The organism is Trichococcus ilyis (genome assembly GCF_900109135.1).
Classification (GTDB): Bacteria; Bacillota; Bacilli; order Lactobacillales; family Aerococcaceae; genus Trichococcus; species Trichococcus ilyis.
Map to the genome: position 1 here is coordinate 57,484 of NZ_FNYT01000003.1, position 57,671 is coordinate 115,154.

Here is a 57,671-nt window from a genome sequence, read left to right on the forward strand (position 1 = left end):
CCAGATAAGGATTCATCACAGTGCTCTTCACGTTGCCCAGCACTTTGATGTTCAGCTTTTCATCGGCGGTCGCGCAGTAACTCATGTAGTAGATGAACGAAATGTAATCCACCGTGTGCTTCATCAACGCCAAGTCATCTTCTGTGATTTCGAGCTGGATGCCGTTCTCTTCGTAGAAGCGTTTCATTTAATCCGGATATTCCCCACGCGCTTGGACATCCGCGAAGAAGAGCGTTTCCCGGTCGTGTACCATCGCCTCCCACACATCATCCGGATTCGGGGTCAACGGATAATGCGGGCTGTTCGCTACCATGCATCCGATCTTGAAGTCCGGATTGATTTCGTGGCCGATTTTTGTGGCCAATCCGCTCGCCACGAACTGATGGTGGTTTGCTTGATAAAGGATATTCTTGTCGATTTCATCAGGTTTGCCTTGAATCCCGCCGCCGTTGACTGTACCGAGGACGGCTCATTCGCCCTTATAGGTCTTCGCCATTAGTCTCAATCACCTTTTTATACCAGTGAAAACTATCCTTCTTTATCCTAGTAAAGCTCCCACTCCCATCGTTATCCGTATCTACATAGACGAAACCATATCTTTTGTCCATCTCGCCGGTACTTGCAGAAATCAGATCGATACAACCCCAAGCAGTGTACCCAATAAGATCCACGCCATCCTTAATTGCCTCAGCCATTTGTTCGATATGGGCTTTTAAGTAGTCAATCCGATACTGGTCATGGATTTCCCCGTCATCATCCACTTTATCATAAGCTCCCAATCCATTCTCGACGATCATAATCGGAATGCGGTAGCGCCCATAAATTTCGTTCAGATAATATCTCAGTCCCTCAGGATCGATTTGCCATCCCCAATCGCTGGCACTTAGGTAGGGATTATTGACAGAAGCAAACACATTCCCCCCTGACTTTAAAATATCCGGATCGGCACTCATGCACCCGGACATGTAATAACTGAATGAAAAGTAGTCGACAGTCCCTGTCCTTAAAGTTTCGAAATCCTCATCCTCAACCGAAAGATTGATATCGTTCTCTTCCCAGAAACGTTCAGCAAAAAATGGATACTCTCCTCGTACCAAAACATCCCCACAGTAGTAATTTCGCAATTGAACCATCTTTTGCGCTTCCAGGATATCTTTTGGATTGCATGTCATCGGGTAAATACAACTGCTGGCAAGCATGCACCCGATTTTGTTTTCCGGATCAAGAGAGTGTGCCAAATTGACTGCCTTAGCACTTGCAACAAGCTGATTATGCAAAGCCCGATATCTTTTGCTCAAGGCTTCTTTGGTATCAGGAATAAATAGGTCTAGCGGACCATCCTCTTCAGGAATGAAACCACCACTCAAATATTCTCCGAAGCTATATTGCATACAGTTCATTTCATTGAATGTGATCCAATACTTCACCATTCCTTTAAATTCCGTAAAAATTGTTTCACAAAATTTCAGATAAAACTCTATGCACTTCCGATTGAGCCAACCGCCGTAATTCGCGCTGAGTGCAAAAGGCATTTCATAGTGTGATATGGTGACTAGTGGCTCGATCCCATATTTTTTGCACTCCAGGAAGACCTTTTTATAAAAATCCAACCCCTGCGCATTCGGGACTGATTCATCACCGTTCGGATAAATTCTTGTCCAATTGATGGACATTCTGAATATTTTGAAGCCCATTTCTCCTAACAGTTGGATATCTTCTTTATATCTGCTGTAAAAATCTACAGCCTCGTGACTTGGGTAATGCTCATCGTGGGCGATTTGTTTTGTGAATTTTCTCGGACTGATTGCTGATCCGCCCGTCATATGATCAGCTATGCTTTCTCCTTTTCCTCCTTCATTCCACCCGCCTTCAAATTGATTCGCTGCGGTAGCACCACCCCACAAGAATTTATTGGGGAAAATTCCCTCTTTTTTTATGTTCGATACAGACATTTATAATGCACATCCTATCATCTCAGTATTTTCGATCGAACCTTCTTTGCTGAATTCGGTCGTTTGTAATTCATTGCCATTAGTGACAATCATTATTACTATAGGTGAGTACCCGGCATCCTCAATTTTTCTTTTGTCAAAATACAAAAGTTCTTGACCTTTCCGGACATCTTCATTCACTTGGATTTTCAAATCAAAACCATTCCCCAACATCTCCACAGTGTCGATCCCAACGTGCAACAGAATCTCTGCTCCAGAAATGGTTCTTATCCCGATAGCATGCTTCGTATCGGCAACCATAATAACTGTTCCATCAGCCGGAGAGAAAAGTGTGTTGTCTGTCGGGTTAATCCCAATCCCCTTACCCAAGGCTCCAGATGCGAATACGGGATCCGGGATATCTTCCATTGGGATGATATCGCCACTCACAGGGGCAAAAAGTTGATTCATTGCTTTGTCTGGATAACTATCGCGCTGTTGCCTGGAATCCTGTCGATCTGGTTCACCTACTTCTTGATACAGAATTAATGTCGAAACGAAAGTTACCGCCACACCAATCAAAATGCTAATAATCATGAAAATGATATTCGTCGCTGGCGTCCCTACAAAAGCCGGCAGTCCGAAGATGCCGCTGCTGCCGGAAAAGGCAAAAGCGTAGACATGCATAACGCCAGCAAATCCAGCACCAACAAAACTACCTATCATTGCACCGATCAACGGTTGTTTCAGTTTCATGTTTATTCCAAAAAGTGCGGGTTCTGTTACTCCAGCACCTACCGCAGCAACCGCTGCTGAAATAGCTGTTGATTTTGTCTGTACATTTCTGGATTTTATTGCGACTGCTGCTGCTGCGGCCCCCTGATTAAAATTAGAAATAAACATTGCTGTTGACAGGATAGGTTCATAACCTATTGTTGCGAGTGATTGAACCATATATGGAACAAACGCTGTATGCATACCAGTCATAATAACAAAAGGCAATAGCATTGAAAGAATTGCTATACCAAGGAAACCAGTAGTGCTGTAGATCCACATGATCGCCTCCGCAAAATAAGTTCCTAAAAATGAACCTGCTGGACCGATCAGGCATAGAATGAGCGGTATCATGATTAGGATCGTTAATAGCGGTTGCAACAACGACCGCAGAGCATTGGGAGAATGGTTTGCGATGAATTTTTCAACAGATGACATTATATATACGGACATGATTGTCGGAAAGATAGTATTAGCATAATTAACCGGAGAAATCGGGATTCCCGCAATAGATAACGGGATGCCCTCAGAAACACTGGAAATAAAAACCGGATGCAAAAATACTGCTCCCATCAACATACCCATTCCAATGTTAGCACTGAATTTCCGCGCTGCTGTTGCACCAACAAAAATAGGTAAAAAATAGTAGCCTGAATCTCCGACAAAATTCAAAACAAGATAGCTAGAGGACTGTGGATCGAGTATTCCTGTTATTTGTGTCAACAAAACAAGTACTTTGATCATACCTGCGCCAATTAGTAACGGAATAAGCGGTGTTAGACATCCTGAGATGACATCGACCAAATCAGAGAAGCTCACTTTCAATTTTTGTTTGCTACCTTTGTTGGCGTCATTCTCCATCAGCAAGTCGTTCTTTTTGCATATCAGATCATAGGCATCATTGACTTCTTGGCCTATGATCACTTGAAGTTGATTACCCGACCATTGGCAGCCGACTACTTCATTAAATGTTTCTATCGATTGTGTATTTACCAACTCTCTATCCTTAAGAGTAAAACGTAATCTTGTGACACAATGCGTAAAGAATGCGAGATTATCTGCCCCCCCTATCAAGTGAATTATTTGTTCAGCAAGTGGCTCAAATTTTTCAGATTTATTTGTGTTACTCATTCCTTATCTTCCCTTCCCTGCAAACAATTTAGTATCCATACGTATGTAAACCCATTCTAAACTGTAAACAAACTTTACAGTCAAGCATGTTTTTGCTAATATTTGAGAGAAAAGGGGTGGGATTAATGGATAAAGAGCAAGACAACCTGATCAGCATTAGTGAATTTGCAGAGCTTTCAAGTATTACGAGACCAAATCTTATTTTTTACGACAGAGAGGGTATTCTGAAGCCCGTTGTGAGAAACAGCAACAGATACAGATTGTATGATTATAAGCAATTGGATCAGGCATATGTCATAACCTTCATGCGATCCATGGGTGTATCCATTAAGGAGATCAAAAGCTATTTTCAAAATAGATCTGCAGAATCCGCCTATGAGTTGCTTGGTTCCCATGTCACTTTGATCGAAAAACAAATCTATAATCTGGAAAATCTGAAGCACAGCATGGAAATCTATCTTCACAATATTCAGCAGTTCAAGCATGTCGTTACCCCCAAATTTGAGATTGTTCATAAAGCAAAAGAGCATATTAACCTTAGCCCGGTGATCCTTTCGGAAGAAATTGATACAGTCCTCGATTTTTTAAGGGCCTGTAAAAAAAATGATATAGATTACCATGGCCATACTGGCAGAATCTTCACCAAAAATTCTATGATTCACAAGAAATGGGATAAAGCTGATCGTATTTTCTTCAAATCCTACTCTGGAAAAAATGAAATCAAAAGAGGTACGTATTTGGAATATCTAGATTACACTGACGGTTCAGATATTGGACAGCTTTATCAAAATGTGTACGATTACATTCAAGAGAACCGGCTTGAAATCAGTGGGAATACTTATGAAGATTATCCGATCAGCGGAATTTCAATCCGGAACTCCGGGAATCATTTAATCAGAATATCAGTAGCAATCAAGGAAACAGATTGATTGCATATTCCGCAGACCGTGGCTGCAACCCTTCCGCAAAAATAGAGTTTCCGCACAAATTGAAAGGTGTGCGGAAACTCTATTTTTTATCTCGTCTTTTTTCACTTTTCCGTCAGGAACTATTTTCCTACAAGTATCGCTTAAAGAATCCATCTAATTTTTCACTGGCAGGATCTACGTATTGGGGAATATCGTACAAGTCTACGTGTGTCGCGCCCTCAATTTTGAACAGTTCCTTGTTATCAGATGCCGCCTTAGCGAAGATATCTTCTGAATAACCAATAGTATCGGCCTTGCTGCCGGCAACAATCAAAATTGGTTGCGTTAGGAAGCGCTCTGCAAATTGGAATGTCGAAAATGCCAATAATTTGTCGATAGAAGCCATAGATACTTTATTTTCTGAATTCGGGTGTTGCGCTCTCGCTGTTCTGTAGTAGTTATTTGCTTCTTTTAATGTTACAGGCATGTCGTCTGTCACTTTCCCTGGAACAAATTCTCCGTAAATTGGATCGGCACCATTTGCTTCCCGGGTCCGTTGATTTGATGCTTCTTCCAACAATTGAATTTGGGCCTCAACCGGAACGCTTCCGTCAATTCCATCACGAATCCATGCTGCTGGATCAGAGATGCTGACACCGGCTGCCGCTTTGATTCGCCGATCCGTCATCGCAGCGTTGAATACATAGCCACCACCCGAACAAATCCCCAATGCGCCGACTCGGTCAACATCAATATATGGAAGTGTCGTTAAGTAATCAACGGCACATTTTATATCCTCAACACGATCGGTTGGATTTTCGAGATAACGGGGTTCGCCACCGCTTTCGCCTTGGTGGGAAGTGTCGAAAGCCAGTGCAATCAGGCCTGCTTTCGCGAGTTTTTCTCCGTACACAGACGGAGATTGTTCCTTAACTGCACCTGCTGGTGATGAAATGACGATCGCCGGATGTTTTTCTTCTTTATTCAAATCATTTGGTAAAAATAACAGTCCCGCCATTTGGTGTTGATTGTTTTTAAAAAATACTTTTTCTGCCATGGTTAAATTCCCTCTATCTTCTTAAATTTTTTTGTCGAATGATTTGTCGAATGAATTGTAAGATATCTTTTACATTTTCATCACCTCCTTTAATGCCTTGCTTCTTTTTTTAGTAGGCCTCTTTTGTTAAACGTTCGTTCGTTCATTTTCGATTTTTAAAATTAGGATGCTATCTTTTGATAGCATCCCAACTCATTTCAACAAGTGCGGAAATATTTTCTTCAGTAAATTCAAAATCCCCTCTGAAATATTTCTTTGCTAATTCGGAAATTGGTGTTTCGATGTGGACAAACAGCAGATCCTTATTTACAGTTTTTATGATATTTTCTTCTTGGCCCCTTTTGGCTAACTTATATACAGGCTCAAACAAAATATCTACCTGATTCGCTTCTACTTCTCCCATGTAAGGTGAATTGCCGAACTGCTGCAGAAATAAAAATTCGTCTCTATTTTCCATAATAAAGTTTATATAGTTGCGACTGATTATTTCAAAACCTTTTTTTACATCTATGTCATCCTCAATGCCGGAAAACATCTTATCGCTCATTTTGTTTTTGGTTTCTAAATATAATTTATGCAACATATCATTTTTATTTTCAAAATACACATAGATCGTTGACGCTGAAACGCCTGCGCGTTTGGCAATTTTAGACATTGATGTAGAAGAAAAACCAATTTCGTTCAAAAGTAACATTGTGGCATGATAAATAGCTTCTTTTTTGTTTTCATCTTTATATCTCATGCCCCTTATAATAAACGAGCATTCGTTAATAGTCAACAACAATTTTCATTTGGGATCTTTAGTTTTGCCAGTACATCCTCAGCTTCAGCGAACAGCTCTTCGATGATTTGTTTGGCTGGGCGGATGTTTGTGATCATCCCGGCGATTTCGCCGGCCATGCAGGAGCCCGTTTCGGTATCCCCGTCGTAGACTGCTCGGGCCAATGAACCGACTGTCAGTTTCTCCAACTCTTCATGGGGAGCGTTCGCTGCTTCCAAGGCGGCATATTGCTCCAGCATCGGATTGCGGAGTGAACGCACCGGCTCTTTGGCTTTGCGGCCGGTCACTATCGTAGCCGTGTCGTTTGCGTCAAGCAAAAATTGTTTGTAGCTGTCCGAAATAGGGCATTCTGCCGCGGAAAGGAATAAGGTCCCGGCTTGTATGCCTTGCGCACCCAATGCAAACATCGCGACAACCGAGCGGCCGTCCCCGATTCCGCCTGCTCCCAGAACGGGAATAGTGACAGCATCGACAACCTGGGGCAACAGGGATAATGAGGCGGTCTGGCCGATGTGTCCGCCGGCTTCCTGCCCTTCGGCAATGACTGCATCCGCCCCGGCTTCCTCCATCTTTATGGCATGTTTGACCGAGGCGATGACGGGGATCACCTTGATGCCCGCTGCTTTGAAAAGCGGCATATATCTCTTTGGCGACCCGGCCCCCGTCGTCACAACCGCGACCCCCTCCTCGATGATGACTTGCACAAGCTCATCGCAGTTCGGCATCTGCAGCATCAGATTGACTCCGAACGGTTTGTTTGTGAATGCGCGCGTCAAGCGTATTTCTTCGCGGAGCTGTTCAGCGGACATGCCGCACGAAGCGATGATTCCCAAGCCCCCAGCTTCCGAAACGGGGCCCACAAGTTTATGGGTGGAGATATTTGCCATTGCCCCCTGCAGAATGGGATATTTGATGCCTAATAGTTGCGCCACTGTTGTCATTGTTCATTACTCCTCCGTTGTTTGCATCATTTCCTGATCTATCGCTGCCACTGCAAAGAAAACCGGAAAGTGCTCCCTCCCGGTTCCCATCATTCATCCTTGCTTCAAATAACATATTCGAACCTTTCCGGCCGGTGATAGTTCCAAACCTGCTCGCCATTGATCCCGAACACAGTTCCCGTGGGCGTCTTTGGTGAATCGATCAATTCGATTATCCGCGTCGCAACCTGATCGCTCGAACCGATCCGCCAATAATCAGGGAAAGGTTCCCCTTTCCTGGCGCAATCTTCCTCAACACGCTTGATTGCCGGAATCGTCATGTCGGTCTTCGCGGCCGGTGAAATGGCATTGACTTGGATGTCAAAGCGTTTGACTTCCTCCGCCAAAGCATAGGTGAATCCAATCACAGCAGCTTTGCTGGCGCTGTAGTTCGTTTGCCCGAAGACGCCGAACATGCCAGCGGTCGAAGTCATGGAATAGATATAACTCGGTTCCGGCTGCTTCATCATCTGCTGCACCACTGGCTGGGTAACGTTGAACAAGCTGTTGATATTGGTATCCGTGACTTGGTCCCAATTTTCCTCGCTCATTTTGTAAAATTGCCCGTCAGCGCAAATGCCCGCATTGTTGATCAGAATATCGATCCTGCCGAATTTCTCAACAATGTCCTGGACCAGCTGTCGGCAGTCCTTGCGATCACGGACATCGCAGCGCTTCGCCCAAAGCCGATCTTTGTATTGGAGCAAATCCGCCTCTGCTTGTCCGACACTTTCCATCGTCTTCGAAGTGATGATTACCTGGTCCCCCGCGCTCAGAAAAGCTTTTGCCAAGGCAAAGCCGATCCCTCTCGTCCCGCCTGTTATCAATACGATTCTATTTGCCAACACAAACACCCCTCCCGATGCATTCCTTCTCCCGCCAAACCTCAAATTCGCCATCACGAAGAAATTTCACTCGGGCACGTTCGCCCACAAACAAAGGCTTCAGGAACTTGTACTCATATTTTGTAATGGCTTGATAATCCCAATGGGCTGATAAAATCGCCTCGACTTTGGCCATTATCAAAATGCCGAACACCAAGCCTGTGTCATGGATTGGATTAGCATCCCTTGAAATTGTTTTGTAAGCCTGCAATTCCGCTCGAGAGAAAAGCAAGCTGTTCGCTTCTGATGTCATATGTGATCCTCCACCAGCAAAGTGGTCGCGCATGTCGCAACCACTTCGCTTTCTTCCTTGATGACCAACGTATAGGTCCAACAAGCTTTCCCGGGTTTAAAAGGCGCTTTATCGGTAAGTCCTAACGAAATGGCATACGTCTGATCGAAACCAAGTTCGCGGAAACTGCTGAAGGCTTGCTTCATCAGTATCGGCATTTGATCGGCTAATTCCGGCAAGTCGAATTCCTGCCATAAGGTCGCCAAGTAGCTGAGGCTTATTTTGCTGCCCAAAGCTGGATCGACAAGCTGATTGTACGCGCGGATATCCGCTTCGGAAAATCTAAAAATTTTACTGTTCTCCATCAATAGGGTCTGCCTTTCTGATGAGCATAGCCGCGCCTTGGCCTCCGCCTACGCACATCGTGACGATGCCGAAGCGGTTCTTTTCATTCCTGTCCAATTCGGTCAGCAGCCTTGTGACCAGGATAGCCCCTGTCGCGCCGTACGGATGACCGAACGCAGTCGCACCGCCGGAAGGGTTGATTTTTTCGATCGGAAAGTTACCAAGCTTGATGCAAGCCAAAGCCTGCACCGCGAAAGCTTCGTTCAGCTCAATCACATCGATGTCTTCGAGCGTCAACTTTTGGCGTGCCAAAAGCTTTTCAACCGCTGGAACGGGACCCAACCCAAAGTCGTGGGGATCAACCCCTACCGCAACCGCATCAACCACTTGCGCGATCGGTGTTAAATCATAAAGCCGGCAGGCGCGTTCCGATGCCAGAATCGTAAAGCTTGCCCCATCATTGACAGGACAACAATTCCCGGCCGTTATCGTGCCGTTTGCCTTGAAAACCGGCTTCAAGCGATTCAGGCTTTCCATGCTGCTCCGGCTTCTCGGGCACTCATCCTCACTCAGCAAGAGCTCGTCATTGATCCGAAAAGGTGTGATCTCCGAATCAAAGACGCCAGCCTGTTTGGAGGCTTGATACTTCAGTTGGCTTTGAAGCGCGAATTCATCTTGCTGCTGGCGGGTGATGCCATACTTTTCAGCGAGTTCCTCGGCTGCCACGCCCATATCCGGATCGCCGTATTCGCTGGTGGACAACGGTTGACGCGTCAAGATGCGGGGCGCCTGCATGCCATACAGGGATTTCGGCCGCTCAATCTGCCACGGTGCGCGGCTGCTGCTTTCCACGCCGCCGCAAATCATGACTTCGCCGAAGCCGGACATTATTTTCATGTGTCCGACAGCGATGGCTTCAAGCCCGGATGCGCATTGGCGGTCAACCGTGACTGCCGGCGTCTCCACAGGCAGACCCGCTTGTAAGGCTACTCGTCTTGCGACATTGCCGCCCCCGCCGATCACATTTCCGACAACGACCTCATCGATGTGCCCGTTCAATTCCGGGTGCTTGTCCAGCATCGTTTTCATCAAGTATCCGCCCAGATTTTCCAGATCGACATCGCTGTACATCCCGCCGTACTTTCCGATGGGCAAACGTGCAGCCTCCACAATATATACCTTAGATGACACTTGGCTCGCGCTCCTTTGCTAAATCATGCAGTAATTGTTTCCTTGATATTTTGCCGTTGTTTTGTTTCGGTATTTCTTCGACAGCGAAAAGGTGATCGATTTTTGCGGGCCGGGACATCCGGGATGATAAATAAGCATTGATTTCGGTCAAGCTCATTTCTTGAATTTGATCGGCCCAAACAATGATGGCTCCGATTTTTTCATTGTAATGTGCATCCGGAATGCCAAGGACGACGATTTCGGCGACAGCCGCCAGCTTCAATAGCTGGCGCTCAAATTCCAGCGGATAGAATTTCTCGCCGCCGCGATTGATGCAATCATCTTTTCGGCCAAAGTATTCAAGCGTATCCCCTGCCACTTTGCCCAGATCACCGGTAGAAACGCATGCGACAGTGGCTACGCGATCCTCGCCTTTGCGGTGGTAACCTGCAAAATTCAGGGGGCTGCGGACCTGTATTTCACCAACGCCTTCAGCGTTGGGTTGATCAATGATGATCTCGACCCCAGGGAACAGTTGGCCGACACTATTGTCGGAAGGAATGCCCTGCACGGTTTCCATCGAGATGTAACTGGTTTCCGATGAGCCATAGAATTCATATAGCTGCACATTTGGGCAATAGCGGTACAGCTTCCTGCGGATGTCCACATTCAACTTAGCGCCTGATGAAATGATTGTGTAGTTTTCCGTCAATACCTCATTTTGAGACTCCAGCTTGGAAACGAGCGAGTGGATCATGGTCGGCACAAGGTAACAGGTCAACGACTCCTTTTGCTTGACCAAGGCGATCAGGCGTTTTGTGGAAAAATGCTGGTTCAGGATGAAGGTCTGCCCAAAATAGAGCGTCTGCATCAGCGTGTACAGACTCAACGAATAGTGCATCGAGCCAAAAACCGTGGTGCTTTGCTTGCAGGACTGGCGGATCAATTGGTTGGTCCCCTCAAAACTCTTGACCCAGGATTGATGGGTTCTGCGGTAACCCTTCGGCTGCCCCGTTGTTCCCGAGGTAAAGCCGATAAACGCCAAATCACTCGCTGACGCATATTCATCAGACTCATAAGGTTCTGCAGCTTTTTGGGAAATGGTACGGATATCCGTCAGCACTAACGGAGCCTCGAACTGAGCCAATATGTCCTGCAGCCCCTGATCAGAAAGTACGGCATTCACGGGCACAGCCACTTTGTCCGCCCGGATCAATGCCAGGAAATTAATCAGCTGATCAATGGCATTTGACATCGGTGCAAGGATTACTTTTTGAGGAATCCCTGCCAAAATCTTTGCCCGTTTCTGAACGCGCTGCTCCAATTCCTGGTAGGTCACCGATTCTTCCCCATCACTTATCGCTGTCTGCATAGCATTTTTTGCATGCCAATCATCTATACGCTTCATCGTCGCACCTGCCTAATTCATTTACGCTAATTTTAAGGAAATCAGACTGTAGCGCTTTTTGAGGCGCATGGTGATCCAAGCGGCTAAAATTGCTTTAACCGTATCCAGAGGAACAAAGGCCAGCGTCATCTTCAAACCGTTCAACCACGAGTTGCCCATGTAATACGCCATCGAAAAACTGCCGCAGAAATCAATCAGCAAAGTCCCTCCGACGATAAATATAAGCACGGCTTTAGCAAAAGTAAGGTTTTCCCAATTCTTTTCAAGCAAATAGCCGATCACAAGCGGTGCCAATACGTATCCAACCAAAAACCCGCCGCTTGCGCTGGCGAATATGGCAATACCGCCCCGTCCGCCTGATAAGACCGGTAACCCTACCGCTACCATCAGGAGAAAAACACTTACAGCCAGCGGACCGTATTTCTTGCCAAGCAGTCCGCCCGCGAGCATCATCATCATATTTTGCAGAACGATTGGAACCGGTAGTCCGGGCAGCGGAATCGTCAATACCCCCGACACGATCATCAAAGCCACCATCATTGTTACCCTAGTCAAAACTTTTGTCTTCATCGTTTTTCGGTAAGGAGACTCCCACTTCTGTAAGTGGGGGAGGAATTACTGTTCGCTCGCAGAGCGAAAAATCATCCCCTTACCTATCTCCCTTCTAAATCATATTTTTTCGCTTCTCACTAATAAAGTGATATAATTTTCCTAGTGAGAAGAGGTGAAACTCATTGGTTACTGTTACTGCCAAAATTCAAATCTATATTTCCAAAACGGATGAGGAAAGTCTCCGTATCACCACAAACGCCTATCGAAAATCCTGCAACTGGTTGAGCGAAAGAGTTTTCCAAACAGAGGAACTGAACCAACGCAACTTAAACACTCTCTATTACTCCGAGTTGAGGGACCGATTCGGTCTCAAGAGTCAGATGGCACAGTCTGTCATGAAGACGGTCATCGCCCGGTATAAATCCGCTAGGTCGAACGGACACGAGTGGCGTAAGGTGGTATTCAAGCGTCCCGAATACGACCTTGTTTGGAATCGTGACTACTCCCTCAACCAAAACCTTTTCTCCGTCAACACCTTAGACGGACGCCTCAAATTCAAGTTTGAGAAGAAGGCAATGGAACGCTACTTCGATGGCAGTTGGAAATTAGGCACTGCCAAGCTCGTCCACAAACTCGGCAAATGGTTCTTGCATATCCCAATGACAAAAGAACTGCCCGAATTGGACTTGGCGGGTGTCACTCATGTTGTGGGGGTTGACTTGGGCATCAATTTTCTTGCCACCACCTACGATAGTCAAGGGGAAACCTTCTTCTTCAACGGAAGAACTGTTAAGCATAAGCGGGGTCAATGCAAGGCACTGTGCAAGCAGCTGCAACAGAAGCAGACTTCGTCTTCCCGCAAACGGATAAAAACCACTGGTTCACGAGAAAACCGTTATGTGACTGACATGAATCATCAGATCACGAAGGCACTCGTCGAACGCAATCCTAAAGGGACATGCTTTGTTCTCGAAGACTTGACTGGCGTCCGGAACGCCACCGAAAAAGTCCGGACGAAACAGAAATATATTTCCGTTTCGTGGGCCTTTTACCAGTTTCGTCATATGCTGGAATACAAGGCTAGACTGAACGGACAGACCGTCATTGTGACAGACCCGAAACATACCTCCCAGACGTGTCCAAAATGTGGACATGTTGAGAGGGGAAACCGGAACAAGAAGACGCACACGTTCTGTTGCAAAAATTGCCGGTACACATCGAACGATGACCGTATTGGCGCCATGAACCTCCACCGCAAAGGCATCGAAGCCATCAGCGGTGCCACTCCAGCATGACTTGAGTGGCAAGGGCGAAGTCAACCGCCCTGCGAGCCGTGAGGCTCAGACATGCCCGCACATCAAGGTAGGAGCCCGTCAGGGCGCTCGCACTACTGGTGAGGCATAAGTGTAGACAGTGCCAACGAAGTTGGTGCTGGGGCTTTTCGCCTACACAAGCTCCCACTTCAAACGTGAAGACCCTTAGGGTTAGTTAAGTGGGGGTCGTTGACCACTAAACTCCTCCTGTATCTACCGTTTTTATTGTTACCCTATATTTTATTTTGGTTTACAAACAACATGGTAACCCATTTCTTCTTATTCCGCAACACTCTTTTTAACGACTCCTGCATTAATTGAAAAAAAGCACACAAAGAAAACAGCAGCCTGGTAACCATCGTCGTGGTTTCCAGGCTGCTGTTTTTTGTGCAGAAATGAGGGCTGTTTTGAACAACTTTCCGTTGTTCTTGAGTCCCTATTCAGATATTCATGCATGCAGCAAGTGCTTGCTGTTAGAGGCCAAATCTCTTCTCTGTCGTGCTCAAGAAATTATCCAGTGCTTCCTCGCTGTCGATGCCCATCCGGTCCGCCAACACCATCAACCACCACATGCTCTCGCCGATTTTGTGCTCCAAGCCGGATTCGTTAGACGCCCCAACCGGCCAACGTCCCTGCTGCGCCATGGTTAAGCGCCCGACCAAGCCCGCATCGGTCAAAAACGCCAATGCATCCTCTTCCACGGACCACTCGCTGCCATGGTGCTTCATTTCCAATGCGCGGTAATGTTCCCGGATTTTTTTTGATCTTTCAGCTGCTTGTTTGATTGTTAGTTCGTCCATAATAAATCTCCTTTTTTATAATTCAGGGTGTTATTACAGCTCCGTATACTTCTCTTTATTCCCTCGGCTTTTGTCCACCGGATACTTGATGGTATTCTTTTCCAGCTTCGCCGCGATGATCTCATCGATGTCCAGCTCTAGGTTGCTGGCCAGCATGTGCGAATAGATCAGCACATCGGCGAGTTCCTCCTTGATCCGTTCGATGTTTGTCTCTCTGACTTCCTCGGGCGATTTCCATTGGAAGAGTTCCAGCAGTTCTGCGGCCTCCAACGAAATCGAGATGGCAAGGTCCTTCTCGTTATGGAATTGACGCCAGTCGCGGTCATCGCGGAATTTATTGATTTTGTCCATTGTGTTCATGTGTGTCATCCCTTTCCGTTAGGACTTATTTCCTGATTGAAGTCATTCTACAAGCTATAATAATAGTCTTTAATTTTATCTGCCATTAATTTTCGACGGATTGTCAAAAATTCTTGATAATTACTGACATCCATGTCAAACAATTCAAGCGGAACAGCATTTTCTTTGAAATTTTTGATTACAACATTATCATCCCTAGTTAGTCCAAGTACAGATAGATACTCTTTCGGAGCCTTATCACTAATTTTGATATTAATCTCTTTTTGAACCATTGCGTAGTTTGCTATCTGATTGTATTCCCTCTTGTCGTTTATGCCGTGCTTCCTGAGATAATTTTTTGGAAAAATATGGTGAATATCACCGTGCATATCCAGCATCGATTGAACAGTTGTAGGTTGCGATAAAAAGCCTATGTTCTTATTTTTTATCTGAGTAAATAAGTAAATATAATGAATTGGGCCAATTTGATTTGTTTCTAAACGTTGAAGTAAGGTATGATTCCAAAAAGCATCAGATAGTTGAGCCGCTTCACTATCAGCTAAATGTTTTTTAGGATCCGTCTCATCAAACTTTCTAATATCCAAATCAATTTGAGATTCACTAGAACCTGAAAAACGTTGTGTTAGGAGAGAAAGCATCACAAAACGACGAACAATGTAATCTCTCTCTTGAACGTCAATTTTCTTATCTTTCAGCAACAAATAAAGAGCATACCCAAAGTTCAATGCGTTAATTGATCGTATGTAATTAAAATTATAAATCCCCATCGATTGAAGAATCATCGTATAGTTTTCAAAATTATTCTTATTGCAGAATTCAACTAACCCATCTTCAAATCTTTTAAAAGATTCCTCGGCTATTTCCTCTCGATTTTCTTTGGCATCAAAATCTCTCCCTGACAACAGTTGGACTAATTGGCTAATTTTGCCCCTTTTAAATTTATAAGCGAAAATTACCTTGATCATATCTGCATACTTAGGAATGTATGAATATAGCTTTTGGTTCCCCACCCAACTAATTTTGTCAAAGAGATGGCTGTTTACAAAATCATGATCGTTATTTTTAATATTCAAAAAATCATTTGGACTCGCTAAAGCATGACAGAAATAATCAATAGCCTTACGGATATCTACTCCCTGATAATCAGTGTTAGATGCGATCTTTGACATTACAAAATCAGACTGGGATAGACTAACCCCTTTGGAATTTATCCTTGTAAATATTTCAGTTACTGTTTCAATTTCAAGTTCACTGCTCAATTCAATAACACCGACATGAATATTCTTTATACCAATTAGTTTAGCTAAAACTTTATCAACGTACTCCCCATCTGTATTTTCATTCTTACTAAGATAATCATTGATGAATCGCCACTGATTAAAGGTATCGGCAAATAACACACTAATATCTGGGATCCACTTACTACTTTTATCAAGTGCAGGGGTCCAGACTTCAAAACGTTCTTCAATTGGATTAAAGGAGATTTTGATACGCTTTTTTAGAAACTTCTTGTTCAACACTTCCTGCCCTACCATTGCAGCAGTCAATGCCGTGATTCTTTGTTGACCGTCGATGATAATGCTTTTCCCAGACGAAATGCTCCCATCTTTTAAGCGTGTATCAGAATTTCTCCAAGTAATAATGAACCCTATCGGATAACCGTGATACATCGAGTCCATCAAGTCTCTTACTTTTACAGCATCCCAAACAAATGGTCGTTGAATTTCTGGAATAGCAATATTTCCATCACGGATTGCTGTTAACAGTGAAGAAACAGCCATATTTTTTGTTTCAAATGTACTCATAAGTGAAATAACCTGCCTTTCAATGCGTCGTTATCTTGTGAACAAATGATTAATCATTTCAGCATCACTTATCACGATATTTAGACCACTTGCAGCCTTTCTCTTTCCATATCAACGATTTTTTTGACCATGGATTTTTCAGAAATGTCTTTCGCGGCAGCGGTATGATCGGTAATGTATGAATCCTTTGCATAATCATCAAATACTTGTTGTTTAGTATCTAACATCTCCATCATTCGCTCATCGATGCTGTTTTCGGTCAATAGTCGATAAACAAAGACTTTTTGCGTCTGACCCATCCGGTAAGCTCTTGCAATGGCTTGTGTCTCAAGTGTGGGTTTTATTTGCGGTTCACAAAAAATTACAATACTGGCTGACTGTATATTCAAGCCCACTCCGCCTGCTTGTATTTGCGAAACCAACACATGTTTTTGTTCTGAAGATTTAAAGATGTCTAATATTTCCTGTCTCTGTGCGGAGGACACAGCTCCCGTTATAGGGGTGAGCGTTTTATCGCCCAGTTCCGAACATATTGTATTAATGACACTCTTAAAAAAGCTGAAGACAATGACTTTTTTCCCATTTGCAGCAGCTTCATCGCAAATTTCGATGAGCCGATTCAGTTTGGGGCTTTTCTTTTTTGTTATCCCTTGCCAACCTGCTCGTCGCATCAACATGAATTCTCCGTTTCTGACTGCCTCACGATAAATTTGACCCTCTTCTTGACCAAATGACAGCCATTCTTCAACTTGTGTCAATTCAGGGAGTTCAGTTAATACATCTTCCTTATTTCGGCGCAGATAAACGGGTGCAATTTTTTCCTTGAAAATATTGGAGCCTATATACTGCACACTATTCTCCATTTCCTTCGTAATATCTGGCTGGAGTTTACCAACCAAATTAACCATTTCCGCGAGCCGATTTTCTAAAGGTGTCCCCGTTAAATAAAGTACATTGTCACTTCTTTCAGTCAAACTATAGATAGTCTGTGATCGTTTTGCATCTGGATTTTTCACGTAATGGGCTTCATCTACAACTAATAAGTCTATTGTGTCTAAATTCTCATGTTTCAAACGCTGTATTGTCTCATACGTTGTAATGGCTACGCCTCCTTCAACTTGCCATTGATCAAAAGCCCGTTCTCGACTAGGACCATGAACCAAAAATGGCTTCAATTCGCTATGCTTTTCAATTTCACGCACCCAATTGATTACAATGCTAGCTGGACATATAACTATAAAGGCATTTTGACCTCCATGCGCAAGATGAGCCATAACAGCAATAGCTTCAATCGTTTTCCCAAGCCCCATCTCATCGCCAATAAGGACTTTTTTTTGTACTATTGCGTATTTTGCTCCGAAATCCTGCCACCCGCGCAGCTTCACCTTTAATTTACTTAGCATTAATTCAGTATTTTCTATTTTCTCGATAATTTCTTCAGATAAAGAATAAGCTGGATGATTTTTTTCAAGACCAATACTGAAGTATGGTTCTAGAACCGCATAATAACGTGCTGCATTATTCTTAAAATCATCCCAAATTTCTTCTTCTGAAAAAGATTGAATTTCCGATAGTTTTTTACGTAGCTGCTTCGTTTGTTCCTCGTATTTTTGGTTGAATGATTGGATTAATTCTAAATCAACTGAAAAAACAGCTTTTTTATCTGCAGACTTAAAAAACCATTCAAGCGTCCAACTCCACTTGGGATTGACGACTCGGATTTTATCATCTATATGTCCATTAAAGTACTGCGAAATCACAAAAGCTTCTTCACTTATGCCTTTTTCCTTGTCTATCGGATAAATAGATTGTAACAATTTAGTATGTGATGGATCTTTGCGCTCCACATCAAAGCGAATGGATAAGCTTTTCGCTAGTTCATTTTTATAGTTGCTCAGGGAGTGAAGAATCACAGACTCTGTTCGCTCGCCGATGCCATCGATTCCTCTAGCGGTTGAAATTCGCTTCTGTAATTGACGGACATTTGTTATCCCGTTCCTTTGCAAGGTAGACAATTTAATGCCTGGATACGCATTTGCGAAGTTTTCAATTGTTGTATTTTCGAACGCTTCTCTGATGGTTTCCTCTTTTACGTTTGAAATGCATTTCTTCAAATCATTTTGTTTCCGACTAAAGTGCATTTGCAAATCGTTGGCTTCAGCATAAATTCCTTTCGCTTTAGCAATCGCTCTTGAAACATCAGCCTTTTTGGGTTTAATGAGGGTCATCTATTTTCCTCCTCGGAATAGCTGTTTTAAAGAATTAAAGCCTTCACTAATAACCTATGACATCCTTGCTCACTGCCATGATGACTTCTTGGGGAATGGTTTCGATTTCAAGCGAGTAAACAGTATTCAATCTTGGATTAAAGATACCTAGTTTCTTTAGAGATTGAAATTCATCATGAATCGAGTTTGTTCCCATCAGATAATAAACAAGCAGCTGAAGCGTATGTTGAGGTTTGATATTAGCTTTTAAAACTTTAAAATCCCATAAGGTATCTGCCGTCAGAAAGTCGCCATCTCCTGATGTAATTTTGTCTGAATAACCCCCAAGAAAAGTAAAAGAATCAAGTGTTATTGGTCCGTACTCGTCAAAAAAGTTAAGGCTTCTTGTCACCATTTCTTTGACGTTAAAGAGAGTATCCTCATTTGGAACGAGCATAGTATCCTCTGGGATGAAGCCGCTTCGTAATACCGAGTCATATTTCACGAGATTAATTGCAGCGGTTATTGATTCATCATCCAAGTCATGGATCTGGCCTACTAACGTTTTTGCAATCATTAATTTATTCGCTCTATTTGCACCGATTAAAGAGATGTTAAATGCTTCTTGTGCGCCTTCAGCGGGATTCAGCATAAGTCTAGTCAAGTAATCTACGGTTATTCCGATTAGATTTGGCGGAATATTTTCTGAAGGTTTAAGTTCATTTGATGATGTCAATTCCTTTGACGAAAATGATTTGATTGGTATATACCCGCCCCTTGGTTGTTTAATTTGCTCGATTCTTTTTGTGACTGAAACCATACTGATTCCTCCTCTTTAATGTCGCAAACTTATTATCATCTCAACTCATTATCTAACGGCACAACAACCTCGTCCAATACCTTTCGCCATTGTCGTTTCATTTCTGGACCGTATCTCAGTGGCTTGGCTTCGGGATGCACTGCCTTATATTTTTCAAAGTTTTTGCTGTCAATGATACCACCTATATTTGGAATCGGGTCTGCACCGATAACATATTGTACTGCCGAGGAATGTAATTCATCGGATGAAACAAACCATTCCTTCGCAAAATGAGCGATAGCATGATCTCGAGCTAGAGTAAAGTAATGCCGTTTGAGAACAAAGATATCTTCCTCTGGATCAACCCGTTTTGAGTCGATATCGTTCAAGATGGCACGGTAAACTTCCCTTACAACCTCTGCTTTGTTCAACTTCTGCATCGCTTTTTCAATATCTTCACGCACAGATTTATTGTTTGCTGAGTACGTGTTCAATAGTTGATCGATATAGGTAGCGTCGATATCATACAGTTTGACCGCATTGTCTGAATAGAATTCTATTTCTGACAGACTTTCTGGGGGCGTCGGTCCTACAGGCAAATCTGCAAGTATTGACCCTTTTATCGTCTGATACAATCCTAAATTCTCTTCCAGAACCATCACTTGCTTCTTAAAGCTACCTGATTTTTCCATCTCATCATTGTAATCATCATAAGTAACAAGCGCCTCAAACGAATTCGTGAATTCCTGAAATGCTTTAACAAAATCAATCCTCAATTCCAACGGAGAGTGCTCATCTATATCCGGATGTGATTCAACGATGCCAGTGAACTTCTTATGACCGCCATTGAATCTCTTCTTCGATTTTTCATAAGTTGGATAAATCAGATTGGTTTCTTCTTTAGCTTCGGAATAGAGTCTTGTTGCATCTGCAACATTTTTTTCCATGGAGTGCGGCTTCCGGAAAGTGACGATCAAGCCTTTCGTTTTATCCGGGTAGGTACGATTCGTACGCGAAAAGGCTTGAATCAAGTTGGCATAGCTAAGATTCCGGTCAACAAATAAGGTCTGAATCGTCGGCGCATCGAAACCCGTCAGCAATCTATCGACGACGATAACCAAGTCAATCTGTTTCCCGAATACTTTGAATTCCCCTTTTTTGCGCGCGAGCCGGTTGTTAATGTCCCCGTTATAGCGGTCAATGTCATCGATGCCCCAAGCGGTACCGTAGTACGCGTTGTAATCCTTGATTATTTTTTTCATTTCTTTTTGATTTTGGGCTGAATCCACTTCATTTTCCTGCATAGAATAGGTGATCGCTATTCTCGGGAAATCTGGGTCTTCAATCGTGCGACCTGTCCTGATCGGATGGTGGGCGAATTCTCTTTGAATCCAGCTGGGATCCTTCGTCATTTCCTTGATGGCATGATAATACCGTTTTGCCATATCGATCGAACTCGTCGTCAGAATCGCTGACTTTCTTGGCCGGCCATTCTGAAAATCAAATTTCATATAGGCGTTATCCGGCCGGAAAATTTTATGTAGCACCTTTTGAATATGCTCGTCCTGTTCATAGATCGTTGCATCCAAATACTCTTCTTTTTCGACTGGAGGCATCTGATCGATCATGTCATTGATGCCATCCACGCTGTAGCTTGCATATTTTTCATTGACTTGGAGGTTTTTGAAAATGTGATTATTCAAGGAGGTCTGTTCAATCGTATCCTCATGCTCTACCTGAAATCCCAAGACAGCGGCATCATCCAGAGCATCCTTGATCGTGTAAGTATGCAATTTCTCCCCATATTGATCGTGCGTCGTTCTAGCCAACTGCCCTTTGGCTTGCTTTTTATTCTCTTCAAAAATAGGTGTCCCAGTAAAGCCGAACCAAGTGGAATTTGGGAAGAACTGCTTTATTTCATCCATATTTTCCGCACTCAAAGCTCGGTGGCATTCATCCACGACAAAAACGATATGTTGGCCCAACAACTTTTTGAAACGTTCCACATTTCGTTTCTCTTTTTGCTTTTGGGCATGGCGCAATGCGGACTCCAGTTTTTGGCGAGTCGTGATAATGACTGTATTATTGTTCGTATCCGACAACAAAGCTCGGCTGAGTTCAATCGAACTGCCCGTACCCACAATCAAACTGTTCGCTCGAACATTTCCAGAAGATATGCCTGTATTAAATTCCGAGGCAAACTTTGTGAATTCTGATGTAGTCTGACTATCCAAGTCTTTCCTGTCAATGACCATGATGGTACGGTCAACACCAGACTTGCGCGCAAGCAATTTCGTCGCTACAAAACTCGTCAACGTTTTGCCTGATCCTGTCGCATGCCAAACATAACCCGATTCGTGCTTCATGGCAGATGTAAATAGAGCTTCAATCGCGTGGATTTGGTAAGGATGCAACACCATTAAAGCTCTATTATCATGATCCTCACTGACAATCGTATAATGCGCGATCAAACGATGGGCATCCGGAATGTTCAACACCTGCTTACAAAATTCATAAACATTGTCCACCTTACGATTGTCCGTCGTCCGCCAACTAAAAAGGAATTTCTTATGCATATCCTTTGGAAGCGCATTCGCGAAATAGCGGGTTGTTTTTTCATTGGAAACGACAAAAAGCTGCAATGTTGAAAAAATGTTGTTCCGAAACATCCCTTCCTCAGCATATTTCTTGATTTGATTGAAAGCCTGGAAATACCCGTCTTTTGCACCAGCTTGTTTCAACTCAATCTGCACAATCGGCAACCCGTTGATCAACAAGGTTACGTCAAACCGTCGCTCACGTTCATCATCCGATTTTTTCTTGGCAATCTGATTAACGACTTCATAAGTGGAAATGCCTCCGCCGATGTCTTGATTGGAATACAAGATCAAAGACATGGCACCTAAAGAAGCATCCTCACGCTCAATTGTGATGCGCGCAATGCCATTTTCACCCTTTAGCCATTTGGCAGCATGAAAAGGCGTTTTCGTATGCGTTAATAACTCCATTTTTATCGAATCAAATTCTTTATCCGTAATCGGATGTTCCTTGATTTCAGACAAGTTATTTTGAGTAATTTTTTGGCGAAGATTCTTCCATAAATCTTCTTCAGATTTAAGATCCTCACGATAGTTCCACTGATTATGTCCTTGACCCAGAACGTCAATCAGATGTTTTTCAATTGTTGCCTCATCATTTCTTGGAATTTTGCACATAATCTTCCCACCTAAGCTATATACTTAATTCCCCCACAAATTATCTATTAAATTATATCACGATTGTTTTATTAAATGTGACATTTATGAGAAATTACGATTGGGAACAGCGTAAGTTGAAAGACGTTGCCCCCCTTCAAAGGGGTTTTGATCTTCCTAAATCTGAAATTAGTGAGGGACCTTATCCAGTTCTCTTTTCAAATGGGATTGGAGGATGGCATTCAGAATACAAGGCCAAAGCTCCGGGTGTCATTACAGGACGTTCCGGATCAATTGGGAACGTAGTGTTTATTGAACAAAACTATTGGCCCCACAACACATCTTTATGGGTTACAAATTTTTTTGATAATTGCCCTCGATATGTTTATTACTTATATCACCACGTAGATTTATCAAAATTTGGAACAGGTAGTGGTGTGCCAACATTAAATAGAAATGACGTTCATGATTACTCGGTTATCATACCAAAACCAGAGGAACAATCACGTATCGCTACTTTTTTCAAAAAACTCGATGATACTATCGCTCTTCATCAGCGAAAGTTAACCTTGCTAAAGCAGCTGAAACAAACGTATTTGAAGCAAATTTTCCCGCAAAATAAGGAGAATATGCCGGCGTTAAGATTTGCAGGTTTTTCCGAGCCCTGGAAACAGAGTAAGTTCGATGAAGTTTTTTCTCACGTCCAGAATAATTCTTTATCCAGAGCAGATTTAAATTATAAGAGTGGCTATGCTATGAATATCCATTATGGCGATATCTTAATTAGATTTGGAGAATATTTGGATGTCTCAAAGTATCAATTACCTATGATTGCAAATAAGCAACTTGTAGAAAAATACAAATCCTCAATTTTAAAAGATGGTGACATTGTTATTGCTGATGCGGCCGAAAATGAAACTGTTGGTAAATGTAGTGAATTAGGAGGGATAGAAGATGCAAATATCTTGGCAGGATTACATACAATTCCGAGCAGACCAAACTGGACTTTTGCATCTGGATATCTTGGCTATTACATGAATTCTTCAGCGTTTCATGATCAACTATTGCCGTTAATACAAGGAACTAAGATTAGTTCAATTTCAAAATCTGCTTTGAAAAAGACAGATATCAAATATCCACATGGAAAAGACGAACAAACTAAAATTGGGAACCTGTTCAAACAACTTGATGATTCTATCGCTCTTCATCAAAGCAAATTAGAGAAATTAATGGATCTGAAGCAAGTGCTATTAGCAAAAATGTTCGTATAGTCATATTATTTGCAGCATCCAAAAGACCTCCTGATAATTAAGCGATGACATGTTCATCAAATTTATTATCAGGAGGTCTTTATTTTGGTTAGAAAAAGGAAGTCAGATCAACTGTTCTACAAGTATTTCAAGGAATGGATTGAATTATACAAGGTTGGGGCTGTGCGGTCCGTAACGTTGAGTAAATATAATATGTCCCTCCAACGAGTGTATGAGCTAGCGCCTAATTTAAAAGTTGGGGAGATAGACAGACGGAAATACCAGCAGCTTTTGAATGATTATGCACTCACCCATGAAAAACAAACCACAATGGATTTTCACCATCAATTAAAAGGCGCAATACTGGATGCGGTTGATGAGGGGTTGATTGCCACAAATCCCACGCGAAAAATCATCATCAAGGGGAAAAAGCCTAAGGAGAAGCGAACGAAGTTTTTAAACCAATTTGAAATTCAAGCGCTGCTTAGACAACTGGATTTATCATCTGAAATCAATTGGGATTGGTTTATTTTATTGGTGGCAAAAACAGGGTTGCGTTTTTCTGAAGCTCTTGCACTTACTCCAAATGATTTCGATTTTTCAAAGCAAAAGCTAAGCATTACAAAAACCTGGAACTATAAAGGTACTACAGGGAACTTTCAACCTACGAAGAATCAATCCTCAAAACGAACACTGCAAATTGATTGGCAAACTGCGATGCAATTTTCGCAACTGATCAAAAATTTAGATCCGAACAAACCCATCTTTGTGAAAAACAGGGTATTCAATTCAACAATCAATTATCGTCTGAAGGTCCTTTGCACAAATGCAAATATTCCAATCATTACCATTCATAGCCTCAGACATACACATGCGTCATTACTATTGTTTGCAGGCGTTTCGATTGCGAGTGTAGCTACTAGATTGGGACATTCCAGCATGACTACCACACAAGAAACGTATCTACACATCATTCAAGAACTCGAAAATCAAGACAATGACAAGATAATGAAACACTTGGCTTTACTGATATAAAATGAAAAAAGGCACCTCGCGTGCCTTTTTCAAATGAACATTTTGTTTAGTAAAGTACATTTCAGTGTTTTTAGATGAGCAACCTTTTTTTGATGAAGGATTATAGTATCGTCTAGTTGTTTAAAAACAGACCCTATTTTCTGTTGCTCTTCTAAAACAGGGAACGTTAGCGTTACCCTTTCTATAACTGATTTTGATAAACTGGGAACCCCTGTTGATTCATCCATAGATTTCCAATTAATGCTCTGAATCAAGGTATACAAGAAATATATATCATAATTTGGAAACGGTGTTAGATAGAATAAAGTATCAACAGTCCAAAATGGAGCTTTTAAATATTGGGGCTTATCAATTGTCCCTTTTCTCCCAAGACCAATGCCATCGATATCTGACAGTTTTCCATCAACTGACAACATGTATCCTCCAGTTCCATAAACAGGTATATTACCTTTATCTAAATGTTTGTAGTCTCTCCCCGAATTAACCTTAAGAACTTCTTTTAACTGATGTTTCTCCCATGGATCTCTGAAGTTTGCAAGCCTAAGGTGTGGTGAAAAAGAGTCACTCTGAGGCAAAATTTCTCTCATCAAGCTTTGTTTCAACTGGTTTAGTTTTCGTTGCTTACAAAGATGAAGAGCGATAGTATTGTCCAGCTGTTTGAAGAAGGCTCCGATTTTAGATTGTTCTTCAGTTTGGGAAGGAACATTAATTTCTATTTGAGCTAAGTCATTAGAATTAATTGCTGGATAACTTGTTCCAGTGCTGCGGTCAAGAACATTTAATACAAAGCGTTCTTCTTGTAATCTGCTTAATAAAAAATAACTATCACCATAAGGTCTTAGTTGTGCATAGCCAGTAGAGAAAACGTAGTTATCATAAGGTAAATCAAATAGATAGTTATTTTTTTGATAAGGCCTCACAGTTTGATAAAAAACATCACCTTTAATAGCCAATCGCTGCGCTCTCGAAGGTGCATTTCCATTTGTTTCAGTTCTATGGGATACCATAGTGGTCCCACTTACTGATTCTAAATCAACATATTCAAATTCTTCTGGCAAAATAGATTTAGGATTGAAAAGAGCTAAGTCTTTTAACTTACGCTGTTCCCAGTCGTCAAAGAAACCTTTAAAACGTATAACTGGCGCCTTTTTAGTTTCCTCAGACATCACCGAAACACCGCCTTTGTTGCTTCAATGATGTCGCGTGTTTCATCTGTAACCGCCAGTTCATCCAGCATTAAAAGGAAGTCATTTTCAGCTGCTTTGATTTGCTGATTGAGAGCCACAAGTTCTTTCCCTAACTCAACAATATCGACTTCTTCTTGCTCCTCAAACGTATCGACATAACGTGGGATATTTAAGTTGAAGTCATTCTCTTTGATCTCTTCAAAACTCGCAACATGCGCAAACTTTTCGACATCTTCACGTTTTTTGTAGGTTTCAACAATTCTGTCGATGTTTTCTTGCGATAGCTTGTTCTGATTTTTGCCTTTGATGAAGTCCTTGCTTGCGTCAATGAACAGAACATCTCGAGTAGTCCGGTTTTTCTTCAAAATAATAACGGTCGTAGGAATCGATGTGCCAAAGAACAAGTTCGCTGGCATCCCTATTACTGTGTCAATGCTCCCATCTTCCAGTAATTTTTTACGAATCACGCCTTCAGCTGCACCACGGAACAAGACACCATGCGGCAAAACAATAGCCATCGTTCCAGAATCTTTCAAGTGATAAAATCCATGCAACAAGAAGGCAAAGTCGGCTTTTGATTTCGGCGCTAATTTTCCGTAGCGATTAAACCGCGAATCATCCAGGAACGTGTCATCTGAAGACCATTTAGCAGAATATGGGGGATTCATTACTACGGAGTCAAATGTGTATGGTTCATCTGTTGGCCAGTCCTTATTCAAGGTATCGCCGTTGCGCAGACGAATATCCTCGTTGTCGACACCGTGCAAAATCAAATTCATTTTTGCCAAGTTAAACGTGGTCGTGTTAAGCTCTTGACCATGATATTTCACGCTTTTCGGATAATTCAAATAATTCCGGATGTTGAGCATCAAAGAACCGGATCCCATAGTCGGGTCAAATACGCTGAACAATTTCTTATCCTCTTGCCCAATAGCAGCGATCCTTGCCATCATATCCGAAACTTCATGAGGCGTGTAAAATTCTCCAGCCTTCTTCCCTGCTTCGGAGGCAAATTGACTGATCAAAAACTCATAAGCATCCCCGATAACGTCGCCGTTATGTCCAAGCACATCAATGCCGTTGAGTTTTTTTAACACTTCAGTGATGGTAACGTTACGTTGCTGATCGTCTGCACCCAATTTTTTGGATTTTAGATCTACATCATCGAATAACCCATTAAATTGAATGTACTTAGTCGACAAGTCAATGAATGCTTTATTTAAGTCGTTCAGTTGGAATGTATTCTGATTTGCTTGCATCGTCAAAACATTGAATAAATGATCCGCTGCAATATCATAGCCAAGAGTATCGACTAACGTTTCGATCAAATCGCTCTTTGTATCTTCATCTTCAAGTAGCTGACGATACAAAACCGTCTGCTTATCCGCATTGGAAAATTCATCCAATGACTCACCAGCTAATTCAACAACTTTTTCTAAAAGCTTATCTGAGAGATATTTGTAGAAAATCAACCCTAGTAAATAGTTTTTATATTCAGACGCATCCATCTTGCTGCGCAGATTGTCTGCAGCGCTAAATAGCTTCTGATTTAGTTCAGCTCCCATAATATAGCAAAACTCCCTTTATATTTATTGAATTTTAGGTATCACACCTTAACATACGCTTTTTCCCAACTAAAGTAAACCCTTTTTTAGCACAAAAAGGAGCGCCAATTATAAAAAGCGCTCCATTTGTTTATATGCAATTAATATTTATGTGTATTTGATGGTTAGCTATCAGGCGGTGCGTTATTTCCAGTAGCCTTTGAATCATTTGGTCATCCCTAAAAACTCTTTCCGAAACTAAAAGACTGCTTTCTCTGGTTCAAACTCTTGGTACAGATCAATTGGCATTTTATTTTCCAATAGATACTGAATTTCAATTGGTTTTTCGTTTTGATGTGAAATTGCCTTTGCAGGACCGATATACGTGTATCGTTGTGTCACTTTATTCACCGTTTTATACTTGCGCACAAATAGGTGAATGGTTTTTCCATATGCTTCATTTTGAGTTAAGTCCCTGCCACGGTCAGAATCCACATTGGTACTGTTAGGGCTCTCCCATTGGAACTGTTTTTGCGAAATAAATTTATCCTTATAGTTGATATTTTCATCGATATCAGCTTCTTTATGCAAATCGATAAATAGGAAATAATGAGCGCCGCCTATTTCATTTTGCAAAGTGCTTCCCCTAAAGGATGAATGGGTATTACGAAAGTTCGTCATTATCCCGACTTCTCGTTGCGAATACTCACTATAGAGTTGCAGGAATGGATAGCCCAGGTTCTCATGACCGAATTCATTTTTGTAACGCATCAAACCATAATGGATAGCGTCACTAAGAAACGGACCTGCTTCTTCATCTTCTAAACAGGTGAGTAATTCCTTGTTGAAAGCATAAAGATTACCTGCAACTTCTTCAACAATTTTGATGCCGTGAATTTCATTCTTATCCGCGTAGTTAAGGTTAAAGGTCTCTAATGCATGTGCCGTGGTGTCTGTTTGATCACCATCAACATAGCGATTTACTTGTTGGATTGCTTCTTCTTTAGTAAAGCGCTCTTGGTTAAAGCACAGCTCTAAAATCGCAAACTCATGTGGACGTTTCAAAGGTAAATAACTCTGTAGCTTGGTATAAATTCCCATGAAGCTGTTATTAGAAGCTAATTTTTGAACCAATTCATTATCCTTTTCTACCTTTTGTAAAAATGCAATGTAGTTATCTGATTTGGTAGTCTTAACGGATTTACTAAAGAACAACACCGGATCCGGCGCACCTTCTAACGTCAAATAATCTTGAAGACGGTAAGGAACTTTCCCTGCCAAGGCACCTTTAAAAGTTTGGTAATCTTCTATTAAATATTTAAGCGCATAGAAATTTTCACTTTCTAATTGTTCTAGAATTTGATCCTTAGCAATTTCATCCATCCGAATATTGGTTGGACCCGGAATGTTTCGAAAGCCTTTACGAACTGCATGGGTGATTTCTTTCTTTGTCACCGAACGGGATCCATAAAGCGCAATGGCGATTAAAAATGACTTACTGTAATTTCCAATAAAATCCAGGACAGTTAGAAATTCTTTTTGCTCCGCTTTACGCAAGCCACGGCCCAATTGTTGGGTAAATACGATTGCGGATTCGGTTGGACGTAGCATCAAAACTGTATTAACACTCGGAATATCAATTCCTTCATTAAAAATATCAACGGTAAAGATGACATTTAACTTATCCGTGTCACTCTCAAGTAGTTGGATTTGACGTACCCGTTCCGCTTCTGAGTCTTCCCCCGTCAAGTATGTACTTGGAATACCGCGTTTGTTAAATTCAGCCGCCATGAATTCGGCATGTTTCTTTGTGATGCAGAAACCGAGAGCTTTTCGTTTTGGACCATCATGACCATAGAAATTCATTTTCTCGATTATGAAATCAACGCGGCTTGTAACATTTAATTTTTCAGCAATTTGTTCTGGTGTCAATCGCTCATCGCTTAAATCGACTCCGGTTTGGTCAGTAATTCCATAGTAATGAAACGGAACGAGTAAATTCTCTTCCAATGCTTGGCGCAGACGAATATCAACAGCCAAGTTGTTATCAAAAAGATCAAACACATTCCCATTGTCGGAACGTTCCGGAGTAGCTGTCATTCCTAAAAGGAACTTCGGATTGAAATGATCTAACACTTTTTGATAAGAAGGACTTGTGGCATGATGCGCCTCATCCACAACAATGTATTCAAACTCATCCGGACGATAACTATAAAATTCTTTTTTCATCGTTTGAATCGTCGCAAACAAATAATCAGCATCATAACTCTTCTTATTTCCGGTCAAAAGCCCCATTTTATTCTTAGGGATGCTTACAACCCTCGCAAACGACTCCATCGCCTTTTCCAAAATCATTTCCCGATGAACTAAAAACAGCATCTTCTTAGGTTGTACCTGCTGCACATCAAATGCTGCCATTAAGGTTTTTCCCGTTCCGGTAGCCGCAACCGCCAACGCACGTTTGCTTCCTGTTTCACGCAATAGAGCAAGTTCCTGCATTGCACTTTTTTGCATACTGTTAGCTATTAAACGTGGACCTAAGGGATAAGTAAAGATTTGTCGCGTATCAACACTTGGTGAATGAACGAGGTCTTGATAACGAACGCCACGGTAGTGTTTTTCATATTGACGCAAGAAATCTTCAGTTGTTTCTAAACTACAATCCCAAATCTGGTCAAAACTATCTTTTAAGTAGGTTAAAAACTCTTCATTAGAATCATCATTCTTAGCAATGACTTGGAGATTCCACTCAATATTACTTTTCAATGCATAATTCGTTAAATTTGAGGAGCCGATGATCACTTTGTAGAAGTCATCGTATTCAAAAATGTACGCTTTTGGATGAAATCCTTGTATCTCAGTAGCCAAAAATACGCGCACATCAAAATCATTGAAAGTCGTTAACTTTCGAATTGCTTTTGGATCCGTAAAATTTAAATAAGTTCCCGTAATAAATTTACCTGTGATGCCCTTGCTCTCTGCGAGTTTAAAACTATCCAGTAATAACTGGACACCAGAATAACTTACGAAGGCAACATTAAAATAAAAACGACTACAACCTTCCAAAGATTGTGTCAGCTCATCCAGCAAATTTTTCTGGCTCGTATTATTCACTAATGTATACACGTGACTGCCTTCTCTCTGCTATCGAATTGTTTGTCCCATCAAAATTTCTATTGCTGGAATATCAGCAGGTGCCCATTCTAACGTTGCTAGTTCCTCCACCGCCAACCATTTCACAGCAACATGTTCAGTCAGCGAAGGCTCCCCTTCCAGCAAATCACATTCAAATGTAGTTAAATTTACAAATCCAAAATCATACTCGTGACGTGTAGTAGTGACTTTATTTTTCACTTCAATTTTGCAAAGTAACTCTTCCCGAATTTCCCGTTCAAGAGCCTCTTTATCAGTTTCGCCTGATTCGATTTTCCCTCCAGGAAATTCCCATAAATAAGCCAAAGATTTCCCTGGTCCCCGCTGTGCGCAAAGGATTTTATTGTTTGCTTTTATGACTGCCCCAACTACGTGGATTTCTTTTTTCATGACTGTCCCTCTTCCAATTTACTAATAGTTATATAGTATCATATTGAGCTGCAATGACTATACAAAAAAACCAGCACAAACGTCTTTTGGCGTCTGTGCTGGTTTTGGTTTCATTATCTTAAAACGAGTGCCAGAGCCTTATAAAACCCATTCTCATCATTCGTGTCCGTTACATAATCAGCAGCTTGTTTTACTTCCTCGGGGGCATTGCCCATTGCGATTCCTTTGCCTGCGTGTTCGATCATCGGCATATCGTTGAAATTGTCGCCGATTGCTAAGGTGTTCTCCAAGGCAATGCCATATTTTTCGCATAAAAAGTCAAGGGCTCCTAATTTTGATACTTGGTTATTGACGATTTCCATGTAGGTGTCTTTTGATCGGTAGTAGGAAATAGTTGATAGGTTTGCCCCTTCCAATTCATCCTCCAGTTTTTGGATGTCATCCGGATTGCCCATGCACAGTATTTTGTGGACAGGCAGCTGCTCGTTCAGGAAAGATTGCATTGAGAGGATTTCCGGATCCATCCGGGTGATAGCCGCTTCCTGCTTCACCCAGGCATCTTCGCGTTCGACGTACCAGCGATCGCCGGAATAGATATTGAAGCTTACTTCCGGAAATTTTGTGGATATGGTTTGGTAGAGCTGCACGGTGGCCGGTCGCTCCAAAGTCAGGCTGTACAAATCATCGAAGGATCCGTCTGCATATTGCGTGATCAACGCCCCGTTGAAGCAAACCAGCGGGGAGGACAACTGGACTTCATCGGCAATGGCAATCATCGCACCTGGCGGTCTGGCGGATGCGAGAATAATTTTCGTATCTTGCTTAACCAAGTCTTGAATGATTTGAATGGCTTCGGGTGAAACCTGGTGCTTCGAATCCAATAACGTGCCATCTATGTCGCTGAATACCAACGCGACTTTTGTCATATCGTTTCCTCCTCAAAGATGATTTCGGTCTGATCCTCGAAATAAGTCTGCTGCTTTGCTGTCAAAGCTTTATCGGTGATGAAGCAATCGACGTCCTGATAAGCAGCGCCTTTGAACTGCGCCTCTTTGCTGAATTTTTGATTTTCAGCCACCAACACCACTTGTCGGCTTTGCTTCACGACTTTTTGCTTGATCAGGGCATTGTTCGCTTCCTTAAAGAAGACGCCCTCTTCCTCCAAACTCGCCGCTCCGATGAAACAAACGTCAAATTTTATCGCATCCATTTCCTTCAGACTGCGGACCGAAAAGAAAAACCTGTCTTCATGATTCAATTCCCCGCCCAAAAGATGGACCTTGATTTTGGGATTCATTCCCAAGGCGAAGGCATTGTCCAACGAATGCGTAAAAACCGTACACGCTTTGTTCAGTTTCTGCGCTGCCAACAATAACGTGGTCGATACGTCCAAAAATAGCGTGCTGTTTTCTGCAATTTCTTCCAAAACGCGGGCAGCCATCCGTTCTTTTTCAGGTTTATGGATGCCTATCCGCTCCCCAAAAGTGAGAATCCTCGGGCTGTATTCAGACAGCATAATGCCGCCATGCGTGCGGACAGCCATCCCGGTTTTCAGGAATTCCAGGATATCCCGGCGCGCAGTGTCGGACGAAATCTGGAATGCTGCCATTATTTCTTTTTTGGAAAGTCTTTTCTTATCCTCCAGCAGCCGTTGCATCTGCTGAATCCGCTCTTCCTGATACACCATCCCACCACCTTTTTGCTTAATTATATAAGCACTTATAATCATTTGCAAGCCGTTATAAGCATTTTTGGGAAGTCGGCAATAAAATAAGCACAAACGTTTTTAGGCGTTTGTGCTGGTTTTTCATGTAATCATAATTCTCTTTATGCTGTCTTTTATTTGTCTAACCCGACTTGCTTCCGTTGTCTTCTGTTAGACTCATCCGCGACATATTTCAAAACTGTATGAAATTCCTTACGCGTTGCTTTTTCAGAAAAGGTTGCATAGTCTCGGTCATATTTATCCAGAATTTTTTGGGCCGTTTCTTTATCTATCATCTCATCACCCACTTAGTCAATTGATTACACTTCACATATTAGCACAACTTAGGCGCAACATGAAAACCAGTGCAAACGTTTTGGCGTTTGTGCTGGTTTGATTATTTTCATATATTCAGATTAGGGATTTTCTTTCGAAATGGAATGGTGCTGTCCGTCCGGATCTTGTCCTCAAGTCCGCGGATCAGGCGGCCTTCGCTGTCGTAGACATGGTTGCGGGCTTTGTTGATGTCGGCCATCGCAAGGATGAGCCTGTCGCGAATTGGTTCGGGTAATTCGTCGAACAGGAACGATTCTTTGTTGAGATTGTATTTCCCGCGCAGTGATTCCACTTCTCCGGCTTTTTTCAGTCGGTACGTTCGTTTGGGCAAGGCACCTTCAATTGTGCGTTTCTCGATCCGATAGACATAGTTGTTGTCGTCGTAGACGATTTCGAGAGCGCCGCTGTTGGTGCGGTTATACTGCACATGCTTGTGATTTTCCTTGTGCAGTTCCCACCAGGCTTTGATCCCCGCTATCGCCTCTTCCTCGCTTTTGTAGCTGCCATGTTCCTTCCGAATGTTGCCGATCCGATTCTGCCAATAGTTGGTATACACTGTTTGAGTCATACAATCCGCCCTTTCGAATTTTGTAATCGCTATCATTGTATGACTAATCAGGGAAATTTGCAAGGGAAGAGGCTTGAATGGAGAACCAAATTCCTCTCCAAAATTCCTTCCACTTCACCGCTTATGAAGGTTAATATTCTTCGCGCTTGACTTGGAGTCAACTCCATAGTTTACAGTGGATCCATACAAATAATTTATCGGAGGGAAATGACTATGGAACAAACGTACATCACTTTGAACGACGGCAACAAAATTCCGCAATTCGGACTGGGTGTTTTCCAGATTCCGGGGGACGAAGAGACTAGTAAAGCTTGCCTGGAAGCCTTTAAATTGGGCTATCGCCACATCGATACCGCGCATGCTTACCAAAACGAACGCGGTGTTGGGCAGGCCGTGAAGGAAAGCGGCATTCCGAGAGCGGAAATCTGGATCACAACGAAACTGTGGCCGAGCGAATACGGCGAGGGTTTAACCGAAAAAGCAATCGACAAAATGCTGGAGCGTCTAGGGACGGATTACATCGACCTCCTGCTGCTGCACCAGCAGTTCGGCGATTATCTGGGCGCCTGGAAAGACATGGAGAAGGCGGTCGCCCAAGGCAAAGTGAAGAGCATCGGCTTGAGCAACTTCGAATCCGAGCGGCTGGAAGAAGTGCTCACTGCCGCGACGATCAACCCTTCCGTTCTGCAGGTCGAATGCCATCCCTACTATCAACAAAACGAGCTGAAGAAGCGGGTCGCGCCTTATGGAACGGTCATCGAAAGCTGGTATCCCTTGGGCCACGGCGATGCGGCTTTGATCGACGAGCCCGTTTTCGCCAAATTGGCTGGGAAATACGGCAAGACGAATCCCCAGATCATTCTGCGTTGGCACATCCAAGAAGGCATCATCGTTTTTCCGAAATCATCCAACCCGGTCCACATCAAAGAGAACTTCGGCATCTTCGACTTCGCATTGACGGACGATGAAATGAACGAAATCCGCCGATTGGACAAGGGCTTCCGCTATTACAGACGGACGCTTGCGGAACAGGAAGAGGCGCTGAGCCAGTTCGTGCCGGCGGATTAACTATTACGAATAATTTGAACCCCACCGGAAATGCTTGATGGATAAGCATTTCCGGTGGGGTTTTGCTGTGCTTTTGAGCATCAAGATTTGATAGATCTTAGCATCAGATTTCGGCGGACCTCGTATATTGAGGATAGGTTCTATTTGACACCAAGAAATATACGTATTATATTACGTATTAAGAAAGAGGTTTGCTATGGATTCAAGGCAATTGATTTCGATGATTATGAAAGACGGTTGGGTGCTCGTCAACGCGAGAGGCAGCCATTATCAATTCAGACACCCACAAAAGTCAGGGCGCGTGACGGTTCCTCATCCAAAAAGAGATTTGCCAAAGGGGACAGTACACAGCATTCTAAAGCAAGCGGGATTGCGCTAACTTCTTGTTGCCTTCACTTATCCAACAACAGAAAGGAAGTTTCCTAATGGTTCTATACTATGCGATTTTTAATCCGGAGGGTCCACAATTCAACGTATCATTCCCTGATTTGCCGGAGTTATTCACCAGTGGAAAAAATATGACGGATGCCTTACATATGGCGAAAGATGCACTGGAAGGTTATCTCCTCTGGCTAGAGGATGAAAACGAGCCTTTCCCTCCAACATCCGAATATGATGAAATTTCTCTGTCTAAGGGAGACCTGCTGATTCCAATCGAGGCGAACCTGGAAGTTGCCAGACTCAAGGAAAACACAAAAATGATCAAAAAAACGTTGACGATACCGAATTATGTCAATGCTCTCGCAGAAAAGGAAGGCATCAATTTTTCGCAAACATTGACGGAAGTGCTAAAGGAAAAGCTGCAGATCCGTTAAACAGCTGTATGTTCGTAATAAGCAGGCCTAGAAGGATGTCCAGCCTTGTTTGGGCTGATGATTTCCGATGGAACAGTAGACAAAAATCCTCCTAAGCTTTGAATATTGGATGGCGAACCAGATATTCGAAGCTTAGCGAGGATTTTTTATCTTATCATTCCACTCGGTCATCAGGTCTTAAAGGTAGCAAACAACGAAAATTCAGAACCAGCCGAAATGTTCACATGCCTTATATATTCCGTCTTCGACATTTGAAGCCGTGATATAGGAGGCTTTATTTTTTAATTCCCGGCAAGCATTTCCCATCGCAATATTCGTCCATGCTGAATCGAACATGACCAGATCATTGTAGTCGTCCCCAAATACCACAACATCATTTAATGGCGCATCCAGGTATGCCATCAAATCGAGTATGCCTTGATTCTTTTGATCATGCTGAAACATCAGATACTCTGGTTCAAAGCGCAGGTGTCCCAATGTGCCTTTTGAGGTCAATAGATTTTCTTCCTCGCTTGGGACAGAAACATAGATTTTATAGATCGATTCGAGCACCTCGAAATCCAGTGTCGGATCGATGATATAGGCAGTCGGTTCTTTGCGTGGCCCTGCTTGCTCCCTAAACAGATCATTCTTGGCATGGACTTTAACGGAATCATCCAGCATAAGCAGAATGCCATATCCCAATTGTTCCGCTTCCCGAAGAATATTTTTGGCTTTGATTAAATCCAAAGGCAAATTCTGTATCATCTCTCCCTTGATCACCAAACCTGCCCCGCCGCTGCAAACCATATTCTCCAACCCAATTTCATGCATAAAATTGACTGCTTTGTAATGCGCACGTCCTGTCGCAATTCCGACAAAGTGCCCGGCTGCTGCTAGCTTATCCAGTGCCGTTTGGGCAGACGGCACTATCTCTTTGGTTCTATGGTCTGTCAGTGTTCCATCGATATCAAAGAAAAAGTATTTCTTATTCAAAAGGATACACCATTCCCCACTGGTTTCTGACGGATGTCAGTGTCGCCATCACATCACGAATATACTGCAGATTCTCTTCGCCAGACTGATTACTGATGTAGTCTTCCATATCTTGGATTTCATACTCTAAGGCTTTCTTGCTTTCGCCGACTTCCACCACTTCCTGATGGCCATCGCTCGTGTAGGTTATCGTCGCCGAAGCTGCCCGAGGGTATTCATTTACTTCAATGTATCCTTCTTCGCAGGAAACCACTCCGCGTTTCGGTTGTTTCGCGCGCATAGTCAATGCCATTACCGCCATTTCACCATCGCCATTTTTCAGGATGATCCCCGACGACTCATCCACGCCAGTCTCAAAAAAATTAGCCGTCGTTAACACCACGTTCGCTTTGCTGCTCATGAAAAACCGAGCGAAAGATGTCGCATACACGCCGATGTCCAACAAGGCGCCTCCAGCCAATTCTTTGGAAAAGAACCGGTTTGTTACATCATACTCTTTGCAACTCCCGAAATTCACCTGGACCATTTTGACACGGCCTAGTTTGCCACTGCCGATAATTTCTTTCAATTTTTTGTATAAAGGCATATGCAGCAAGGTGACCCCGTCAGAAATGATCAAGTTTTTTTCTTTGGCGATTGCCACACATTCTTCCAATTGTCGGTCGTTGACGGTGATCGCTTTTTCACAAAAGACATGTTTGTTCTTTTCCAGTGCCTTCTTCATCATGTCATAATGAAAATTATGGGGGGTAGCAATATATACAATATCAATCTGGCTGTCCTCCAGCAGTTCATCAAAACTGCCGTATGCATGTTTCACATCATATTCTGCCGCATATTTTTGAGCTCCCGCTAAATTCGCATCACAAACTGCATAAATTTCTCCATTGACATTTTTTAGGGCATCTCCCATTTCATGCGCTATCCAGCCTGTTCCAATGATTCCCCAGTTATATTTCATTTTCAGCATTCCTTTCGATTATCTTGGTTGTCGTTTCTGTTGCAACAATCATTTTTGTCGCTATTTGATAAAACAGCGATGTTTCCACAACACCTACTATCTGCTTCAATTGCGTATTCAAATCCTTCAACTTCGGTGTTGGCTGAAAATAGGCATCGATTATCAGATTGCCGTTGTCACTCATTGTGATGCCATCTTTTGCCGAACTGTTTCTTTCGACAACTTCAGCACCCAGTTTTTTGACTTCGTTAGCGACATAAAGACGGGCTTCCGGAATCACTTCCAGAGCAACCGGCACATCAAAGCGCAGATCCTGAAACACTTTCGATTCATCGACCAACAATATGTATTCTTTTGCCAAAGATGCGATTATTTTTTCTTTGGTATGAATCGCCCCGCCACTCTTTAATGCATTCAGTGACTGATCAACCTCATCGCACCCATCAAAAGCCAGATCAATTTGTGGGACAAGGTGTGTGGGAATGACCGTCAATCCGGCTTTTGCGCACAAGCTTGCTGTCGCATAAGACGGCGTGACGATTTGAACAGCCCGCTGGGTGTCCCGGATGAAGGAAATCAGGAATGAAATGGTGCTGCCGCCGCCAAGTCCAATCGTCATCCCGTCTTCAATCAAGTCTAACGCTCGCAGTGCACATCTCTTTTTCATTGCATTTCCTCACTCATTTTTGGTTTTTTCAACAAAGCTAATACAAAACATCCAACAAAAGATCCGATAACGATCGCTAGGGCATATGCAAGAGGATTGCCCATTGTCGGCAGGACGAAGATGCCTCCGTGTGGTGCCCGCAGCGTACAGCCGAACAGCATGGATAAACCACCCGCTGTAGCACTTCCGATAATACAGGCCGGAATGACCCGCAACGGATCACTTGCCGCAAAAGGAATAGCGCCCTCACTGATGAAAGACAGCCCTAACAAGTAATTGACCATGCCCGACTGACGTTCTTTTTCCGTAAAGCGATTTTTGAAGAATGTCGTGCAAAGCGCGATCGCCAATGGCGGAATCATGCCGCCAGCCATAACTGCCGCCATTATTTCAAAATTACCCTCAGCTAATTGAGAAGTGGCAAATACATACGATGCCTTGTTGATCGGGCCACCCATATCAGTGGATTGCATACCAGCGACTACTATCCCTAATAAAATTTTGCTGCTGCTCTCCATTCCGTTAAGCGCACCATTTAGACTGTCGTTAATCGCACCAACAAATGGGTTTATCATCGTTGTAACTACTGCTGTTAGCAGTATTCCTGCCACCGGGTAAATCAACATTGGTTTGATCCCCTCAAGTGAATGGGGAATTTTCGAACATGCTTTTTTCAAAGCCAACACAATATACCCGCCCACAAAACCCGCAAATAAAGCCCCTAAAAACCCAGCATTCACATCGCCACCAGCAGGATTGCTGAAAGTAACACCCGCATTCGCCACCATACCGCCGATAAAACCAACAGCCAAGCCTGGTCGGTCTGCAATGCTCATTGCAATGTAACCCGCTAAAATGGGCAACATCATTCCAAAAGAGAATTCGCCGACTGTCTTCAAATACGCTGCAACCGGAGTATTCTTCCCAAAATTACTTGGATCAATCGTGTAATCGTCGAACAGGAACGCTAATGCAATCAGGATTCCTCCTCCGATGACGAAAGGCAACATATGGGACACACCGTTCATTAAGTGTTTGTAAATACCATGGCCCAAGCTTTCTGATTCCTCTTTAGCATTTTCATTTTGATTGTTGTGATAGATTTTTGCCTCTTTATTTACGATCCTGTTAATCAGCTCTTCCGATTTATGGATGCCATCTGAAACCTTGGTCACAATTACCGGCTTACCATCGAATCTTGATAAATCAACATTTTTGTCTGCGGCAATAATGATGCCATCCGCTTTCGCAATTTCTTCAGCAGTCAAAACATTCTTTGCCCCATCCGCTCCCTGCGTTTCTGCTTTTACCGGAATGCCTAACAGCTTACCTCTGTTCTCAAGCTCTTCAGCTGCCATATAAGTGTGAGCAATGCCGGTTGGGCAAGCAGTCACCGCCAGGACCCGATAAGATTCTGAAGATGAATTTTCTTTATCTTTAGCTATGGCACTTTCCTTTTCGTCGATGAGCGTTAAGAATTCCATTTTTGTTTCCGCTTGCATTAAACGCTTTCTGAAAACTTCATCCATTAACATTGCCGATAATCTTGCCAGCGCATCAAGGTGGAGATTATTTTCATTTTCCGAAGCGGCAATCATAAAAAATAAGTAAGCAGGTTTGCCATCCAACGAATCAAAATCGACTCCGTTTTTTACGACCATTGCAGCCAGCCCGGCTTCCTTAACCGCGGTAGTCTTTGCATGTGGGATCGCAATCCCATCGCCTATGCCTGTGGTAAATTGGGTTTCTCTGGACAGAACCTTTTCCTTAAATAATTTCCGATCGCTTAGTTTTCCGCTTTTATCCATTAATTCAACAAGATGGTCAATGGCTTCCTCTTTTGTCAAAACATCTACATTCAAATCGATACCGCTTACTGAAAGCAACTCCCTAATCCTCACTATTTCCAACCCCTATCCATTTCATTTATTTTGCAACGTCACACCTGAACTCACGCCTAAGGAAATTTTATTCCACCCAAACTAATTATCGTGAAATTATTTTCCTTTGAACGTAGTATAGCAACGAAATAATTACCCGTCAACACATTTTTTGTGAAATTAAATTTCTTACCGGTTGATTTTAACCTGAAGGCATTCCATTCAAAAAAAACTCCTATTGGTTGGATACGCGATCTGTATCCAATCAATAGGAGGTAAATTTATTATTTTCGGTTTTTCACAATTTTTCCTGCGCAAATATTTCCTCATTTTTGCTTAATTGCTCGTAGCTATTTTTTTGTCCGATTGTTAAGAATAAATATAGGATTTCAATGATTGTCGAGGCTGAAATTCGAGAGAAATAGAATTCATCCAAAAACAGTTTTTCTCTTGTGGCTGTCTGGATATGGTACTTGCTCTCCATACCAATTGCCGAATTTTTGTTATTTGTAATGCCGATCGTTTTTACGCCTCTTTCATTGGCGGATTTGATCATGGTATGTATCTTGCTGGATTCGCCTGAGTTCGAAATTGCAATCAGGACGTCATCTTTGGTAAGCGTCAAACTGAACGCTGTTTGGGTTTCCCAAATCGTTCCTGAAACTGCTGGAATGCCTATCTCGCTAAATTTGTAGGATCCATCCAACGCTACAGGGATAGTGTTTCCGACAGCCACCAGCTGTACCAGCCGGGCTTGCTGAATCAGTTCAATTATTTCCCCTAACTCCTGCGCATTGATCATATTCACAGTAGCGGTGAGTTCGGCTACTTTATTGGCTAAAATATTCTGTAAAGATTGCTCGATATTACCGATGGAGACATCATTGGAGACGGCTATTGTTTTATCGGTCTCTACCATTTCGCGTGCCAAATTTATTTTCAGATGGTGAAACCCTTTCATGTCAATCTTTTTGCAGAACCTTGAAATTGAAGCTTCACTTGCTCCACAGTTTTTGGAGAGTTCAGCAATTGTCATATCAATCACTTTTTTATGATTATTAATGATATAGGTTGCTATTTTTTTTTCCGAATCAAAGAATTGATCAAATTGACTATATATGGTATCAATTATCGTCTGATTTTCCATAAGAACCTCCTGAAATTATCTTTCGTAAAAATAATACTTCTAAATCTTATTTTCGTCAACGAAAGCAACAGTTGGATCTGCTTATTCAGCTGTCCTTCTCCGGTCAGGCTGCTTTCGTCGGAGTTGGGATTCGTTATCATTGCCCAGCTCCGTTTGGCCGACCCTGACCGGAGTTGAACAACATTCGGATTGGCTGTTCTCCGGCGAAGCCACCCTCGCCGGAGAACAAGGACCCCAACAGTCAAAACACAAAAACCTATCACCCTTTTGTTTGTGGGATGATAGGTTTTTTGGTTGTTTTCGTTTAAAGAACAGCAGCGAATGTTTCCTTCAGCAAACTGATTTCTTTGGCGGAGGTGCAGCAACAGCCGCCGATCCATTTGCATCCTGCTTCGTGCCATTGCAAGGCTTGCCGGGTGAACACGTCATCAACTGCATGGCTATGCGTCCATACTTTTGTAGTGGGATCGTAGACCGCTCCTGAATTGGGATAGGCGACCAACGGCTTGGTCGCAGCCTCTTCCAGATAATCCAGGGCGGGCTGGACCAAATCAGGCTGCACGCAATTGACGCCGTAGGCAATGATCTGGTCGGATGACTCCACCAGTTGCTGGAAAGCACGCAGATCAGTGCCGTCGCACAGATGGTGGGCATCCTTCAAAGTGACTGTCAGCCAAGCTACCGCCTCAGGATGTTGGGCTAGCAATTCGATCAGGGCTTGGATTTCCGTCAGATCCGGGATGGTCTCGATTGCCAGCAGATCGGGCTCCGCTTCCAGCAACAGTTTCAACCTTTCACGATGGAAAGCCACCAATTCGGCTTGCGCCAGTCCGTAATTGCCGCGGTATTCGGAGCCATCCGCCAAATAGGCACCGTATGGCCCGACCGAAGCCGCCACCCATTTGGCTTGCGTGCCTTGGCTGTTCGCCTTTGCTTGTTTCGCCAGTCGGACCGTCCGTTTGATCAAGTGCCGGCTTGCTTCGCTTGTGTAGCCCAGTCGTTCGAACCCGGCTACCGTCGCTTGGTAGCTCGATGTGATGGCGATGTTCGCTCCGGCATCGTAATAATTCTGATGCACTTTTTCGATTTTATCCGGTTCGTTCACCAACGCTTTCGCGGTCCACAATGCGTCGTTCAGGTCCAATCCCTGTTCCTCAAGCCCCACGGACATCGAGCCATCGATAAGGATCACTTTTTGGTTGTTTTGCCAGTCCTTAAAATTCATCCGACAGCTCCCCCCACTTCCTGATTTTCAAACGCATCGTAAGCTTTTTTGCTGAAAACTAATTGGTAATAGAAGAAACAAAGGACCGTGAATGGGATGCCGATGATCAAGGCAATCCGCTGGTTCGGATCAAAGGCGATGCCGATGATCGACACGGAGCAAAGGATGATCACGAGCCATGGCACGATCGGATAGAATGGTGTTTGATATCCCAGATCCTCGAGCTTGTGACCCGATTTCAGATAGTGTTTGCGGAAATTCAGTTGCGCCCACGCGATGCTCAACCAAACAGCCACGACCGCAAAGGCAGAGATGGACACCAAAGCCAGGTAAACCGTGTCCGCGGAGTAGATGCTGGAAAACAGCGAGAGCAATCCGCCCAGAATTGTCAGCAGCAATCCATAGACCGGTAAGCCGCGTTTGGATAATTTGGCGAAACGTTTCGGCAGCGTCCCTGCATTGGCCAATGACCAGAGCATTCTCGATGCGGCGTAAACACCGGAGTTGGCGCCGGACAGGACCACGGTGATCAGGACGAGGTTCATGATGTCCGCGGCGTAAGGAATCCCCATCAAATTCAGGATAACAGTCACCGGACTCTCATCCAAATTGGCCGCAGTATCCGGAAGCAAGGCCCCGATCACGACAATCGTGCCGATGAAAAGGACCACCAAAATGACGATTGTCTGCAGGATCGCTTTCGGGATATTTTTCTTGGGATTTTCCGTTTCGCCAGCGGCCACGCCGATCAGTTCCGCACCGGAAAAGGCGAAGTTGGCCGACAGTATCGCCAAGAAAACGGAGCCGGCCCCTTTCGGGAACCAGCCATTTTCCGTCAGATGATGAAACAGTGGTGCTGATTCATTTCCCTGAATCGGAATAAAGCCGAAAATGCCACCAAGACCCAGAATTAGGAAAATTGCCAGTGCGAGCACTTTGATCAGCGACATCCAAAATTCGCTGACGGAAAACCAACGCACATCGATAATATTAGATAATAAAATAATGCCTATATAAAAGATGCACCAAATCCATGCGGGAATGCCTGGAAACCAGCGCTGCGATAATATCGCCAAGGTGATGAATTGCGAGCCCAACGCCACGGTCCACGTCAACCAGTAGAGCCACGCCACCACGAAACCGACGCCGGGATGGATATATTTTGAAGCGTAGTTGTGGAACGAACTCGTGCTGGGTTCATGGACCGACAATTCGCCCAGGCACATCATGACCAGCGTCACCAAAAACGCCCCGATCAGATACGCAATGATGGTTCCGATCGAACCCGTCGTCTGGATTAGATACCCCGAACTCAAAAAGATTCCGGTTCCGATTACTCCACCCAATGAAAGCATAACTAAATGCTTTGAAGTCATTTCTCTTACAAATGATTGCTCCATATTTTTCCCTCCAAAAATGTAATAAAAATATATAAAAAAACACTCCCCCTATTGAAAGGGCGAGTGCTCGCGTTACCACCTTTGTTCATAATCAAAAGATTATCTCAGCAAGGGACGGTCATCCCTCCACGCGCTATCGGGCGTACCCGTCACCTGCTAAGTTTCCCTCACATGCGATAACTCAAAGACCATTTTCGCTGATTCCGAAACATCTGCTCTCACCATCCGCAGACTCTCTGTGCTTTCTTTCCCGGCTACTTATCTCATCAAAGTTTCATATATTTTTAATTAATATACAAGAATACTGTGGGCTTGTCAATTAATTTGCGAAATATTTTCTGCTTACTTTCATTCTTGTGGTTTGTCGGGTTTTGATGTTGGGTGGCGGCCGGAGGTGGTCTGGCTTGCGGATGCTGTTCTCCGGCTAGAGATTCTTGACCGGAGATAGGATACCGGTGACGTCGCTCTGCTCCGGTCGGGAGACCTTCCTCGGAGGACAGTTCGTGATCGGCTGCCCTCCTCCGGCCGGGCATTCCCTCACCGGAGGAGCGCCTACACAATCAGTCAAAACAAAAAAGCCCTGTGCGCCGGATAGAAACGATGCACAGGGCTTCACTTTACTGTCTTTTGTCACCACGGTTGGATCGTCGGCCCTATTGTGAATTCACTGACGTTGGTGTCCTCGGGTTGGTCGATCGCGAAGGCGACCACATTGGCTACACGATCCGGACTGATGCCGTATTGTTTGTAGATGATCCCCATGTCTTTGGCCATCTTGTCGTCGCTGATGGTCTCCAGCAATTCAGTATTGATCGCGGCCGGGTAGATCGTCGCTGTCCGGATGTTCGTGCCTTCCATCGCGGATTCCATACGCAGCACTTCCATCAGATCGCGGACCGCCCATTTGGTGGCGCCATAGACCGCTCCGCCCGGATAAGCCTTGAGTCCGGCGACGGACGAGGTGGTGATCACATGGCCAGATTTCTGTTTCGTGAATTCCGGCAGGACCGCTTCGATTCCATTCAAAACGCCATTGAGGTTGACGTCCACCATGTCATGCCAGTCTTTTGTCTTAAGCTTCGACAATGGCGAATTCGGCATCAGACCCGCATTCAGGAAAATGACATCAACCCTGCCGAAATTTTCTTTCGCCAGCTCGACCAATTTTTTGTTGTCCTCGATTTTGGTGACGTCCGTGACGTGGTATACAGCCTCCCCGCCGGCTTGGACGATTTCATCCGCCAATCCTCGCAATTTGTCTTCCCTGCGCGCTCCCAGAACCAATTTGGCTCCTTTGCTCGCCAGCAGTCGGGCTGTCGCCTCGCCGATCCCTGAAGAAGCACCCGTGATGATCACTACTTTATCCTTGATTGCCATTTTCTTCATCCTTTCCGTATTGCCCGGAGTATCCATAAAGATTGAACAGCTGTCTTCTGTTATTTCATCCCTATTATAGCACCGGGTGCCCATTATAGGCTTATTTGAACCTTACACCTTAACCTTCAGGTGAAGTCAAGAGCTGACAACCGGAAAAATGGGCCTGCCTGTCCGCACATAAAATCATTTTTTTCCGGCTCAACTCCGGTAAGGCAAGCTTCGCCGGAGTTGAGTCGGATTCGTTCTGCCCTTCTCCGGGGAGGCTAGCTTCCCCGGAGCTGGCACCCGTTTCCCACACCCACCTCCGATCAGCCGCCCCTCACCGGAGCTGAGTAACATTTTCCAATGAAAGCAAAATTAGCGCCGCGGAAAAATTATTCCCGGTTGAAACTTTTCCGGAACGCCAATGGGGTGGAACCGTAGCGTCGCTTGAAGCGTTCGATGAAATAGCTCAGATGGTTGAAGCCGACTTGGTAGCAGATTTCGGAAACCGGCAGCTGGGTGTGCAGCAACAATCCTTTCGCCTGCTGCAGCCGGTAAGCGAGGATGTAGTTCGCCGGCGACAGACCGGTGTATGCCTTAAAGAGCTGTGTGCATTTGTTTTTGTTGATGTGCCCGTGCGCGCTCAGCTGGGAGACGGTCAGGCCGGTCGCGTAGTGCTGATGGACAAAATCAAGCAAGGTCTGGATGACGGGATCGCGTGCGGAAGCGGGTTCGGCCGCTTCCGCCTGCACCGTTTCGATCGTTTCCAGGATGAGCAGGTACAACGGTAAAATGATTTTTTCGAAATCCTGCTCCCGTTCGATTCTGGCCATCCTATCGCTCATCGCAGGGCTGGGCGTACAAAGGCGGTAATCGATTTTGGCTTGTTCGGCCAAGGGCGTCAGAAAGTCCGCCGCAAGTTTTTCGTTCAGGAAGCGGGCCGAGAAATCGATGCAGAGATAGGACACCCGCTCGTCCAACAGATCCGCCCTGTGCAGACGGCCGCTGTTGATGAACAGGAGCTCGCCTTTATGCAGCTGGACGCGCTGCTTTTCGACTTGGTAAGCGAATGCCCCTTCGGTCACCCAGACGAGCTGGAATTCCTCGTGCCAGTGCAGTGGCAGGTTGTCTCCGCGCCGCTTTTCCAGGGTCTTCCGGTAGATTGCGATCGGCTGGCCATCGGTGGCATGCTCGGTCTGTTCTTCGAAGTCGGATTGGATAAGAAATGTCAAAAAAACCACTCCTTTACATAATAATGATGAAAACAAGGCGGATAGTGGTAGCGGCGCAACGTTTTTCCTCATTATAATAACATAACTGCTGTTTTTCGGTGAGCAATTAGACATTCTGGAGGCGTTTCGATCATGACTGACAAAAATAAAGGGTTCTTCTATGCGATCGCGGGGTCCCTGCTGTGGGGGGCTTCGGGGACGGTCGCGCAATATTTTTTCGAAAATAATGCCGTGGCGACGGAGTGGGTGGTCGGCGTCCGGCTGTCGACTGCCGGGTTGCTGCTGTTGGTCTGGTGCCTGCTGACGATTCCGCGCGAAGTGGCCGGGATTTTCAGAAGTCCGGCCGATTTTCTGCAAGTGCTGCTGTTCGGCTTGCTGGGCGTTCTGCCTTCGCAATTCACCTATTTCATGGCGATCCGCCTGGGCAATGCGCCGACTGCGACCATCCTGCAATTTTTGAGTCCGTTGTTCATTTTGGTGTACCTTTCCGTCCGCCATGCCCGGCTGCCCCGCCGGATCGACTTTCTTTCGATTGCGCTGGCGCTGTCAGGCACCTACTTGCTGGTGACGCGCGGACAGTGGAACCAGCTGGCGCTCTCGCCCCGCGCGCTGTTCTGGGGCGTGCTCGCGGGAGTCAGCGCGGCTTTGTACACGCTGCTGCCCGGAAAACTGCTCAAGCATTTCGACGCCAAAGTCGTGACCGGCGTCGCGATGGTGCTGTCGGGGAGTGCCTTCCTGCCGGTGTTGGCGCGGACCGAGTTGCCGGAAATGACCCGGAACAGCTGGTTTTCCCTGGCCTTCATCGTCGTCGGGGGTACGATGTTCGCTTATCTCTTCTATATCCAGAGCCTGAAGTACATCGCGCCGAGCACCACCAGCATGCTGAGCGCCTTTGAACCGATGACGGCCACCATCCTTTCGGTCGTCTTCCTCGGCACCGCGTTCGGCATCCCGGAAATCGTCGGCTCGCTGCTGATCGTTTCGGTAACCTTCCTGCAGGCGCTGCCTGCGAAGTATCTGCTGGGGCGGCGCCGGGGAGTTGGCGGGCGCACCGAGGAATCGGCGGACTGAGCGAATGTCTGTCTGGGTCAAAATTCCCGGTAAGGTGGCGCTCGCCGGGAATTTGACGGACTGAATCAATGTTACCGGTGATTCGGTTGTCCGATTCTTCCTGGTAATAGGACAACAATGGTATGATATGGTACAGAAAAAGCATCGGCGGACTTCCCGATGCTTTTTCTGATTGTATTATCGGATTCTTCCGAGCCAATCCGTTACTTTCCGCGAGACATTCTTCGATCGGGCATCGAGAATCCACAGCCCTTCCGACATTTTTGCGCCTTTGACCCTACCGCGCAGATCGGCCATCGCACCCGCTGTCGAGCTGCCGCCGCTGGTGAAAAAGGCCGCGACCTTTTTGCCGGCCAGGCTGTTTTCCTCCAGCCATTTCTGCAAAGGCAACGCGCTGTCCCCGTACCAAATCGGGGAACCGATGAACAGCGTATCGTAGTCACCCAACCGGATGGGCATCGGCTGCACATCCGGCAAGGTCCCCGAACCGCGCTGCTCCTGCACCAATTCTGTGACGCGGGTATAGCTTTGAGGATACGGCTCCGCCGTCCGGATTTCGAACAGGTCGCCTCCGGTTTGTCTGCGGATCTCTTCCGCGACTTTCTTGGTGTTGCCGCTCAAGGAATAGAAGACGATGGCCGTTTTGCCGCCTGCACTGCCGCCACTGCTTGAGTCTGCTGAAAACGAATGTGATTCCCCCACTTTTCCCATGCATGATCATCCTTCCGTTGTTGTTGAAATAAGCATACACCTTCGAGTGGACTTCATGTCAATGCAGATAGTCAACTTTCTTTAATACCAGCGGCGTGACGGTCCCTTCGAAGAACGGGATCGGTTCTCCAATGATTTTGCCGCCCATTCTGCAGATCATTTTGACGGTGATTTCCCTTGCTTCCATATGGATTTCGTCGACTTGTTGGCTGGAGAACAGGTCATCCAGAGAAAAACGAGCCAGCTTGGTGCCGATCTGCAACCCTCTGTGAGTCGGATCCGTCACAAATCTGCCCCAATGCACTTGCTTGTCTTCCTCCCATGCCGCAACCGCACCCACAAGAACATCATCCAGAACTGCGCACCACCACTGCGGCGACTTTTCGTCCGGCAACGGTATGCCTTCTGACGGAATTTTTTGCTCGCCGTGGAAAGTTTCAACCTGCAGGCGAAGGATTTCCTCCATATCATCGGCAGTCGCTTTCCTCAAAGACAGTTTGTTCATATTTTTCGGCACCTCAATTTGTTCAATTTTCGAATATGACTTCGAGTATAAGCTATTTACGGAATTTGAACAATAGGCACTGAACAACACCAAACACCCTGCCAGCAGAGGTGCCTCACATGTTTTCTTAAGGCTGTTTGCCGATATAGGCCAGGATGCCGCCGTCGACGTACAGCACGTGGCCGTTCACGAAATCCGAAGCGCTGGACGCCAGGAAAATCGATGGGCCGGCCAAGTCGATCGGTTCCCCCCAGCGTTCGGCCGGCGTGCGGCCGACGATGAATTGATCGAATGGGTGGCGTTCCCCGTTCTCCTGCAGTTCGCGCAGCGGTGCGGTTTGCGGCGTTGCGATGTAGCCGGGTCCGATGCCGTTGCATTGGATGTTGAATTGGCCGTATTCGGAAGCGATGTTCTTCGTCAGCATCTTCAGCCCGCCTTTAGCGGCTGCATAGGCGCTGACAGTTTCGCGACCCAATTCGCTCATCATCGAACAGATGTTGATGATCTTGCCGCTGCGTTTTGCGATCATATCCGGCAGCACGGCTTTGGCCATGATAAACGGCGCAGTCAAGTCGATGTCGATGACTTGGCGGAAGTCGGCCACGTCCATCTCGATCATCGGCGTGCGTTTGATGATGCCAGCGTTATTGACTAGAATATCCACCGATCCGACGTCCTCTTTGATCTGTTTAATCATAGCTTGCACGCCCGGTTCGTCGGTCACGTCGCAGACATAGCCGCGCGCTTCGATGCCGATCGCTTTGTAGTTGGCGATCCCGTCGTCCACCGATTTTTGGTCCAAATTATTGAAAACGATCGTCGCGCCTGCGGCAGCCAACGATTTCGCGATTTCGAAACCGATCCCGTACACGGCACCTGTGATCAGTGCCACTTTTCCGTCCAGGCGGAACATATCCATGTTGAAGTCCATATCTTTATCCCTCTTTCTTGTTTCCGTTTATTTTAATTGGTCCATCGGAACCATATCCATATCGGTGTACGTTATGTTTTCGCCGCACATCGCCCAGATGAATGAGTAATTGCTGGTCCCTACGCCTGAGTGGATGGACCAGCTCGGTGAAATCGCAGCCTGTTCATTACCCATGACCAAGTGCTTCGTTTCATCCGGTTTGCCCATCATATGGAAGATGCGCGTGTCTTTTTGCATGTCAAAATAGACATAGGCTTCCATCCGGCGTTCGTGCGTATGCGTCGGCATCGTGTTCCAAGCGCTGCCCGGCTCCAAAATCGTGTAGCCCATCTGCAGCTGGCAGCTTTCGCACACATTAGGATGGATGTATTGGTAGATTTTGCGTTGATTCAGCGTCAATGGTTCCCCGGTTTCCATCGGCTTGATGCTGTCGATGCTGATTTTTACGTTCGGATGTTTGTGGTGCGCCGGCACGGAGCTGACGTAGAATTTGGCCGGATTGGCGGCATCCTCGGACGTGAAGACGACTTGGCGCGTCCCTTTGCCGATGTAGTATCCGTCTTGTTCTTTCATCGCTTCTTTTTGGCCGTCGATTTCGATGAAGCCCGGTCCGCCGATGTTGATGACGCCCATTTCGCGGCGCTCGAGGAAGTAGTCGACGCCCAATTCCTTGTCGAGGACGATCTCCAATGCTTTATCGGTTGGCGTGACGCCGCCGAAGATCATGCGGTCATTGTGCGTGTACGTCAGGCGGATTACGCCCGGTACGAATACTTGCTCGACCAGAAATTCCTTGCGCAGTTGTTCTGTCGAATAATGACGGATATCCTCCGGACTGTGTGTGTAACGTGTTTCCATGTTTTGCATGTGATGATCCCCTTTGTTTTGTATTTCGGCTTGCTTGATTGATGAAGATATTATTGCCCTTTGATCTCGGCAAACTTGTCCGCATACTGCCTTGCCACTTCGGTCACTTTGGCGAAGTCGCCGGTTGCTGCGGGCGCCAGCAGGTTGCCGCCGACGCCGACCGCGATGACGCCTGCATCGAACCATTCCTGCATGTTCGCTAGACTGACGCCGCCTGTCGGCATCAGGTTCAGGTGCGGCATCGGCGCTTTGAAACCGGAAATGATGCTTGGTCCGTAGGCGCTGCCCGGGAACAGTTTGATGATGTCGGCGCCGCTCTTCAGTGCTTCCTTCATTTCCGTGATCGTCATGCAGCCCGGCAGATACGGAATCTGGTACAGGTTGCAGAGCTCGGCTGTCTCCTTGTCGAAGTTCGGGCTGACGATGAACTCGGCACCGGCCAGGATCGCCAGGCGGGCGGTGATGGCATCCAAGACCGTCCCGGCTCCGACCACGACTTCGGGTTGGTCCTTATACACTGCCGCCAGTTCGCGGATGACTTCATCCGCATTCGGCACCGTGAACGTCAATTCGATGCCGTTCAGCCCGCCCGCGACGATCGCGTGGCTGGCCTGCAGCGCTTCTTCCTTCGTGGCGCCGCGGACGACCGCCACGACCCCAGTTTTTTCCAAACGATTCAAAATAGCTACGCGTTTCATCCGTTTCCCCTTTTCTGATGTTCGATTATAATTCAAAAACCTGCACCAGTTCCTTCGATACCGGTGAGTCATCCGGATTGGTTTCCATGATGTCGGCCATGTAGTGCCACCATTTTTGGTTGATGGCGGTGGCGGCCGTGCCGCTCCAGCGCGCTTCGTCCTCGATTTCGAGATAGCCGAACAGCTCGCTCGACTCCGGATCGAGGAAGATCGAATACTGGCCAGCCCCGTGCTCCTTCAGCATCGTGCGCATTTCCGGCCACAGTTCGTCGTGGCGGCGCCGGTATTCTTCGTGCTGATCGGGATAGATTTTCATGGCGAATGCCTTCTTGATCATGCCTTCCCTCCTCTGCAATGCCTGAACTCAGGCTTCAAAATGCTCATAGTGGATTTTCTGGTTTTCCTTGTTTTTCGCCAAAAATTCTTTCGGCGTCATGCTGAATTCCTTCTTGAACGCCTTCAGGAAATGCGGGTACGAAGCGAAGCCGCATTGATTATAGACGACGTTCGAACTCTGATAAGTCTTCAGCAGTTGTTTCGCATAAAGCAGCTTCTTCTTCATCACGAACTGATGGAAAGTGAAGCCCGTATGTTTCTTGAACTCGCGCGTGATGTAATATTTGCTGATGAAGAAATTCTTCTCCATCTCCTCCAGCGTCAACGGATTGCTCAAGTTCGCGGAAATGTAGTCGATCATCTGCTCGATCCGCTCATTCTGCAAAACGACTTTCGGCTCCTCCTCATTCTCCTCCGACTGCACTAGCTGATTCAGGAACAACAAGTATTCGATCAGGTTCTGCTCATACTTGATGTCCGACCCGTAGATCGATGCATCCGGCTGATGGTCGATGAAGGAAAGCTTTTGCCGCAGCAAATCAGCATCGATCTTCAGGACTTTGCTGCGGCGTTCGCCGCCCCCGCTGAAACAGTCCTCCAGATTCGTCCATTTCGTGGAACTGCCCTGCAGAAATTCCGGCGTCAAAAAGATGTAGACCCGTTCGCAGAAGTCCGTGTTCTGCTTGACGATCCGGTGCAGATCATTGTAATGGATGAGGAGAATCGTCCCCGCTTCGATATCGAACTGTTTGCCATCCAGATAGAACGTCGCTTCCCCCGCCAACGTCGCATGCACCTCATAATAGTCATGGTAGTGGTAGAGCGTCTTCTCCTGGCTGATGACATCCTTCACGTGATAGACCTCGTACTGATCCGAAGCCATCGTATTCACGTTTGAGGACTTTTTAAGTTGTTTATCCGTATCCATGGCAATTCTCCTCACCTATTCTTGCGTGTTTCTTCTATATTATAAATGAAATGATGGTCTGGCTTCGCTTGCTCCCAAAAGCTTGAGCGCCTCTCCGATATGCCCATCCTTCGTTTCTTCGAGGACGACGTAGGAAAGCGGCTTGTGCTTGGCGATGATTGCGGCGATCGCCGCGTAATCGATCAGGCCTTCCCCGAGGTTGACCGGGATGATTTGGCCAGCTTCGACTTTGAAATCCTTCAGATGGACCGCCACGATCTTGTCGCCGAAGCTATCGAAAGCCCGCTCGACCAGCGCGACCTGGTGCTGATGATCCTCGCTCGTGATTAGATTGGTCGGATCGAAGATGATCCCCAGGTGATCCGATTCCACCGCCGCCAGCAGCTGCTCCACCCGCTCCAAAGAGTAGAGCGGATGGTTCAGACCGGGCTCGATGCCCACCAGCATGCCGGCTTCTTCGCCGGCCTTGACCAGGCGGCGGATGACCCCGACGAGATCGGCGAAGGCTGCATCGGTGAAATTGTCTTCTGTGTACTGGATCTCCGGCAGGACGCATCCGGTCTCGGAGGCGACCATCGCCGCCCCGAAATGGCGGGCATGGCGCAGGTAGCCTTCGAACTTCTGCAGCAGCCTTTCGCGGATCTCAGGATCGGGATGGATCATGTTGATGTAGCAGCTCAGGATGCTGACCTGCACATCCGCCCGGGCCAACTCGCGCTTGAATGCCGCGCCCATGCCGGGATTGAGATTGCCAGCGCCGGAAGGCATGTCCGGAAAGGACATGCCCAGCGCCAGCTGCAGATTGTGGACACCTTGTTTTTTCGTTTGCCCGGCCAGCTCCTGCACGGTTTTCACACCGGACAGGTCATGGCCGCGTATCGTCAGATTCAGCATATTCGCTTACCCCGCCATGTTCGGCAGCCACATCACCAAACCAGGGAAATACGTGATGAGGAACAGCACGGCCAGGATCGCCAAGTAGAACGGCACCAGCGGCTTGAGCATCTGCTCGGCTTTGACCCCGCCGACGCTGGCTCCGACGTACAACCCGGTTCCGACCGGAGGCGTAATCGAGCCGACGCACAAGTTCATGATCGAGAATAATCCGAAGTGGACAGCATCGACGCCGATGCTGGTCATGACCGGCAGGAAGATCGGCGTGAAAATCAGGATCGCCGGACCGACGTCCATGAACATGCCGACGATCAGCAGCGCAACGTTCACCAGCAGCAGCACCAGGAATTTATTGGTCGTCAAGCCCAGAATCGCCGCACTGATTGCTTGCGGGATGCCGGTGAAGGCCATCGCGAAGGACATCATCGAAGAAGTCGCCAACAGGAACGTGATCGCACCGGTCGTCAGCACCGCTTCCTTCAGCATCGGGAAAAGGTCCTTGACTGTCACCGTTTTATAGAAGAACATTGCGATCAACAGCGAGTAGGCAACTGCGATGGCGGAGGCTTCGATGGCTGTGAAGATACCCGTCAGGATACCGCCGATGATGATCGCAATCAGCATCACGCTCGGGATGGCTTCCTTCAGGACCTTGAAAGCTTCTTTTCTGTTGACACCATTGATGGTCTTATAATTATTTTTTTTAGCGTGGATATAAGCGACCAGCATGATCGCCAGACTCCACAAAGCCCCTACCAGATACCCGCCCAGGAACAGCGAGGAAATGGAAGCTCCGCCTGCAACCAGCGAGAACATGATGAATGCGGTACTCGGCGGGATAACCATCCCGGTCGGCGCGGAGGCAATGTTCACCGCTGTCGCGAATTTGCGATCATAGCCTGCTTTGATCTGTTGCGGGATCAATACCCCGCCGATAGCGGTCGAAGCGGCGATCGCCGAACTGGACATGGAACCGAACAAAGCATTCCCCAACACGTTCGTATGGGCCAAGCCGCCCGGGATGCGCCCAACGAACAACATCGCGAAGTTCACCAGCTTCTCGGCGATCCCGCCATTATTCATGATGATGCCCGAGAGCACGAAGAACGGGATGGCGACGAGCGAGAAACTGTTGAGGCTGGACACCATTTTCTGCGCGGAAGTGAAGACGGCAATATCAAAGGGAACAACCATAAGCAAGGTGGCGATCGAGGAGACCGCTATGCTGATTGCGATCGGCATCCCGACAATCAGCAAGATTACAAAAACGACGAATAATATCAAACCTGCCTGCAAAGCCATAATTACATTCCCCCGCTTTCTTCTGCATTCTCGTTCAGTTCTTTTCCTTGCAGCAGATTCAACAAGCTATAGATGAACATGAAGCCCCCCGCAACCGGAACAGCCAGGTACACATAACCCATCGGAAGGGAAAGCGACGGCGAAATCTGACCCATCGTGACGGACATGGCTTTCCATCCGCCGTAGACCATGATGACAGCAGCGAAGATCAAGAACAATACTTGAACAACAATTTCCAATTTGCGCTGATTTGCTTCATTCAGGTTATCGCTCAATAAGGTAACCGACATATGGCTGCGCTTGCCAACAACGTATGCCAGCGCCAGCATCGACAGCCAAACCAAACCGAAGCGGACAAATTCCTCCGTCAAGGTGTTCGGATTGTTCAAAACCGTTCTTGTAAAGATTTGATAAAGTACCGTAGCGATCATGACCACGAAAATGGCGGAACAGACCAACTCCAGCAGTTTATCAAGCGTCATTCTGATTTTTTCCATGTCGGTTTCCTCACTCTTCTTCTGCGTGCGCGCGAATCATCTGGTACAATTCGCTGTACGTTTCATTGTTTTTGAATATTTCGTGCAGCGGCTGTACGGCTGCCTGGAACGGCGCGATGTCCACTTCATTGAACACGATGCCGTATTCGGCAACGGCAATCTCTTTCTCTTTCTCGACTGCTTCCTTAAATACGCTCTTCTCGTACTCTGTCGACTCTTTCGCCGCTTCCAGGACCGCTTTGTATTGATCTTCGTTCAAGCGTTCTTTGACGGAGTCGTTCATGATCACGACATCGGGAACACGGGTGTGCGCATCATAGGAATAGTACTTGGCGACGCCGCCGTGGCCGGCTGTGTACAGGACGAATTCGTTGTTTTCGGCACTGTCGATCAGGTTCGACTGCAGCGAAGTGTAGACCTCCCCGCTTCCCATCGGAACCGGCGAACCGCCGAGCAGCTCGACCATCTTGATCGCCGTTTCACTCTGCATGACGCGGATCTTCTTGCCTTTCAGATCTTCAGGCGTATTGATCGGTCCATCCGTCATGTAGAAACTGCGCTGGCCGGAGTCGTAATAAGTCAGGCCGACGAAGCCAAGATCGGCTGTCGAATTGTAGATGCCTTCCATGATTTCCGGATCTTCCATCACCGCGTAGAAGTGCTCCTCGCTGTCGAAAATGTAAGGCACCCCGAAGATCGAGTAGTCCTTCGAGAAACTTTCCAAAGCCGATCCGCTGACTTTCGTGAAGTCGATCCCGCCGGTCTGGGTCAATTCGATCAATTCGGTTTCCCCGCCGAGCTGGCCGTCAGGGAAATACTCGACGACCACTTCGCCGTCGGTTTTTTCTTCGATCAGACGGCCGAATTCCTTCATCGAATCGATGACCGGTTGGCTGTTGCTGGCGTAGGCATAGCGCAGGACGATGGCTTCCTCGGCTGACGCCTCGGAGTTGCCGCATCCGGCCATAAGTCCGCTGCCCAAAATAGACATCAAAGCAACTGATAATAAATGTTTTCTTTTCATCATTTCAATCGATCTCCTTATCTCATCAGCAGTAGGATACGAGCAGCTCCGTCAGGCACAGCACTGTGAGTGACTGACCGTACGGCATCGCCGTTTTGTCGATATTCTTGTAGAATTCCAGGCAATCGCCCATGCCGGTCCCGACCGAGACGTTCTTCACTTCGCCTTTTCCGTCGATCTGTTCCAACAAGCCGCTGATCGCTTTGTAGGCGACTTCCTTGTATTCCTGCGGCAAATAGCGTTTGTGTACCGCTTTCAGCAGACCGTATGCAAAACCGGCCGTCGCGGATGATTCGATGTAGGAAGTCGGATCGTCCAATAAGGTGTGCCATAGACCGCTTTCATTCTGCAATACTGCGATTGTTTTTGCCTGCGCTTCCAGCGTTTGGATCAGGAATGCGCGGAATCCGTCTCCTTCGCGCAGATCCAGAATCTCGATGATTTCCGGAATCGCGATCGTCAGCCAGCAGTTCCCGCGGGCCCAGAACGCTCCGGCGTAGTTGTGATTGCCCTCGAACGTCCAGCCGTGGTACCAGAGGCCCGTCTTCTTGTCCATCAGGAATTTGATGTGCAGCAGGAACTGGTAACGCGCTTCCTCCAGATATTCGGGACGGTCCAGCAGGACGCCGATTTTCGCCAGCGGCAATACGGTCATCATCAACGTGTCATCCCACAGTTGGTTCGTGTTCGATGGTCCGTAGGTTTCGTGCTGCAGCCCGTTCTCTTCCGTCCGCGGCATGTCTTTCATGACCCATTCGGCCCATTGTTCCAGATAAGGCAGGTAGCGCGAATCTTTCGTGTCTTCGTAAAGGTACGCCATCGTCAGCAGGGGTGCCATCGTGTTCACGTTCTTCGGCGGCGCTCCTTCGGCCATGCGTGCTTCGAACCATTCTTCGACTACCGCCAGCGAGCGCGGATTTTTTGTGTTGCGGTAGTTTTTGTATATGCCGTACAAACCGACGCCTTGCGGCCAGTTCCAGATTGTCCAGCTTTTGTCGTCGACTTTCAGCCCATCGAAATCCAGCAGGAACTCCCCGCTCGTATCCTTGATCGTCGTCAGATTTTCGATCAGCAAGTCGATTTTCGACTCGACCAATTCTTTCGTCACAAATAATTGTTCTGTTATCACCATTGCTTTACCACCTTTTCAGAATTATGAATCGCTTTCATTTGATGAACTAATGATAGCAAGCAATGATTCCGAAAAAAATGGCGGTTATTGAACAAAAACTGTCTAAAGTTGCACACCCATTGTATGCGGATTCAGCTGGAGATGCAACATATAATTCGAATAATAGCCTTACCGGTTTGTTTTCAGAGAGGTTTCATCCTAAAATATCCGTTTTTCTCCTCGTATCTGTTCCGCAATTATGAACACA

54 protein-coding genes, 1 pseudogene and 1 other annotated feature (1 of these 56 running past the window's edge) are annotated in these 57,671 nt (G+C 45.6%); of the genes and pseudogenes, 8 read left to right on the plus strand and 47 right to left on the minus strand.

Going from position 1 to position 57,671, the window contains the following annotated elements:
• The 3 genes and pseudogenes from BMX58_RS14880 to BMX58_RS02375 form a co-directional block, all read right to left on the minus strand.
• Window positions 1-376, minus strand: a pseudogene (locus BMX58_RS14880) (family 1 glycosylhydrolase); it reaches 53 nt to the left of the window's first position.
• A 103-nt stretch (window positions 377-479) separates the two neighbouring features.
• Window positions 480-1,952, minus strand: a complete 1,473-nt coding sequence (locus tag BMX58_RS02370) for a glycoside hydrolase family 1 protein (RefSeq protein ID WP_068622035.1) — start codon at window positions 1,950-1,952, stop codon at window positions 480-482.
• Complete coding sequence (locus tag BMX58_RS02375; RefSeq protein ID WP_068622037.1) at window positions 1,953-3,836, minus strand: beta-glucoside-specific PTS transporter subunit IIABC; 1,884 nt, start codon at window positions 3,834-3,836, stop codon at window positions 1,953-1,955.
• Window positions 3,837-3,961: 125 nt separating this feature from the next.
• Here BMX58_RS02375 and BMX58_RS02380 point away from each other — a divergent pair, with 125 nt between their 5' ends.
• Window positions 3,962-4,765 carry a MerR family transcriptional regulator gene (locus BMX58_RS02380; RefSeq protein WP_068622039.1) on the plus strand — a complete coding sequence of 268 codons (804 nt, stop codon included), beginning with the start codon at window positions 3,962-3,964 and terminating at the stop codon, window positions 4,763-4,765.
• A 127-nt stretch (window positions 4,766-4,892) separates the two neighbouring features.
• Here the strand turns inward: BMX58_RS02380 and BMX58_RS02385 are convergent, their stop codons facing one another.
• The 9 genes from BMX58_RS02385 to BMX58_RS02425 all read right to left on the minus strand — a co-directional run bounded on the left by BMX58_RS02385 (window position 4,893) and on the right by BMX58_RS02425 (window position 12,141).
• The gene (locus tag BMX58_RS02385; RefSeq protein ID WP_068622041.1) at window positions 4,893-5,801 is read right to left on the minus strand and encodes an alpha/beta hydrolase; all 909 of its coding nucleotides are present in this window, start codon (window positions 5,799-5,801) and stop codon (window positions 4,893-4,895) included.
• A 169-nt stretch (window positions 5,802-5,970) separates the two neighbouring features.
• The gene (locus BMX58_RS02390; RefSeq protein WP_068622219.1) at window positions 5,971-6,543 is read right to left on the minus strand and encodes a TetR/AcrR family transcriptional regulator; all 573 of its coding nucleotides are present in this window, start codon (window positions 6,541-6,543) and stop codon (window positions 5,971-5,973) included.
• A 32-nt stretch (window positions 6,544-6,575) separates the two neighbouring features.
• Window positions 6,576-7,523: a nitronate monooxygenase gene (locus BMX58_RS02395; protein ID WP_068622042.1), complete on the minus strand. Its 948-nt coding sequence runs from the start codon at window positions 7,521-7,523 to the stop codon at window positions 6,576-6,578.
• 104 nt (window positions 7,524-7,627) lie between these two features.
• Complete coding sequence (locus BMX58_RS02400; RefSeq protein ID WP_162268601.1) at window positions 7,628-8,410, minus strand: SDR family NAD(P)-dependent oxidoreductase; 783 nt, start codon at window positions 8,408-8,410, stop codon at window positions 7,628-7,630.
• Window positions 8,397-8,699, minus strand: a complete 303-nt coding sequence (locus BMX58_RS02405; protein WP_068622047.1) for a hotdog family protein — start codon at window positions 8,697-8,699, stop codon at window positions 8,397-8,399. The genes BMX58_RS02400 and BMX58_RS02405 overlap by 14 nt, the downstream gene beginning before the upstream one ends.
• On the minus strand, window positions 8,696-9,043 hold the full coding sequence (locus BMX58_RS02410) for a hypothetical protein (RefSeq protein WP_068622049.1): 348 nt from the start codon (window positions 9,041-9,043) through the stop codon (window positions 8,696-8,698). The genes BMX58_RS02405 and BMX58_RS02410 overlap by 4 nt, the downstream gene beginning before the upstream one ends.
• Window positions 9,030-10,214 carry a thiolase family protein gene (locus BMX58_RS02415; RefSeq protein ID WP_204243758.1) on the minus strand — a complete coding sequence of 395 codons (1,185 nt, stop codon included), beginning with the start codon at window positions 10,212-10,214 and terminating at the stop codon, window positions 9,030-9,032. Before BMX58_RS02415 ends, BMX58_RS02410 begins: the two co-directional genes overlap by 14 nt.
• Window positions 10,204-11,601: a class I adenylate-forming enzyme family protein gene (locus BMX58_RS02420; RefSeq protein WP_068622051.1), complete on the minus strand. Its 1,398-nt coding sequence runs from the start codon at window positions 11,599-11,601 to the stop codon at window positions 10,204-10,206. The genes BMX58_RS02415 and BMX58_RS02420 overlap by 11 nt, the downstream gene beginning before the upstream one ends.
• Before the next feature lie 21 nt (window positions 11,602-11,622).
• Window positions 11,623-12,141 (minus strand): biotin transporter BioY, encoded by a 519-nt coding sequence (locus BMX58_RS02425; RefSeq protein WP_165605747.1) that lies wholly within the window; start codon window positions 12,139-12,141, stop codon window positions 11,623-11,625.
• A gap of 194 nt (window positions 12,142-12,335) precedes the next feature.
• Here BMX58_RS02425 and BMX58_RS02430 point away from each other — a divergent pair, with 194 nt between their 5' ends.
• Window positions 12,336-13,448, plus strand: coding sequence for an RNA-guided endonuclease InsQ/TnpB family protein (locus BMX58_RS02430; protein ID WP_068622055.1), 1,113 nt, complete (start codon window positions 12,336-12,338; stop codon window positions 13,446-13,448).
• 491 nt (window positions 13,449-13,939) lie between these two features.
• Here BMX58_RS02430 and BMX58_RS02435 read toward each other — a convergent pair whose 3' ends face one another.
• The 6 genes from BMX58_RS02435 to BMX58_RS02460 all read right to left on the minus strand — a co-directional run bounded on the left by BMX58_RS02435 (window position 13,940) and on the right by BMX58_RS02460 (window position 22,652).
• The gene (locus tag BMX58_RS02435) at window positions 13,940-14,266 is read right to left on the minus strand and encodes a MazG-like protein (RefSeq protein WP_068622057.1); all 327 of its coding nucleotides are present in this window, start codon (window positions 14,264-14,266) and stop codon (window positions 13,940-13,942) included.
• A gap of 33 nt (window positions 14,267-14,299) precedes the next feature.
• The gene (locus BMX58_RS02440) at window positions 14,300-14,626 is read right to left on the minus strand and encodes a nucleotide pyrophosphohydrolase (RefSeq protein WP_068622059.1); all 327 of its coding nucleotides are present in this window, start codon (window positions 14,624-14,626) and stop codon (window positions 14,300-14,302) included.
• A 47-nt stretch (window positions 14,627-14,673) separates the two neighbouring features.
• Window positions 14,674-16,431 (minus strand): GmrSD restriction endonuclease domain-containing protein, encoded by a 1,758-nt coding sequence (locus BMX58_RS02445; RefSeq protein ID WP_068622061.1) that lies wholly within the window; start codon window positions 16,429-16,431, stop codon window positions 14,674-14,676.
• Window positions 16,432-16,511: 80 nt separating this feature from the next.
• A complete protein-coding gene (locus BMX58_RS02450) occupies window positions 16,512-18,659 on the minus strand; it encodes a DEAD/DEAH box helicase (protein ID WP_068622063.1) in 2,148 nt (715 codons plus the stop codon).
• Between the two features lie 46 nt (window positions 18,660-18,705).
• Window positions 18,706-19,458 carry a hypothetical protein gene (locus BMX58_RS02455; RefSeq protein ID WP_068622065.1) on the minus strand — a complete coding sequence of 251 codons (753 nt, stop codon included), beginning with the start codon at window positions 19,456-19,458 and terminating at the stop codon, window positions 18,706-18,708.
• 35 nt (window positions 19,459-19,493) lie between these two features.
• A complete protein-coding gene (locus BMX58_RS02460; protein ID WP_068622067.1) occupies window positions 19,494-22,652 on the minus strand; it encodes a type I restriction endonuclease subunit R in 3,159 nt (1,052 codons plus the stop codon).
• An 86-nt stretch (window positions 22,653-22,738) separates the two neighbouring features.
• Between BMX58_RS02460 and BMX58_RS02465 the strand changes: the two genes are divergently transcribed.
• Entirely contained in the window at window positions 22,739-23,902 is a 1,164-nt protein-coding gene (locus tag BMX58_RS02465; RefSeq protein ID WP_084253818.1) for a restriction endonuclease subunit S, read from the plus strand.
• Window positions 23,903-23,986: 84 nt separating this feature from the next.
• Entirely contained in the window at window positions 23,987-24,916 is a 930-nt protein-coding gene (locus BMX58_RS02470; RefSeq protein WP_068622069.1) for a site-specific integrase, read from the plus strand.
• A 29-nt stretch (window positions 24,917-24,945) separates the two neighbouring features.
• On the opposite strand, the gene BMX58_RS02475 is transcribed toward BMX58_RS02470, so the two are convergent.
• The 8 genes from BMX58_RS02475 to BMX58_RS02510 form a co-directional block, all read right to left on the minus strand.
• Complete coding sequence (locus BMX58_RS02475; protein WP_068622071.1) at window positions 24,946-26,082, minus strand: restriction endonuclease subunit S; 1,137 nt, start codon at window positions 26,080-26,082, stop codon at window positions 24,946-24,948.
• Window positions 26,082-27,668: a type I restriction-modification system subunit M gene (locus tag BMX58_RS02480; protein ID WP_068622073.1), complete on the minus strand. Its 1,587-nt coding sequence runs from the start codon at window positions 27,666-27,668 to the stop codon at window positions 26,082-26,084. Before BMX58_RS02480 ends, BMX58_RS02475 begins: the two co-directional genes overlap by 1 nt.
• A gap of 237 nt (window positions 27,669-27,905) precedes the next feature.
• Window positions 27,906-30,773 carry a DEAD/DEAH box helicase gene (locus tag BMX58_RS02485; RefSeq protein WP_068622075.1) on the minus strand — a complete coding sequence of 956 codons (2,868 nt, stop codon included), beginning with the start codon at window positions 30,771-30,773 and terminating at the stop codon, window positions 27,906-27,908.
• 18 nt (window positions 30,774-30,791) lie between these two features.
• Window positions 30,792-31,190, minus strand: coding sequence for a (deoxy)nucleoside triphosphate pyrophosphohydrolase (locus tag BMX58_RS02490; RefSeq protein WP_068622077.1), 399 nt, complete (start codon window positions 31,188-31,190; stop codon window positions 30,792-30,794).
• Between the two features lie 113 nt (window positions 31,191-31,303).
• Window positions 31,304-32,116 carry a Cof-type HAD-IIB family hydrolase gene (locus BMX58_RS02495; protein WP_068622079.1) on the minus strand — a complete coding sequence of 271 codons (813 nt, stop codon included), beginning with the start codon at window positions 32,114-32,116 and terminating at the stop codon, window positions 31,304-31,306.
• Window positions 32,113-32,877, minus strand: coding sequence for a DeoR/GlpR family DNA-binding transcription regulator (locus tag BMX58_RS02500; RefSeq protein WP_239420529.1), 765 nt, complete (start codon window positions 32,875-32,877; stop codon window positions 32,113-32,115). Before BMX58_RS02500 ends, BMX58_RS02495 begins: the two co-directional genes overlap by 4 nt.
• Before the next feature lie 152 nt (window positions 32,878-33,029).
• Complete coding sequence (locus tag BMX58_RS14625; RefSeq protein ID WP_086988780.1) at window positions 33,030-33,191, minus strand: hypothetical protein; 162 nt, start codon at window positions 33,189-33,191, stop codon at window positions 33,030-33,032.
• Between the two features lie 107 nt (window positions 33,192-33,298).
• Window positions 33,299-33,799: a hypothetical protein gene (locus BMX58_RS02510; RefSeq protein ID WP_068622081.1), complete on the minus strand. Its 501-nt coding sequence runs from the start codon at window positions 33,797-33,799 to the stop codon at window positions 33,299-33,301.
• Window positions 33,800-34,012: 213 nt separating this feature from the next.
• Here BMX58_RS02510 and BMX58_RS02515 point away from each other — a divergent pair, with 213 nt between their 5' ends.
• The 3 genes from BMX58_RS02515 (at window position 34,013) to BMX58_RS02525 (ending at window position 35,682) form a co-directional block, all read left to right on the plus strand.
• Complete coding sequence (locus tag BMX58_RS02515) at window positions 34,013-34,867, plus strand: aldo/keto reductase (protein WP_068622083.1); 855 nt, start codon at window positions 34,013-34,015, stop codon at window positions 34,865-34,867.
• Window positions 34,868-35,063: 196 nt separating this feature from the next.
• Window positions 35,064-35,246 (plus strand): type II toxin-antitoxin system HicA family toxin, encoded by a 183-nt coding sequence (locus BMX58_RS02520; protein ID WP_068622085.1) that lies wholly within the window; start codon window positions 35,064-35,066, stop codon window positions 35,244-35,246.
• 46 nt (window positions 35,247-35,292) lie between these two features.
• A complete protein-coding gene (locus BMX58_RS02525; protein WP_068622087.1) occupies window positions 35,293-35,682 on the plus strand; it encodes a type II toxin-antitoxin system HicB family antitoxin in 390 nt (129 codons plus the stop codon).
• Window positions 35,683-35,883: 201 nt separating this feature from the next.
• Here BMX58_RS02525 and BMX58_RS02530 read toward each other — a convergent pair whose 3' ends face one another.
• From BMX58_RS02530 to BMX58_RS02570, 9 genes are all read right to left on the minus strand, one after another.
• A complete protein-coding gene (locus BMX58_RS02530; RefSeq protein ID WP_068622089.1) occupies window positions 35,884-36,657 on the minus strand; it encodes an HAD hydrolase family protein in 774 nt (257 codons plus the stop codon).
• On the minus strand, window positions 36,650-37,618 hold the full coding sequence (locus BMX58_RS02535; RefSeq protein WP_068622091.1) for a Gfo/Idh/MocA family protein: 969 nt from the start codon (window positions 37,616-37,618) through the stop codon (window positions 36,650-36,652). The genes BMX58_RS02530 and BMX58_RS02535 overlap by 8 nt, the downstream gene beginning before the upstream one ends.
• Window positions 37,608-38,285, minus strand: coding sequence for a ribose 5-phosphate isomerase A (rpiA, locus tag BMX58_RS02540; protein ID WP_068622093.1), 678 nt, complete (start codon window positions 38,283-38,285; stop codon window positions 37,608-37,610). The genes BMX58_RS02535 and rpiA overlap by 11 nt, the downstream gene beginning before the upstream one ends.
• Window positions 38,282-40,186: a PTS fructose transporter subunit IIABC gene (locus tag BMX58_RS02545; RefSeq protein WP_068622095.1), complete on the minus strand. Its 1,905-nt coding sequence runs from the start codon at window positions 40,184-40,186 to the stop codon at window positions 38,282-38,284. Before BMX58_RS02545 ends, rpiA begins: the two co-directional genes overlap by 4 nt.
• A 277-nt stretch (window positions 40,187-40,463) precedes the next feature.
• Window positions 40,464-41,312: a MurR/RpiR family transcriptional regulator gene (locus BMX58_RS02550; protein ID WP_068622097.1), complete on the minus strand. Its 849-nt coding sequence runs from the start codon at window positions 41,310-41,312 to the stop codon at window positions 40,464-40,466.
• Between the two features lie 304 nt (window positions 41,313-41,616).
• Window positions 41,617-42,537: a homocysteine S-methyltransferase gene (gene mmuM / locus BMX58_RS02555; RefSeq protein ID WP_068622098.1), complete on the minus strand. Its 921-nt coding sequence runs from the start codon at window positions 42,535-42,537 to the stop codon at window positions 41,617-41,619.
• Complete coding sequence (locus BMX58_RS02560) at window positions 42,534-43,937, minus strand: amino acid permease (protein WP_068622100.1); 1,404 nt, start codon at window positions 43,935-43,937, stop codon at window positions 42,534-42,536. The genes mmuM and BMX58_RS02560 overlap by 4 nt, the downstream gene beginning before the upstream one ends.
• A 52-nt stretch (window positions 43,938-43,989) precedes the next feature.
• Window positions 43,990-44,216 (minus strand) — a binding site (T-box leader).
• Between the two features lie 351 nt (window positions 44,217-44,567).
• Window positions 44,568-45,314 carry an SDR family oxidoreductase gene (locus tag BMX58_RS02565; RefSeq protein WP_068622228.1) on the minus strand — a complete coding sequence of 249 codons (747 nt, stop codon included), beginning with the start codon at window positions 45,312-45,314 and terminating at the stop codon, window positions 44,568-44,570.
• A gap of 374 nt (window positions 45,315-45,688) precedes the next feature.
• Window positions 45,689-46,528, minus strand: a complete 840-nt coding sequence (locus BMX58_RS02570; RefSeq protein WP_068622103.1) for a helix-turn-helix transcriptional regulator — start codon at window positions 46,526-46,528, stop codon at window positions 45,689-45,691.
• Between the two features lie 132 nt (window positions 46,529-46,660).
• Between BMX58_RS02570 and BMX58_RS02575 the strand changes: the two genes are divergently transcribed.
• Window positions 46,661-47,599, plus strand: a complete 939-nt coding sequence (locus BMX58_RS02575; RefSeq protein ID WP_068622105.1) for a DMT family transporter — start codon at window positions 46,661-46,663, stop codon at window positions 47,597-47,599.
• A gap of 177 nt (window positions 47,600-47,776) precedes the next feature.
• Here BMX58_RS02575 and BMX58_RS02580 read toward each other — a convergent pair whose 3' ends face one another.
• From BMX58_RS02580 to bglB, 12 genes are all read right to left on the minus strand, one after another.
• Window positions 47,777-48,310, minus strand: a complete 534-nt coding sequence (locus BMX58_RS02580) for a flavodoxin (protein ID WP_068622113.1) — start codon at window positions 48,308-48,310, stop codon at window positions 47,777-47,779.
• 58 nt (window positions 48,311-48,368) lie between these two features.
• Complete coding sequence (locus BMX58_RS02585; RefSeq protein ID WP_084253820.1) at window positions 48,369-48,815, minus strand: GNAT family N-acetyltransferase; 447 nt, start codon at window positions 48,813-48,815, stop codon at window positions 48,369-48,371.
• A gap of 127 nt (window positions 48,816-48,942) precedes the next feature.
• Complete coding sequence (locus BMX58_RS02590) at window positions 48,943-49,746, minus strand: gluconate 5-dehydrogenase (RefSeq protein WP_068622115.1); 804 nt, start codon at window positions 49,744-49,746, stop codon at window positions 48,943-48,945.
• A 27-nt stretch (window positions 49,747-49,773) separates the two neighbouring features.
• Window positions 49,774-50,613, minus strand: a complete 840-nt coding sequence (gene kduI / locus BMX58_RS02595) for a 5-dehydro-4-deoxy-D-glucuronate isomerase (RefSeq protein WP_068622117.1) — start codon at window positions 50,611-50,613, stop codon at window positions 49,774-49,776.
• 50 nt (window positions 50,614-50,663) lie between these two features.
• On the minus strand, window positions 50,664-51,311 hold the full coding sequence (locus BMX58_RS02600; protein ID WP_068622119.1) for a bifunctional 4-hydroxy-2-oxoglutarate aldolase/2-dehydro-3-deoxy-phosphogluconate aldolase: 648 nt from the start codon (window positions 51,309-51,311) through the stop codon (window positions 50,664-50,666).
• Between the two features lie 25 nt (window positions 51,312-51,336).
• Window positions 51,337-51,648 (minus strand): L-rhamnose mutarotase, encoded by a 312-nt coding sequence (rhaM, locus tag BMX58_RS02605; protein ID WP_068622122.1) that lies wholly within the window; start codon window positions 51,646-51,648, stop codon window positions 51,337-51,339.
• A 27-nt stretch (window positions 51,649-51,675) separates the two neighbouring features.
• Complete coding sequence (locus BMX58_RS02610) at window positions 51,676-52,530, minus strand: AraC family transcriptional regulator (RefSeq protein ID WP_084253825.1); 855 nt, start codon at window positions 52,528-52,530, stop codon at window positions 51,676-51,678.
• An 84-nt stretch (window positions 52,531-52,614) separates the two neighbouring features.
• A complete protein-coding gene (locus BMX58_RS02615; protein ID WP_068622127.1) occupies window positions 52,615-53,469 on the minus strand; it encodes a sugar phosphate isomerase/epimerase family protein in 855 nt (284 codons plus the stop codon).
• A 6-nt stretch (window positions 53,470-53,475) separates the two neighbouring features.
• On the minus strand, window positions 53,476-54,771 hold the full coding sequence (locus BMX58_RS02620; protein ID WP_068622129.1) for a TRAP transporter large permease: 1,296 nt from the start codon (window positions 54,769-54,771) through the stop codon (window positions 53,476-53,478).
• Between the two features lie 2 nt (window positions 54,772-54,773).
• On the minus strand, window positions 54,774-55,268 hold the full coding sequence (locus BMX58_RS02625) for a TRAP transporter small permease (protein WP_068622131.1): 495 nt from the start codon (window positions 55,266-55,268) through the stop codon (window positions 54,774-54,776).
• Window positions 55,269-55,278: 10 nt separating this feature from the next.
• Entirely contained in the window at window positions 55,279-56,292 is a 1,014-nt protein-coding gene (locus tag BMX58_RS02630; RefSeq protein WP_068622232.1) for a TRAP transporter substrate-binding protein, read from the minus strand.
• Between the two features lie 25 nt (window positions 56,293-56,317).
• Complete coding sequence (bglB, locus tag BMX58_RS02635) at window positions 56,318-57,424, minus strand: beta-galactosidase BglB (protein ID WP_068622133.1); 1,107 nt, start codon at window positions 57,422-57,424, stop codon at window positions 56,318-56,320.
• Between the last annotated feature and the right edge of the window lie 247 nt (window positions 57,425-57,671).

Excerpts from the sequence above, each read along its gene's own strand:
- BMX58_RS02370 (WP_068622035.1), bottom strand. The coding sequence starts at position 1,952 with ATGTCTGTATCGAACATAAAAAAAGAGGGAATTTTCCCCAATAAATTC.
- BMX58_RS02375 (WP_068622037.1), bottom strand. The coding sequence starts at position 3,836 with ATGAGTAACACAAATAAATCTGAAAAATTTGAGCCACTTGCTGAACAA.
- BMX58_RS02380 (WP_068622039.1), top strand. The coding sequence starts at position 3,962 with ATGGATAAAGAGCAAGACAACCTGATCAGCATTAGTGAATTTGCAGAG.
- BMX58_RS02385 (WP_068622041.1), bottom strand. The coding sequence starts at position 5,801 with ATGGCAGAAAAAGTATTTTTTAAAAACAATCAACACCAAATGGCGGGA.
- BMX58_RS02390 (WP_068622219.1), bottom strand. The coding sequence starts at position 6,543 with ATGAGATATAAAGATGAAAACAAAAAAGAAGCTATTTATCATGCCACA.
- BMX58_RS02395 (WP_068622042.1), bottom strand. The coding sequence starts at position 7,523 with ATGACAACAGTGGCGCAACTATTAGGCATCAAATATCCCATTCTGCAG.
- BMX58_RS02405 (WP_068622047.1), bottom strand. The coding sequence starts at position 8,699 with ATGACATCAGAAGCGAACAGCTTGCTTTTCTCTCGAGCGGAATTGCAG.
- BMX58_RS02410 (WP_068622049.1), bottom strand. The coding sequence starts at position 9,043 with ATGGAGAACAGTAAAATTTTTAGATTTTCCGAAGCGGATATCCGCGCG.
- BMX58_RS02420 (WP_068622051.1), bottom strand. The coding sequence starts at position 11,601 with ATGAAGCGTATAGATGATTGGCATGCAAAAAATGCTATGCAGACAGCG.
- BMX58_RS02425 (WP_165605747.1), bottom strand. The coding sequence starts at position 12,141 with ATGATGGTGGCTTTGATGATCGTGTCGGGGGTATTGACGATTCCGCTG.
- BMX58_RS02435 (WP_068622057.1), bottom strand. The coding sequence starts at position 14,266 with ATGGACGAACTAACAATCAAACAAGCAGCTGAAAGATCAAAAAAAATC.
- BMX58_RS02440 (WP_068622059.1), bottom strand. The coding sequence starts at position 14,626 with ATGAACACAATGGACAAAATCAATAAATTCCGCGATGACCGCGACTGG.
- BMX58_RS02445 (WP_068622061.1), bottom strand. The coding sequence starts at position 16,431 with ATGAGTACATTTGAAACAAAAAATATGGCTGTTTCTTCACTGTTAACA.
- BMX58_RS02450 (WP_068622063.1), bottom strand. The coding sequence starts at position 18,659 with ATGACCCTCATTAAACCCAAAAAGGCTGATGTTTCAAGAGCGATTGCT.
- BMX58_RS02455 (WP_068622065.1), bottom strand. The coding sequence starts at position 19,458 with ATGGTTTCAGTCACAAAAAGAATCGAGCAAATTAAACAACCAAGGGGC.
- BMX58_RS02460 (WP_068622067.1), bottom strand. The coding sequence starts at position 22,652 with ATGTGCAAAATTCCAAGAAATGATGAGGCAACAATTGAAAAACATCTG.
- BMX58_RS02465 (WP_084253818.1), top strand. The coding sequence starts at position 22,739 with ATGAGAAATTACGATTGGGAACAGCGTAAGTTGAAAGACGTTGCCCCC.
- BMX58_RS02475 (WP_068622071.1), bottom strand. The coding sequence starts at position 26,082 with ATGTCTGAGGAAACTAAAAAGGCGCCAGTTATACGTTTTAAAGGTTTC.
- BMX58_RS02480 (WP_068622073.1), bottom strand. The coding sequence starts at position 27,668 with ATGGGAGCTGAACTAAATCAGAAGCTATTTAGCGCTGCAGACAATCTG.
- BMX58_RS02490 (WP_068622077.1), bottom strand. The coding sequence starts at position 31,190 with ATGAAAAAAGAAATCCACGTAGTTGGGGCAGTCATAAAAGCAAACAAT.
- BMX58_RS02495 (WP_068622079.1), bottom strand. The coding sequence starts at position 32,116 with ATGACAAAAGTCGCGTTGGTATTCAGCGACATAGATGGCACGTTATTG.
- BMX58_RS02500 (WP_239420529.1), bottom strand. The coding sequence starts at position 32,877 with ATGGTGTATCAGGAAGAGCGGATTCAGCAGATGCAACGGCTGCTGGAG.
- BMX58_RS14625 (WP_086988780.1), bottom strand. The coding sequence starts at position 33,191 with ATGATAGATAAAGAAACGGCCCAAAAAATTCTGGATAAATATGACCGA.
- BMX58_RS02510 (WP_068622081.1), bottom strand. The coding sequence starts at position 33,799 with ATGACTCAAACAGTGTATACCAACTATTGGCAGAATCGGATCGGCAAC.
- BMX58_RS02515 (WP_068622083.1), top strand. The coding sequence starts at position 34,013 with ATGGAACAAACGTACATCACTTTGAACGACGGCAACAAAATTCCGCAA.
- BMX58_RS02520 (WP_068622085.1), top strand. The coding sequence starts at position 35,064 with ATGGATTCAAGGCAATTGATTTCGATGATTATGAAAGACGGTTGGGTG.
- BMX58_RS02525 (WP_068622087.1), top strand. The coding sequence starts at position 35,293 with ATGGTTCTATACTATGCGATTTTTAATCCGGAGGGTCCACAATTCAAC.
- BMX58_RS02535 (WP_068622091.1), bottom strand. The coding sequence starts at position 37,618 with ATGAAATATAACTGGGGAATCATTGGAACAGGCTGGATAGCGCATGAA.
- rpiA (WP_068622093.1), bottom strand. The coding sequence starts at position 38,285 with ATGAAAAAGAGATGTGCACTGCGAGCGTTAGACTTGATTGAAGACGGG.
- BMX58_RS02550 (WP_068622097.1), bottom strand. The coding sequence starts at position 41,312 with ATGGAAAATCAGACGATAATTGATACCATATATAGTCAATTTGATCAA.
- mmuM (WP_068622098.1), bottom strand. The coding sequence starts at position 42,537 with ATGAATTTTAAGGACTGGCAAAACAACCAAAAAGTGATCCTTATCGAT.
- BMX58_RS02560 (WP_068622100.1), bottom strand. The coding sequence starts at position 43,937 with ATGGAGCAATCATTTGTAAGAGAAATGACTTCAAAGCATTTAGTTATG.
- BMX58_RS02565 (WP_068622228.1), bottom strand. The coding sequence starts at position 45,314 with ATGGCAATCAAGGATAAAGTAGTGATCATCACGGGTGCTTCTTCAGGG.
- BMX58_RS02575 (WP_068622105.1), top strand. The coding sequence starts at position 46,661 with ATGACTGACAAAAATAAAGGGTTCTTCTATGCGATCGCGGGGTCCCTG.
- BMX58_RS02580 (WP_068622113.1), bottom strand. The coding sequence starts at position 48,310 with ATGGGAAAAGTGGGGGAATCACATTCGTTTTCAGCAGACTCAAGCAGT.
- BMX58_RS02585 (WP_084253820.1), bottom strand. The coding sequence starts at position 48,815 with ATGAACAAACTGTCTTTGAGGAAAGCGACTGCCGATGATATGGAGGAA.
- BMX58_RS02590 (WP_068622115.1), bottom strand. The coding sequence starts at position 49,746 with ATGGACTTCAACATGGATATGTTCCGCCTGGACGGAAAAGTGGCACTG.
- kduI (WP_068622117.1), bottom strand. The coding sequence starts at position 50,613 with ATGCAAAACATGGAAACACGTTACACACACAGTCCGGAGGATATCCGT.
- BMX58_RS02600 (WP_068622119.1), bottom strand. The coding sequence starts at position 51,311 with ATGAAACGCGTAGCTATTTTGAATCGTTTGGAAAAAACTGGGGTCGTG.
- rhaM (WP_068622122.1), bottom strand. The coding sequence starts at position 51,648 with ATGATCAAGAAGGCATTCGCCATGAAAATCTATCCCGATCAGCACGAA.
- BMX58_RS02610 (WP_084253825.1), bottom strand. The coding sequence starts at position 52,530 with ATGGCTTCGGATCAGTACGAGGTCTATCACGTGAAGGATGTCATCAGC.
- BMX58_RS02615 (WP_068622127.1), bottom strand. The coding sequence starts at position 53,469 with ATGCTGAATCTGACGATACGCGGCCATGACCTGTCCGGTGTGAAAACC.
- BMX58_RS02620 (WP_068622129.1), bottom strand. The coding sequence starts at position 54,771 with ATGGCTTTGCAGGCAGGTTTGATATTATTCGTCGTTTTTGTAATCTTG.
- BMX58_RS02625 (WP_068622131.1), bottom strand. The coding sequence starts at position 55,268 with ATGGAAAAAATCAGAATGACGCTTGATAAACTGCTGGAGTTGGTCTGT.
- BMX58_RS02630 (WP_068622232.1), bottom strand. The coding sequence starts at position 56,292 with ATGAAAAGAAAACATTTATTATCAGTTGCTTTGATGTCTATTTTGGGC.
- bglB (WP_068622133.1), bottom strand. The coding sequence starts at position 57,424 with ATGGTGATAACAGAACAATTATTTGTGACGAAAGAATTGGTCGAGTCG.